Below are 56,858 nucleotides of genomic sequence, written 5' to 3'. Positions count from 1 at the left end.
CCGAGGTGATGTCGGCGGCCTTCGCCGAGGCCCTCACCGCGCCCGCACCCCACCACACCCATCCGGTGCGGTTCGTCTGGGTTCGTTCTGACGAACGACGGATCCGACTGCTCGACGCGATGGCTGCGGCCTGGCGCCGCGACCTGGAGGGTGACGACAAGTCCGCGGAGTCGATCCGAAAGCGCGTGCAGCGCGGTCAGATCCTGTATGACGCACCCGAATTGGTGATCCCGTTCCTGGTCCCCGACGGCGCCCACGACTATCCCGACGCGCGGCGAACGGCCGCCGAGCACACGATGTTCACAGTCGCGGCGGGCGGCGCCGTGTCGTCGCTGCTGGTGTCTCTGTCGGTGCGCGGCGTCGGGAGCTGCTGGATCGGGTCGACCATCTTCGCCCCCGACATCGTCCGCGAGACCCTCGACCTCGAGGCGAACTGGGAGCCGCTCGGCGCGGTCGCGATCGGGCGACCGGCGGAGGAAGCCGGGCTGCGGCCACCCGCGTCCACCGAGGGATTGGTGCTCGAGCGGTGAGCACGGCCTCGCTCCATGCGTCGGCCGTCACGTCCCTGCGTTCGTGGGAGGCACCGGACCCGGAGCAGGATGCCTTGCGGCACACGTACCTCGCATTCCTCGACGCTGTCCCGGATGCGTGCCTGCGCCGCAGCGAACCGGGCCACCTGACCGGGTCGGCGATCGTCTTCGATGCGACGCTCACGCATGTGCTGCTGACCCTGCACCCGCGGGTGGGCAAGTGGATTCAGCTTGGGGGTCATTGCGAGGAGTCCGACGAGACGCTGGCCGGGGCCGCCGCCCGGGAGGCACGTGAGGAGTCCGGCGTGCCGGACCTGCTGCTGACGGCTGCGCCCGTCCACCTGCACACCCACCCGATCACCTGCTCGCTCGGTGTCCCCACCCGACATCTCGATGTGCGTTTCGCCGCGATGGCTCGACCGACCGAGAACGGTGGGCCGCCGGTGATCGTGCGCAGTGACGAGTCGGTCGATCTCGCCTGGTGGCCGATCGACCGACTGCCATCGGACACCGACACCGTCGACGTCCCGGTGCTCATCGACCGCGGACTCGCCGCCCTGCGGGCCACCGAACCCACCTGACCGAACGGGACTGATCGAATGTTCGGCCGCGGCGCCTAGATACGCATACCCTTGCCGACCGTCACGACGCCTCCGCCGCTGATCGAAAAGCGCTCACGGTCGGCTTCCGGGTCGACGCCGAGTTGCACGCCTTCGCCGACGTGGACGTTCTTGTCGAGGATGGCGTGCCGCACCACGGCGCCCTTGCCCACCCGGACCCCGGGCATCAGCACACTGCCCTCGACGATCGCACCGTCTTCGATGACCACATTCGCCGAGAGCACCGAGTCGCTCACCGTGCCCGCCGAGATGATGCTGCCCGCACCCACGACGGAGTCCTGAGCAGTACCGCCCTGGACGAATTTGGCGGGCGGGAGGTTGACCGTCTCGCCGCGGATCGGCCAGCGCCGGTTGTACAGGTTGAAGACCGGGTGCACCGACACCAGGTCCATGTGCGCGTCGTAGAACGCGTCGAGGGTCCCGACGTCACGCCAGTAGCCCTTGTCGCGTTCGGTGGCGCCGGGCACCTCGTTGTCCTTGAAGTCGTAGACGAATGCCCTGTTGCGGCGGACGAATCCCGGGATGATGTCGCCACCCATGTCGTGATCGGAGTCGGGGTCGCCGGCGTCGGAGCGGATGGCGTCGACGAGTGCCTCGGTGGTGAACACGTAGTTGCCCATCGACGCGAACGTCACGTCCGGATCATCCGGTGTGCCTGGAGGATCGGTCGGCTTCTCCAGGAATCGGGTGATCCGGCCCGACGAATCCGAGTCGATGCACCCGAAGGCGGTCGCCTCGGCGCGCGGCACCCGGATGCCTGCGACCGTGACGTCGGCGCCCGACTCGATGTGCGCCTCGACCATCTGCGAGGGATCCATCCGGTACACGTTGTCGGCTCCGAACACCACGATGTACTCGGGCTCCTCGTCGGTGATCAGGTTCATCGACTGGAAGATCGCGTCGGCACTGCCGGTGTACCACCGTGGCCCGAGTCGCTGCTGCGCTGGGACGGGGGTGATGTATTCGCCGTGGAAGCCCGCCGAGAACCAGGTCTGCGAGATGTGCCGGTCGAGGGAGTGCGACTTGTATTGCGTGAGCACACAGATGCGTTCATAGCCGGCGTTGACGAGATTGGACAGCACGAAGTCGATGAGGCGGTAGGAACCGCCGAACGGAACCGCGGGCTTTGCACGATCCATCGTCAGGGGGTACAGACGCTTCCCCTCGCCGCCTGCGAGGACCATTCCGAGCACGTGCGGCTGTGTTCTCACACTCCCCAACTTAACCGGCATCCACGGCTCGGGCCAGACGAATGATGCGTCCACGGGCTCGCGATCCACAGGACCGTTGGCGAACCACCGACGTTGGCGTTAGCGTCATCGTCATGAGGGTGGCGATGATGACCCGGGAGTATCCACCCGAGGTGTACGGCGGCGCCGGCGTACACGTGTCGGAGTTGGTCCGGCACCTGCGCAGCCTTGCGACCGTCGATGTGCACTGCATGGGCGCCGAACGCGACACCGCCCATGTCTATCAGCCGGATCCGGGGATCGCGGGCGCCAATGCCGCCATCACCACCCTGTCGACCGATCTCCGGATGGTGGTGGGCGTCGACGGTGCCGATCTGGTCCACTCACACACCTGGTACACGGGCCTGGCGGGCCATCTCGCCGCGCAGCTCTACGGGGTGCCCCACGTGTTGACGGCTCACTCGCTCGAACCGATGCGACCATGGAAGGCCGAGCAACTCGGCGGCGGTTACCGCGTCTCGAGCTGGGTGGAGCGCAATGCGGTCGAGTACGCCGACGCCGTCATCGCGGTGAGTTCCGGAATGCGCACCGACGTGTGCGACACCTACCCACGCCTCGATCCCGAGCGGGTTCACGTGGTGCGCAACGGTATCGACACCACCTCCTGGTTTCCCGTGGACGATGCGTTCGGCCCCGAATCGACACTGGTCGGGCTCGGTGTCGATCCCGACCGCCCGATCGTCGCGTTCGTCGGGCGGATCACCCGCCAGAAGGGCGTCGCACACCTCATCGCCGCGGCCCATCAGTTCGCGCCCGAGATCCAGCTGGTCCTGTGCGCCGGCGCCCCCGACACCCCCGAGATCGGGGCCGAGATCGAGGCCGCGGTATCCGAACTGTCCGCATCGCGCGACGGCGTGTACTGGATCCGGGAGATGCTCCCCCAACCGCGTATCCGCGAGATTCTCACCGCAGCAACGGTTTTCCTGTGCCCGTCGGTATACGAACCACTCGGGATCGTGAATCTTGAGGCGATGGCGTGCGGGACCGCGGTGGTCGCGTCGGCTGTCGGCGGCATTCCGGAGGTCGTCCGCGACAACGTCACCGGGCGGCTGGTGCATTACGACCCGGCCGAACCCCGGGCCTTCGAAGCCGGACTCGCCGATGCCGTCAACGCCGTCGTCGGGGATCCGACGGAGGCGGCAGCCATGGGCCGGGCGGGACGGGAACGCGCCGACGCCGAGTTCTCGTGGGACACGATCGCCGAACAGACACTCGAGGTGTATCGCGCGATCCTGCGGTGACCGGAGCCGTCAACGCCGTCGAGGGCGGACCGTGGTGACGGTCACCGACACCGAGACGTCGAGCGACCCGCCGGCATCGGCGGTCAGCAGATCGGCATCTGACCGGATGTCCTCCGCCGAACGGTGAAATGCGGTCGGCCCCATGGCCACCACGTCTACGATGCCGTCGGCGTCGAGCGTTCGCCGGTCACCGACGACGGTCTCGGATTCAATGTCGAACCCACCGGCGAGAGCGCTGTGCAGTCGATCGTCCTTGTCCGCGCCGACCGCCAGCATCCCCATCGGGGCGATGATCTCCCCGAGGTGATCGGAGTTCGGCGTCACCACCACGAGCGCGCCGCGTGGATGCAGCACACGGACGAACTCGTCGACATTGCGTGGCGAGAAGATGGAGAGAACGGCACCGACCGACGACGACCGGATCGGCAAGGGACGCCAGACGTCGGCGACCACCGACGCGCTGCGGGGGTGGGACCGTGCCACGGCACGCGCGCAGAACTTCGACAGATCGAGTCCGAGCCCGTGAAGTCCCGGCGCACGATCCAGGACGGACGCGAGATGATGACCGGTTCCTGCACCCGCGTCGAGCACCAGGCCGGGCAGTTCCGCGACCCCGGAGCCCTCGAGGATGGTGTGCTCGACGCTGTCGGCCACGGCCTCGGACACCGCGCCGAAGAACCCCGACTCGTGCACCCGCCGACGCGCGGCGACCATCTCAGCGGTGTCGGATAGGTGATTGGTCGAGCGACCGTCGATCAACGACACGTAACCCTGGCGGGCGATGTCAAAACGATGGGATGCGCCGCAGACGAGCGACCGGTGGTCGGCGGTGACCGCCAGGTCGGCGGCGCAGACCGGGCACCGCAGCGCGGACTCGACGTCGCGCAACGGTCCCGCGAGCACGCCTTCTCGTCTCAGCCGGTGACCCCGCGCAGTTCCTCGCCCAGCGCCGCCGCCTCGTCCGCAGTCAGTTCCACCACGAGGCGTCCACCGCCTTCGATCGGAATCCGGACAACGATTCCACGTCCTTCCTTGGCCGCTTCGAGGGGGCCGTCCCCAGTACGTGGCTTCATTGCCGCCATTCTCGAACTCCCTTCAGAGCATTCGCCACACGGTGTGGAACGACACCTCAGCATCGGTCGGAAATGCTGCAGTGCCAGGACAATGATACGTGTACGGCCGGCCGTCGCTGCTGCGCACGTGGCCGGTTCGCCTCATCGCCCGGCGGATGGCCGTTCCGGCGGCTCGCCCTGAGTGGCGGAGAGGTCGGCCGCCTCGCGGCTCTGGAGGTCGAGCACCACGCCGCGCAATTCGTCGAGCTCGCGTGCGAGCTTCTCCATGGCCCAGTCGACTTCATCCGACGAATAGCCACGAAACCTCTGCGAGAACGTGAGTGCGCGAACATCAGAACCGGTGATGCCTGCCCGCGGGAGCCTGGTCAGCGTGGTGCCCCGGTCGAGTGGCGGAAGGTCCTCGCCACGGCCGAAGACGAACCAGACCACGGCGAAGACCGCGGCCACCACGACGGCCATGATCAGCAGGTACAGCAGGATCGTCTGCATACGATCAATACTGACAGACCGCCGTGGGCGTCACCTGCCGGTGGGCCGCCTCAGGAGGCCATCTCCGTGGCGTCGCTCCGGACCGACCGGATGGTGTTCATCGGCGGCCGATCCTCCAGGTAGACCTCGGTCGTGTGTGGGGTGAAAGACCCGTCCGGCTCGGCGGTGAACTGGGTGAGCCCGATCCCCGAGTCCTCGATACCGCAACGACGCATCAGGGTGCCGACGATCTGCCGGCTCATCACGCCCAGTTCGATCAACGGCCGGTTGCGGTGGGTTCGCACACCGAGGTTGACCTGACCGATGCCGTCGAGTCCGTACCGGTCGAACGTGTCGATCAGCAGACCGATCTCGACGCCGTAACCGGGCGCGAACGGCACCGATGAGAGCAGCTCTCGCGTCCCCGCGTACTCACCGCCCAGTGGCTGCAGCACGCCGGTCAGATCCGGTCGCTGCGAAGCGAGCAGAGGGCGCGCGACGAGCTCGGTGACCCGGCCGCCCCCGTTCGCGTCGTGCTGGCCGCCGGTGCGCAGAGGGCGCCGGTAATAGCCCTTCACGAGCTGTATACGGGGATCGATCAGGAGCGGGCCGAGCATCTTCGGGACGAACATCGGGTCCGGGTCGATCAGGTCGGAATCGACGAACGCGATGATGTCTCCCGTGGCGACGGCGATCGACCGCCAGAGGACCTCGCCCTTGCCCTTCACCGGTTCGAGTTCCGGCACGGCCTGTTCACGTCCGAAGACCATGGCACCCGCGGCGCGGGCGCGCTCCGCCGTGGCGTCGGTGGACCCGGAGTCGAGCACGATCAATTCGTCGACCAGCGTGCCGCACAGCGGCCGGATCGACGCGATGACGTCGGCGACCGTTTCCTCCTCGTTCAGCGCGGGCAGAACGACCGAGACGGTCCGTCCGTCCTTGGCCGCCACGAGTTCGTCGATCGTCCATTCCGGCCGTTCCCATGTGTTGGTCGCGGCCCAGCGTTGCTTGGTGCCGAGGGTGTCGGCGGGCGTCGGCCAGATGGTGGTCTTGTTGCGGCTGTTGGTGACGGTCGCCGTGCGACGCGTCTGGGTCCGTCGTCCCTGTTCGGTCATGCGAGTCCCCTGACTGTTCGGGCGGGCGGTCGTGACCCCGCGATGGCAGCGACCATGTCGACCACGCGACGGGTGGCGGCGACCTCGTGCACACGAAAGATCCGGGCGCCTGCGGCGGCGCTCAGAGCTGTCGCGGCCAGAGTCCCCTCCAACCGTTCGTCGAGATCCACCCCCAGAGTCTCCCCCACAAAATCCTTGTTGCTGAGTGCCATAAGCACTGGCCAGCCGGTATTAACAAGATCGTTCACCTGACGTAACAAGGCGAGCCCGTGATGGGTGTTCTTGCCAAAATCATGTGTCGGGTCGATCACGATCGAGTCACGGGCGACCCCGGCTTCGACGGCCCTCTGCGCCCCTGCGGTGACGTCGGCGATCACATCGGCGACCACATCGGCATAGGCCACACGGTGCGGGCGGGTCCGGACGGTCGCACCGCCGGTGTGCGAGCAGACGATCCCGGCGCCGCGTGCGGCCGCCACCTTCACCAGATCCGGGTCGGCTCCGGCCCAGGTGTCGTTGATCAGATCGGCGCCGGCGGCACACGCCCGCTCGGCGACCTCACTGCGCCACGTGTCGACGCTGACGAGGACATCGGGGAAGCGGTCGCGGACCCACTCGATCATCGGGACGACGCGCTCGGTCTCGGTGGCCGCGTCGACCTCGGTGCCCGGTCCCGCCTTCACCCCGCCGATGTCGATGATGTCCGCGCCTTCGGCCACCACCTGCTCGATGCGTGTCTGAGCGGCCGAATCGCCGAAGCTCGCACCCCTGTCATAGAACGAGTCGGGCGTCCGGTTGACGATGGCCATCACGAGCGCGCGGTCGGTCGCGACGGGTTTTCCGCACATCGTCGGGAGCATGGCACCAGCCTAACGAGTGGTCTCGATACGCCACTCACTCCGTTCGCGGCTACTCGACCGGCGGAGGAAACAGAAACAGCTCCCCACCAACTCGACCGGCGGGAGGGGCTCCCCGGCCACGCCGGTCGCCGCGCGCGGCGGCTCAGCCCTTGGGCACCTTTGCGGCGGCCACGTCGGACGGGTAGTCGTCGTAGAAGTCGACGTAGCCCTTCTCGCGGCCTGCGAGCACATACAGCTTGTCTTCGCCGACCTTTGTGAAGCCCTCTTCGCGCAACTCCACCTTGCGGTTCTTGTAGGTGGACGTCTGCTCGAAGTCGTCGACGACCCGGATGAACAGCGGCACCGCGTACGCGGGCAGATGGCCGTACAGGTGTTCGGCGATCTCTTTCGGATCGAGGTCTGAGCCGTCGCGAACCTTGACCGCCCCCATCCCCGCACGGCCGTCGGTCTTCTCGATCTCGACGCCGTAGACCACCGACTGTGCGATCGCGGGGAACGAGTCGAGCGCAGCTTCGACCTCGGTAGTGGCGACGTTCTCACCCTTCCACCGGAATGTGTCGCCGAGACGGTCGACGAATGCGATGTGCGCGTAGCCCTGATCGCGCACCAGGTCTCCGGAGTTGAAGTACGAGTCGCCCTCGGTGAAGGCGTCGCGGATCACCTTCTTCTCGGTGGCCTCGGGATCGGTGTAACCGTCGAGGGGAACGCGCTCACTGATCTCGGCGATCAGCAGACCGGTCCCGCCCTTGCCGACCTCGGTGAGGTGGCCGTGCTCGTCACGCCTGGGTTCGCCGTCGTCGTCGTACTCGACGATCTTGTACGGCAGCGGACAGAAGCCTGCCGTGCGCTTGACGCTGAAAGCATTGACGAAAGCGAGATTCAGTTCACTGGCGCCGTAGAACTCGACGATCCGGTCGATCCCGAAACGCCCGGCGAACTCGTCCCAGATCTCGGGACGCATCCCGTTGCCGATGATCACCCGGACCGCGTGCTGCCGGTCGGTGGGCTTCTCCGGCTGCGCCAGCAGGTACCGGCACAGCTCACCGATGTAGCAGAAGGCCGTGGCGCGGTTCAGGATCACCTCGTCCCAGAACTTCGACGCGGAGAACGACCGGCCGATCGCCATGCACGCACCCGAGGCCAGCACAGATCCGAGCGACACCGACAACGCGTTGTTGTGGTAGAGCGGCAACGGGACGTACATGGTGTCGCTGTGCTTGAGGCGCACGGCGAGACCGCCGATGCCGGACAGGTTCGCCAACCACCGGTTGTGACTCATCACGCTCGCCTTGGGCATCCCGGTGGTCCCCGAGGTGAAGATGTAGAACGCCTTGGTCGACGCGGGCAGGGTCGCCGTCACCGATGGGTTGGCATCCGATCGCCCCTCGGCCGCCGCGTCCAACTCGGCGAAATCGAACACCTGCGCGGGCCGTCCGTCTGCGGGGATCGACTCGAACGCCTCGGCGCAGTCGGGATCGTGCACCAGCACCTTCGCGTCGAGCAGGGCAACGCTGTGCGCCATCACTTTTCCGCGCTGGTTGTAGTTCAGCATCCCGGCGACCGCACCGAGCTTCACCGTTGCGAGCATCACCATCAGATCGGTCGGTGAGTTCTTGGCGAGGATTGCCACCACGTCGCCCTTACCCACCCCGCTCTCGACGAGCACGGCCGCGTACCGGTTCACCCGGCGGTTCACCTCTCCATAGGTGAGCGACCGGCCCTCGAAGCGGATGAAAGGACGGTCCGGGTGCGCCTCCGCGTGCTTCTGGAAGATCGAACCGATGGTGCGCTTGGCCTCGGGTGGCCGCCGGACGAGTCCCGGCGCGTGCTTGAGCATGCCGGGGGCCTGCGGCGCCATCTTCACGACGCCGCGGATCAGGTCGGTGAGTCCGACTGCGGTGTGCGTATCACTGCTCGACATCAGTTGTGTACTCCGCTTCCTCGTGCACTGGGGGATCCCGGCCGGGTTCGACAACGATCGTTGTCGAACATCTCGTCTACCTTACCGAGCAGTAGCAAACCGGATGGCCATTGGCACCGATTCGGCGACGAGCAGCCGGTCGAGGGCGTGGCGGGAGACGAATCCCTGCCCCCGCAGATCGTGCAACCAACCGAGCAGCGGCGCGTAGAAATCGAACGGATCGAGGAGTACCACCGGCTTGTCGTGCATGCCCAGATATCCGGCCGTCCAGGTCTCGAACAGCTCCTCGAGGGTGCCGATACCGCCCGGCAGCGTGATGAAGCCGTCCGCGCGGTCGTCCATGAGGCGTTTACGCTCGCGCATCGTCTCGGTGACCACCAGCTCGTCGGCGCCGAGGTCGGCGACCTCGCGTTCCATCAGCGCGCGCGGGATGATGCCCACGGTGGTCCCGCCCGCCGCTCTCGCTGCCTCTGCGAGGGCGCCCATCATCGAGATGTTGCCGCCACCGGACACCACGGTGTGTCCCGCTGCGGCCAGCGCCGTGCCGAGGTCGGCGGCCAGCTCGAGAAAGCGCTCGTCGACCGGCCCGGATGCGCAGTAGACGCAGATCGCGCTCATCGACCACCACGTCCGGCCGCGGCCGCCGCGATGATCTCGACCGCCTCGGCGGGCTCGTCCACGAGATACAACAGATCCAGATCGTCGGGCGAGACCATTCCCTTGCTCAGCAGCACCTCTCGCATCCAGTCCACCAATCCGGACCAGTGATCGCGGCCGATCAGCACGATCGGGAATCGGACCACCTTCTTCGTCTGCACGAGGGTCAAGGCCTCGAACAGCTCGTCGAGGGTGCCGAATCCGCCTGGCAGACAGACGAAGGCCTGGGCGTACTTGACGAACATCGTCTTACGCACGAAGAAGTAGCGGAAGTTCATGCCGACATCCACCCACTTGTTGAGGTGTTGCTCGAACGGCAATTCGATGTTGAGACCGATCGACTGCGCACCGGCATCCCAGGCACCCCGGTTGGCGGCCTCCATGGCACCCGGGCCACCGCCGGTGATCACCGCGTAACCCGCCTCGCCAAGAGCCCGGCCGAGCCGCACGGCGAGGTCGAAGTCGTCGGAGCCGGGCACCAGCCGGGCAGACCCGAAGACGGTGACCGCCTCGGCGACTTCACTCATCGCGTCGAAACCGGCGACGAACTCCGATTGGATGCGCAGCACCCGCCACGAATCGCGCATGGTCCGCTCGGCGCGCAGGTCGTCGTCGCGTGGATCGACCCATTCGAGAAGCCGACGATCTGTGGTCTGGCTCGGCTCGCCGGGGTCCCGACGGACACGTACCGGCCCGACGTAGCAGGTCTCGAGATCGTCGGGAGCCGGCACGTCTCCGGCTCGGTGACGGCCCGGTTCGTCGGCAGGATCAGCGGATGACATGGCCATCACGCTAATGGCTATTCGGACAAGAACGCACGCAGGAGACCGGCGACCTGACCGATCTGGCTCACCGGCACACGTTCGTCGACCCGATGAGCCAGATTCGGGTCGCCCGGCCCCAGGTTCACCGCCGGCACACCCAACGCCGAGAACCGAGAGACGTCGGTCCACCCGTACTTCGCGCGGAATCGGCCGTCGGCCGCCGCCACCAGTGCGGCAGCCGCGGGATTCGACAGACCCGGCAACGCCCCGGCGGCGGAATCGGTGACCTCGAAACGCAGTTCGCCGTCGGCGAGTTCGGCCGCGAAGACCTCCCGGACATGTTCGGTGGCCTGTTCGGCGCTCCGATCGGGCGCGAACCGGAAGTTGACGTCGACGTAGGCCTCGTCGGGCACGACATTTCCGGCCACGCCGCCGCCGATCCCGACCGCGGACAGACCCTCCCGGTACTCGCAGCCGTCGATGTCGACGGTCCTCGGCCGGTATCCCGCCAGGGTGGTCAGGACTCCGCCGAGCTTATGGATTGCGTTGTCGCCCATCCACGATCGAGCCGAGTGTGCACGTACGCCCGATGCCCAGAGCCGCGCGCGCATGGTGCCCTGACAACCCGCTTCGATCAGTCCGGCCGTCGGCTCGCCGAGGATCGCGACGTCGCCGCGAAGCCATTCGGGCAGTTCCCGCTCGATGACGCCGAGACCGTTGTACTCGGCGGCGATCTCCTCACAGTCGTAGAAGATCAGCGTGAGGTCGTGGGCCGGCTCCACCATCGTGGCCGCGAGGTGGAGGAAGACCGCGTCACCCGACTTCATGTCGACGGTGCCACAGCCGTGCAGCACCTCTCCCTCGGTCTCGTCGTCCGTGCGTCGGTGTGGGAGGTTGCCGGCCACCGGCACGGTATCGAGGTGTCCGGCGAGGATGACGCGGCTCGGCATGCCGCGATTCGTCCGGGCCAGCACCCGATTGCCGTGCCGGACCACCTCGAAACCAGTTGTCTGAGCGCGCAGAGCTGCCTCGACGGCATCGGCCACCGCTGTCTCATTGCGGGATTCGCTCTCGATGTCGACGAGGGCGGCGGTCAGCTCGACGGGGTCGGCATGCAGATCGAGAACGGGCGTGGTCACCGGTTCACCGTAACGCGTGGCCACCGCGACGACGACGGTCGCGGGACCGCCACCGTGCTCATTTCTCGTAGCGGGGTTCGTACAACTGGACGTCGAATCCGCCCGGCACCCGGAAGTAGGTCACGAGCCCGTAGCCGTGGTCCGCGATGTCCTGGGTGAACTCGACGCCGCGGCTTTTCAGTTCCTCGACCGTCTCTTCGATCCGGTCGCAATAGAACGAGATGTCGGCGGTTCCGGACGGGGGGCTCATGCCGTCCGTCGGGTGCACGCCGAGGTCGGCCTCCGGTGTGTCGAAGATGAGCCAGCCACCACCTGTGTCGGTGGACGGCAACTGCAATTTCTCCTTGATGAAGTCACGAAGTGCTCGTTCTTCGGTGGAGTAGAAAAGGCCGTGCATACCGCGGATCATCTGGGCCTCCAGATCGGAGTCGTCGTCGGGTTCGGCGTGAGGTGAATGTACTCCTCCGCCGTCCGGCCAGGTGCGCTGTCGGGCTGTCCGAAACGTACAAGACCGGGCGTCGTCCACGCAGTACCGTCACCGGCATGACCTCTGACAATGCACCCCGCCCGACGTTGAACGCGCTCTCGATCGTGACCGAGGACATGTCCGCGGCACTCGACTTCTACCGACTCTGTGGACTCGACATCCCGGCGGGTGCCGAGAACGAGCCGCATGCCGAGGCGGTGGCCGGCGGCCTCCGCCTCCTCTTCGACACCCGTGACGTGGTCGCATCCTTCACACCCCACTGGAGCGAACCGTCCGGCGGGCATCGCATGGCCCTGGCCTTCGAGTGTTCCGCACCGGACCAGGTCGACGCGCTGCATGCCCGTCTCGTCGAGGCGGGACACGTGTCCTCACGGGAACCGTTCGATGCGTTCTGGGGTCAGCGGTACGCGGTGGTCCTCGACCCCGACGGCAACCCCGTCGACTTCTATTGCCCGCTGGCCTGATTCACCGACGAATCTCCGGGTCGCGCCGGCAGATACCACGACGGACCGTGTCCGGTCAGTTCGACGAACTCGCGATGCATGTGCGACTGATCGGCGTAGCGATGGCGACACGCCGTCGCGGCGACGCCCCGTCCGGCCGCCAGATCGCCGAGCGCGGCGCGCATCCGGAAGATCCGCTGCAACGTCTTGGGTCCGTATCCGAAGAACCGCGACGAGTGGCGATGAAACGTGCGGACGGTCAGCCCGAACCGGTCGGCACACTCGTCGACCCGCACACCCGCGGCAAGATCATCGGCGGCCGCGGCGAGCCACGTCGGGGGATCCCACGTCCTGGTTCGGGCGATCTCACCGAGCACCGTCGCGGGATCGTCGGCCTCCGACAATCGAGAACACCATCGGTCCGACACGATGCCGGACCAGAGGTCGGCGAGATCCACCCGCTGGTCCCGCAGTCGCTCGGCCGGATGCCCGAGGATCGCGGGCGCCATCCCCGGCGGCAGACGCAGACCGACCATCGACTGCGGGCTGTCCGCGCGGTACCGGTACGGACCGGTATCCGGCCCCGCGACCAGCACCCGTCGGCCTGTCCAGATGAGGTCCATGCAGCCGTCGGGCAGGACCGTCGACTCCCCGGCCGCGTGCCACGCGTGCCACACCGTCGCGGCGCGCTGACCCGCGTGCCGGTCTGAGGTCGTCGAGACGGTCACGAATCCGAGTATTCCCCCATCCCGGTAGGCTGTCCTCCCGTGACGACGAATGGCGCTTACGCAACCGGCATTGCCACCGTGACCAACGGCGGATCCGCTGATCCCGGAGTGGTCCTCGACGTATGGTTCCCCACACCGGAACTCGACAGTCCGGCGACGTCGGAGACGGTCGTGCTCGACGGTGACGATGTCCCGTCGACGCTGCGCGAGCTGGTCGGTACCGACGGGGCCCGCGGCGTCAAGACCGTTGCCGTGCGCACCTCGATCACCGACCTGTCGTCGCCGCCGGCCGACGCGTACGACGTCTACCTGCGGCTGCACCTGCTGTCCCATCGGCTGGTGACCCCACATGGCACCAACCTCGAGGGCATCTTCGGCCTGCTGAGCAACGTCGTGTGGACCAATTTCGGCCCCTGCCCCATCGAAGGCTTCGAGGAAACGCGTTCGCGCCTGCGCTCACGCGGACATGTCACCGTCTACAGCGTCGACAAGTTCCCGCGCATGGTCGACTACGTGCTGCCCGGCGGAGTGCGTATCGGTGATGCCGATCGCGTCCGTCTCGGCGCGCACCTCGCACCGGGCACCACCGTCATGCACGAGGGCTTCGTCAACTACAACGCGGGCACGCTCGGCTCCTCGATGGTCGAGGGTCGCATCTCGGCAGGCGTGGTCGTGGGCGACGGTTCCGACATCGGCGGCGGCGCCTCCACCATGGGCACGCTGTCGGGTGGCGGCAAGGAGATCATCGCGTTGGGCAAGCGCTGCCTGCTGGGCGCGAATTCCGGCTGCGGCATCCCGCTCGGTGACGACTGTGTCGTCGAGGCGGGCCTGTACGTGACCGCGGGAACCAAGGTCACCGGGCCGGACGGTTCATCGGTCAAGGCCCGTGAGCTCGCCGGGCAGTCGAACCTGCTGTTCCGCCGCAACAGTCTGACCGGGGCGGTCGAAGTGGTGCCGTGGAAGGGCGACGGAATCGCCCTCAACGAGGCATTGCACAAGAACTGATGTCAGATGCGGCCTGAGTCCCGACGGCCCGTCGGACTCAGGCCGTCAAGCGCGCCGCGGCCGCGTCGATGCGTTCATCGGTGGCGGTCAAGGCCATCCGGACGTGCCGGTTGCCTGCCGGACCGTAGAAATCGCCGGGCGCCACGAGGATGCCCCGATCGGCGAGCCAGTCCAGCGTGACCCTGCTGTCCTCGTCGCGGGTCGCCCACAGGTAGAGACCTGCCTCGGAATGATCGATCCGGAATCCCGCTGTCCGCACGGCAGCGACGAGCGTGTCCCGCCGCGCCCGATAGCGGTCCCGCTGCGCCTGCACATGGGTGTCGTCGTCGAGGGCCGCGACCATCGCGCCCTGGATCGGAAACGGCACGATCAGGCCGGCGTGTTTGCGGACCGCGAGCAACTCGGCGATCAGCGCACGGTCGCCCGCGAGAAAACCGGCCCGGTAGGACGCCAGATTGGAGACCTTCGACAGCGAGTGCACCGCGATCAGCCCGGTGTGGTCGCCGTCGCTGACCCGGGGATCGAGGATCGAGTAGGCCTCGGTGTCCCATGCGAGCCCGAGATAGCACTCGTCGGACACGATGATCGCCCCGCGCTCGCGAGCCCACGCGACCATCTTGCGCAGGTGCTCGACACCGAGCACCTTGCCGGTGGGATTCGACGGCGAGTTGAGAAAGATCAGCGCGGGCGACGTCGGGCCCAGTTGGACGGTCGAGTCCGCCCGCACCGGTGTCGCACCGGCCAGGATCGCACCGACTTCGTAAGTGGGATAGGCAACTTCCGGGATCACGACGACCTCACCCGCACCGATCCCGAGTGTCGACACGATCCCGGCGATGACCTCCTTGGTGCCGACGACCGGCAACACGGCGGACTCGTCGAGGCCGGTGACGCCGTAGCGGCGGCTCATCGCACCCACCGCGGCGTCGCGTAACTCCCGGATGCCGACCGTGGTCGGGTAACCGGGGAACTCCGACGCCGACGCCAGTGCCGAGCGGATGACCGGGTCGACCGGGTCCACCGGTGTACCGACCGAGAGGTCGACGATGCCGTCGGGATGCCCGGCAGCACGTGCGCGCGCGTCTCCGATGGTGTCCCAGGGGAAGTCGGGGAGAAGACTGCTGACGCGCCGTCGTGTCACGAATCCGGACGTACTCACCGCGTCAGGTCATTCCTCTTCGTTCATCGGAGGCAGGCCCTTGATGAACGCGGGATCATGGTCGGTCTTGCCGACCTTGCTCGCGCCACCCGGCGATCCCAGGTCGTCGAAGAAGTCGGCATTCGCACTGACGTACGGCTCCCACTCATCGGGCACATCATCCTCGTAGAAGATCGCCTCGACCGGACACACCGGTTCGCAGGCGCCACAGTCCACGCACTCGTCGGGCTGGATGTAGAGCATCCGACCGCCCTCGTAGATGCAGTCCACCGGGCATTCCTCGACGCACGCCCTGTCCAGGACATCCACGCAAGGCTCCGCGATGATGTAGGTCACCACACTCTCCTTCGCTGCAAACTCGGGTCGACGACGATCACACCTGCAGCGGGTTCGTCGTCGGACGGCGCGTGGGCTGGACGCGCCGCGTTGCGGACCGCCCGGCCAGGCCTTCGGGGGCTGGTCGCAAGAGGGTCCAGGGCCAATCGTATCCGTCCGTGGCGAAGCCCTTTGACACCCGCCCCGTGCTCACGACGTGGGAGTAATGGGGATCACACTCACCGCCCCGTTGCGATCGTCGCGCGTCCAATTCTCGACGTCACCGAAACTGCGCGGGACTGTTGTGTCCGTGACCGAGTACGAACGCAACCGCGACATCCCACACGGGAAGTGTCCGGACTGTCGAACCTGACCGCCCGATCCCACATCCTTCGACCTCCCTTCGACTCGGAGACCACGATGACAACGACGTTACGCCGCCCCGAACCCCGCTTCGAACCAGCGCACGCCCGTTCGGCCAACCTGCCGACACGATGGCGCCCGGCCGATCTCCTGCGCATCACAGATCAAGGCGTCGCCGACGTCCTCGACGGCGCCTACGACCATCTCCTCCCGGAACGATGGGACCCGGTCGAACGGTGGGCCGCCCGCCTGGACGCCACCGACGATCTCGACGTCTGGCTCATCAGCTGGACACCGGATCGTTCGACCGAACTCCACGATCACGCCGGCTCGCTCGGAGCGCTCACGGTGCTGACCGGTTCGTTACGCGAGTATCGGTGGATCGGGAACCGACTGGCGTTGCGGATCCTCGGCGCCGGGGACCAGGCCGCGTTCCCACTCGGATGGGTCCACGACGTGCAACGTCATGATGCCGTGGCGGTCCGGCCCGACGACACCCGCGACGTGGCATCTGCCGACATCATCACACCCACGCTCAGCGTGCACGCCTATTCGCCGCCGCTGACCGCGATGTCGTTCTACGCTGTGACCGATCACGCCACCTTGCGACGGACGCGGACCGAACTCACCGACCAGCCGGAGTGACCGACATGCCGACGATCGACGACCTTCTTCTCGAGGCCCGCGAACGCCTCCAGCGCCTCGATCCGACCGAGGTGGCCGAGGAGATCGCGACCGGGGGTGTCCTCGTCGACATCCGGCCCGCTGCCCAGCGCGCCGTCGAGGGCGAGGCGCCCGGCGCGCTGGTGATCGAGCGGAACGTCCTGGAGTGGCGTTGCGATCCGGCCAGCGATGCGCGCCTTCCGGAGGCCGTCGATCACGACGTGCGCTGGATCGTGTTGTGCTCTCAGGGATTCACGTCGAGTCTCGCCGCGGCCGCCCTGCAGCAACTGGGCCTGCATCGCGCCACCGACGTCGTCGGCGGGTGGGAAGCGCTACGCGCCGTCGATGCGCGCCCGCGATCGTGATCCCGGGACCGCCGAACCTCACGCCGATGCGGGCGCACGTTGTCGGGACCGGGCACGGCGTCGGCGCACCCCGTCCCGGGGCGCACGCTCGGCGGGAAATGCGCACGGTCGGCGTGGATCTGCGCCCGGTCGGCGGAGTGCAGACGGCGCGCGGGGGCGGGCGACGGGATCAGGCGACGGCGGGCCAGGGACGGCCGCGCGGGGTCACCTCCGCGGCGAGACCCGTGGTCGGATCGGCGACAGCCGCGACGTGCCCGGCAAGTGACGGGTCGATCCAGCCCGAACCGAGAACATACGGCGGCTGAGCCGTGATGCGTTCGGTCAGCTTGTGGCCTGCGGCGGCGGTGATGTCCGCCAGTACCTCGAGATTCGGCCACGGCCGCTCGGGGTTCACATGATCGGGGGTCAGCGGCGACACCCCGCCCCAGTCGTCGATACCCGACGCGATCAGGGCCGCACACTCCGCCGACGACACCAGATTCGGCGGGGCCTGCACACGCATCCCCGGCCCCAGGACGATCCTGGCGACCGCGACCGCAGCGAGGAACTCGGTCATCGCCGCGTCGGGTGTGCCCCGCATCGCGGTGTCGGGTTTCGCCCGGAAGTTCTGCACGATCACTTCCTGGATGTGTCCGTGCGTCCGGTGGATGTCGGCCATCGCCAGAATCGATTCGGCTCGCTCGGTGAGGGTTTCGCCGATCCCCACCAGGATCCCGGTGGTGAAAGGGATCCGGGCGACGCCTGCGTCGCGGAGCACCTGCAGCCGCACGAGGGGATCCTTGTCCGGACTCCCGTAGTGCGGCTGACCCTTCTCGGTGAACAACCTGCGCGACGTGGTCTCCAGCATCATCCCCATCGACGGCGCGACCGGTCGTAGCCTGCGCATCTCCTCGACGCTCATGACTCCGGGATTCAGGTGCGGTAGCAGGCCGGTGTCCTCGAGGACCGCCACCGCGGCGGCACGCACATAGTCGAGCGTCGAGGTGTACCCGCGCGCCGCGAGCCACTCGCCGGCCTGCGACCAGCGGGCCTCGGGACGGTCGCCGAGCGTGAACAACGCCTCCTTGCAACCGAGTTCGGCCCCCTTGCGGGCGATGTCGACGACCTCGTCGAGGTCGAGGTACATCCCGTGCCCCTCGCGGGCCAGCTTGCCGGGCACGGTGACGAAGGTGCAGTAGTGACAGCGATCGCGACACAACCGGGTGAGCGGGATGAACACCTTGCGCGAGTAGGTGATCTGATGGTCGCGACCGACCTCCGCGAGGCCGGCGTCACGGATCCGGCCCGCGATGTCCTGCAGCTCGAGCAGGTCGTCGCCGGAACACGCGAGCAATGCGGTCGTCTGTGCCAGGTCGATCGGTTCTCCGGTTCGCGCCGCCGCCAGGGCGGTCGACGTCGTTCCCGCGTCGGTCATCGGTCCAGACCTCCTTCGTCGTGGGATCGGGGTTCGATCAGGTACGGCTGCGGGTCGAAGGTGCCGTTGCGTTCTCGGAACGACACCGCGGTACCCGGCCACAACAGCGTCAGCCGCCCGCTTCTCGAGTCCACATACCAGCTCTCGCAGCCGGTCAGCCAGACAGTCGACGCGCTGCGCTCGTCGATCTCCCTGGTGTAGTCCGCCTCGGCGTCCGCGGTCACCTCGAGCGAACGAGTTCCACTGTCCGCCAGGAAGTCCAGCGCACCCACCACGTAGTCGAGCTGGGTCTCGATCATGTAGATCGCGGAGTTGTGACCGAGGGCCGCGTTCGGACCATCGAGAACGAACATGTTCGGGAAACCGGCGACCGTTGTCGAGGCATAGGAAACCATGCCGTCGGACCAGTGATCGGCGAGTATCCGGCCGCCGCGCCCGCGGATCCGCGTGGCCGCAGGCGGTCGGGTCGCCTCGAATCCGGTGGCCATCACCAGGACGTCGAGGTCGTAGGTGTTGCCCGTGACGGCACGCGCCTTGCATTCGAACACCGATTCCAGCGCGCTCGACTCGAACACCACGTTCGAGCGCTCTAATGCCGGATAGAAGTCATCGCTCAAAAGTATTCGCTTGCAACCGATTTCATACTCTGGCGTTAACGCTTCCCGCAACGATGGGCGCTCGATCTGCCGGTGCAGATGCCCCAGCGCACGGTCCCGGATGACGTCGATGTCGGGTCGGAGGCCGAGACGCTGAGCGAATGCCTTGTCCGCGTCATGGAGCATCCGTTCGCGCAGCGCCTGCGCGTTCTCCGGTACGAGCAACTCGGCCCGTTCCGAGTCCGACAGCCGACGGTCCTCACGCGGCACCACATACGGGGGCGTACGCGAGAACACCACGAGTTCTTCGGCGATCTCGGCCAGGTGCGGGATCACCTGGACGGCCGACGCACCGGTACCGACCACACCGATCCGCTCGCCGCCCGAGAGCAGGTCATCACGCCAGGACGCGGTGTGCACGATTGTGCCGGTGAATGATTCGAGACCCTCGACGTCCGGCAGGTGCGGTTCGGACAGCCGGCCGACCGCCATCACCAGCACCCGTGCCCGGATCGGGCCCGCCTCGGTGGCCAGCGACCAGACCGCACCATCGTGGTCCCATACCGCCTGCCGCAGTTCGCAACCGAGTCGGATATGTGACGCGAGGCCCTCCTCGTCCACGGTGCGTTGCAGATACTGCTGGATGTCGGCTCCGCGCGGATACAGCGTCGCCCAGTCCGACGGCGGGCGGAACGAGAACGAGTACAGGTGCGCCGGGATGTCACAGGCGATCCCGGGATAGGTGTTGTCGCGCCAGGTGCCACCGACCGCATCGGCACGTTCGAGGACCACGAAGGATTCGGTTGCGCGTCGCGCCAACTGCGTCGCCATCCCGATCCCGGCAAACCCGGCGCCCACGATCGCGACGTCCACGTCCGTGGGCGTGCCGGCGCCGACATCGGTCATCGGCGCACCTGCGGGATGGACACGAGGCGGTCGGCGGGCGGATCGGCGTGAGCGGTGGTGCGCTGGCGGGGCGTCCGCCCGATGCAGGCAGCGATGTCGACGAGTTCGTCGACATCGAGGACACGGTCGGCCTCCTGTCCCGCCTCGGGCATCAGCTCGCCGTCGAGCAGCAGTCCACCGATGTCGTCGACGCCACCCCGCAAGACCTGCTCGACGACGTCGCGGTCCAACTTCGTCCACGCCACCTGGAGATGATCGAAGTGACCGAGCGTCAGCAGCCGCGCGACAGCATGGACAGCGCGGGTCTCACGTTCGGACACGGTGGCGGTCGCCACCCCGTCCAGATGAGGTCCGGCATTGGCGGGGATCATCGGCATCACGATCAGCTCGCTGAAACCGCCGGTACGACTTTGGATCTCGACGAGCAGACGAAGGTGGGCGATCTGATGCCGCGGCGTCTCGACGTGGCCGTAGAGCATGGTCGCGGTGGAGAACAGTCCCACCGCGTGCGCCGCCTCGATGACCTCGATCCACTCCCCCACTGCCGGGGCGCGACCGCCTGCGAGCAGAGACCGGACCTCGTCGTCGAGGATCTGCGCGGCCGTACCGGGCACCGAGCCCAGGCCGGCGTCGCGCGCGGCGCGCAGGAAATCAGGGATGGGGATGCCCATCCGGTTCGCCGCGTCACGCACCTCCGGCGGGCGGAACGCGTGCAGATGCAGATCCGGCGCGGCGCCGTGTACCCGTTCGATGAGACGCAGATATTCGTCGGCGGGGGCGCCGGCCGGGACCGGCCCCTGCATGCAGACCTCGGTGGCCCCCAGGCGCCACGCCTCTTCGACCAATGCCTCCACGGGCGGCACGTCGTCCCGTCCGGCAGAGACCACCGCGGTGTCGAGGTTGCGGTTGACCACAAAGGTCACCGTGTCGGGATCGGTCACCTCACGGCGCGCGGAGTCGGCGAGCGCACACAGCGCCTCGAGCTCCGGACCCGACGCGCCGAGCAGGGCCACCCACTCGTCGTCGGTCATCGACGCCGGATCGTCGGCGACGTGACGCAATGCTTCCCGGGCTTCGTCCACCGCGGCGTGCGCGTCCCGAGCCCACTCCCGCAGGACCATTCCCTCACTGTAACCGCACCCCGGCGAAGCCTTACGTCGCCTCGAGCCAGGTTCCGCCACGTCGGCGGTGACGTGGTCAGACGTCATCGGGTGTCGGCAGGCGCCCCGACCACGCAACGGCGGCCGGCAGTCCCGCCCCGATCGCCAGCAACGCCAGGGTCGGCAGCATCAGCACCCCGTCCGGGAGCAGTTCCACGTCACCGCCGGGACCGGGCAACGCGCCGATCACCAGCGCGAGGAGCCAGGCCAGCAGCGGGAAATATCGCACCGGCCCGTCGGTGTAACTCGAGGCCAGCCAGAGCAGGACGGAGTTGACCACGCCCGCGACGACGGCGGCCACCGGGATCGCGACACCGCCGAATCGTAGATATGCGAACGCCACGGACATCACGCCGACCACGAAGCCGTCGAGGACGAGGAAGGCGAGCAGGATCCGATCGGACCACCGCATCAGCCGACCCCGGCGAAGAGATCGATCTCGCGGCCCGGGCCCATGAGCTCGCCCGCACGGCGGTCGGTCCGGACGAAATGCTCGCGATCGAGGACGGGCTGCAGGATGTTGTTGGACAGGGCGTACTCGGTGCCGGACCCGGCCACCGTCACCTGCGTGGCGTGCGCCGCCAGCGCTGCCGCCTTCAGGTGCAGCTGGGGCCGGACGTCGATCTCCGTGGTGATCACCTCGTCCGGATAACTCGGCAGCTCGCCGTCGCCGGGCATGCGCCACGCATCCGGGACGCGCTCGGATGCCGCGGTCAGACCGGCCATGAGCGCCGAGCGCTCGGTCACCGACTCGTACACCTTCAGATCGCGACCGAGACGGTCCACGGCCCGCGGCACCGCCGCGACCGTGGTCGCATGAACCAGCATGTGGTCCGGGTGGCCGTAGGTGCCCGCGTCGTCGTAGGTCACGATCACCTGCGGCGCAAAATCCACGATCTCGGCAACCAGTGTGGCCACCAGGTCGTCGAAGGGCGCCCGGACCAGGGCACGCGGGTGGTCGGCCGACGGCGATCCGGCCATCCCCGAATCCCGCCACCGCCCGGCGCCGCCGAGGAACCGCGGACGCAGCGGTTCCCGACCGGCCGGGGTGAGCGCCGCGAGAGCACGGGTCAGTTCGAGGACGCGGTAACCGCCGAGCTGGTCGGCGCCACCATCGGCGGCCAACTGCGACCATTCGTCACCGATGACCTCGCCCTCCTCACCGAGGGTGAATGTCAGAACGCGCACGTCGACGCCCTCGGCGAGGTACCTGGCTATGGTGCCGCCGGTCATGATCGATTCGTCGTCGGGATGCGCGTGCAACAGCAACAGGCGCCGGTCCACGGGTACCGTCACGACAGCTCCCAGGACACCGCGTCGCCGTAGATCCCCACCTGGATCGGGCCCGACAGCGGCACGTTCTTGACCTGATCGGTCCGCCCCACGAACGTGCTGTCCTGGTACAGCGGCAGATAGACCGCCTGGGCGGCGAGCAGCGGCTCGGCCTCGGTGAGTTGCGGGATGGGGTCGGCTGCCGACAACGCTCCGCGTGCCAGCGCGATCAGTGCCGGGTCACACACCCCGGAGATGTTGCTGGCGAATGAGTCGCCCGGACCGGCGTCGAACTGTCCGGGGGCGACACTGGTGGGAGTCGGTGGTGTCGACAGGGATGGCGCGGTGCCCGGCTTGGGCTGATCGCAGTCGACCTGCGATGCCAATGATGCCGCCGGCGGGACCCCGAGTCCGGTCCAGCCGACGACGAGATCCACGCGAGCGTTGGTCAAGGCGACGCCGTACAGCTCGTTGTTGGGCAGGGTGACCACGCTCGCCCGCACCCCCTGGCCGCGTAGCTGATCGACGATGTTGGACGCCGCGGACGTCGACCGTGGATCGCCGGTGGTCGCGCCGACCCGCACGGCGAGATCCTGGCCGTCCTTGCGGTAGGGCGCGATCCCGTCCGGCAGCGGCTCGGTCTGCGGAGATGCTTCCGCGGAACTCGGGGACGCGGCGCTCTGGAAGGGCGGGGTCGTCCCCGTGGTCTCCGACGTGCCGGCGGCGGGGGCCTCGCTGTCGGCCTTCACGCGCTGATAGCCGGCGTCGGCCAGCAGACCTGTCACCTCACCCGCCGACGGCCGAGGCCGGGCGACAGGGAAGTAGCCACGGTCCGTCGGGGCGAAAACCGTGTTGGCATACGGCGTCACGATGTCGTCGCCGGCACCGGCGAGCGACACCAGTCCCGGATCGATCATGCCGAGGATCGCCCGCCGCACCTGCAACGAACGCATCGTGGTGGTGCGCGCGTTGACGCCGATCGACAGCGCACGCGACGTCGGGTTGCGCTGCGTCTGTAGCCCCGGCACGGCGGCGAGCTCCGCCGTTGTCGCGGGACCGGTGCTGACATTGGCGATCGACGAATCGCCCGACCGCACTGTCGCGACCATCTGCGATGCCGTACCCGCCCGGCGCAGCACCACCTGATCCAGCGTGGGCGGCTTCATCCAATACCGGTCGTTGCGGACCAGCCGTACCTCGTCACGGGTCTGATCGATGGACACGACCGCGTACGGCCCCGCCGAGACCGGCTTCCCGCTGTCCATACCGGTCTGGAATCCGGCGGGCGCGCCGCGCAGCACGTGGCTCGGCAGGAGGTCGGTGAAGAGCTGGCGCCACGCCGGGTAGGGCCGCGCGAAGGTCACCGCCACCTCCTTGCCGCCGGCCCGCGACTGGACGGAGTCGATCAGGCGATAGCCTGCCGGCGCGACCGTGTTGGGCTGGCGCGCCATCTGCTGCCAGAGATAGGAGAAGTCGTCACCGGTCACCGGGAGACCGTCGGACCACTGCGCGTCTGTCTGGATGTGGTAGGTGACGGTGAACGGTTCGGTCGAGGTGACGTCGGCCGAGGTGATCAGCGCGTCCTGACGCTCCCAGACGACGCCGTCTGCGGTGTCGACCGGCCGGAAGGCGCTCGGCAGGGTCATCGCGGCGATCGCCGTGGTGACCGTGCCCTGGTCGGCCCCGAGGTGCGGATTGAATCCGCCGCCCACCGAATCGGTCGCGATGTAGACGGTCTTCTCGGTCGGGTACTCGGCAGGGGTTGCCGGCGGCGCCGTCTCGCGTACCGGAGGTGGCGGATTCGCCGAGCACGCTGCGCCCACCAGCACGATGGCCCCCAGCAACGCCGGCAACCTGCCGTGACGACGGGTGGCCCGCACCGACGATCTCAGCTGCCAACGACTCACCAGCACCACCCCCACGTCATGGGTGCCCGGCGCACATCGTCCGGGCACTCGGCCTTGCCCTATCCCGCCGCCTGATCGCGCGACTTGGCCCGCGAGCGTTCGCGGGCGCGCGTGGACGCATCGAGGTGCACCTTACGCACCCGGACGACCTCCGGTGTGACCTCGACGCACTCGTCGGCGGCGCAGAACTCCATCGCACCCTCGAGGTCGAGCTGCATCGGCTTGGCCAGGGTTTCCATCACGTCCGCCGACGACTGCCGCATGTTGGTCAGCTTCTTCTCGCGGGTGACGTTGATGTCGAGGTCCTCGGCGCGTGGGTTGATGCCCACGACCATGCCCTCGTAGGTGTCCGCGCCCGGCTCGACGAAGAACGTGCCACGGTCGGCGAGCTGGATCATCGCGAACGGCGTGACGCTGCCGGTGCGGTCGCTGACCAGTGACCCGGTGTGACGGGCCCGGATCTCGCCCGCCCAGGAGTCGTAGCCGTCGAACACCGCATTGGCGATACCGGTGCCGCGAGTCTCGGTGAGGAAGTCGGTGCGGAAGCCGATCAGGCCGCGCGAGGGCACGATGAACTCCATCCGGACCCACCCGGTGCCGTGGTTGTTCATCTGCTCCATGCGGCCCTTCCGGGCGGCGAGCAGCTGGGTGACCGCACCGAGGTACTCCTCGGGGACGTCGATGGTCAGGTGCTCGAACGGCTCCTGCACCTTGCCGTCGACCTTGCGCGTCACCACCTGCGGCTTGCCGACGGTGAGCTCGAAGCCCTCACGACGCATCTGTTCGACGAGGATGGCCAGCGCCAGCTCGCCGCGGCCCTGCACCTCCCAGGCATCCGGACGGCCGATGTCGAGGACCCGCAACGACACGTTGCCCACGAGCTCGGCATCGAGACGCGACTTGACCATCCGCGCGGTCAGCTTGTGACCCGACACGCGGCCTGCCAGCGGTGACGAGTTGGTGCCGATGGTCACCGAGATGGCAGGCTCGTCGACGGTGATCCGCGGCATCGGCTGCGGGTTCTCGAGATCGGCGAGCGTGTCGCCGATCATGATCTCCGGCATACCGGCGACCGCCACGATGTCGCCTGCGTCCGCAGATTCGGCGGGCGCCCGGTCGACGCCGATGGTGGCGAGCAGTTCGGTGATCTTGGCCCGCTCGATCACGGGTTCACCGTCGACCTCCCGGCACCACGAGATCTGCTGCCCCTTGCGAAGCGTCCCGTTGTGGATGCGCACGAGGGCGAGACGCCCCAGGAAGGCCGAGGCGTCGAGGTTGGTGACGTGCGCCTGCAGCGGGGCGTCGGGGTCGCCCTTGGGCGGCGGCACATGCTCGAGGAGCACGTCGAAGAACGGGTCGAGGTTCTCCCCGGCCGGCACCTCGCCGTCGGCGGGCTTGACGGTGCTGGCGATCCCGGCGCGCCCGGAGGCGTACAGGATCGGCAGGTCGAGAACGAGTTCGGCGGCCGCGGCCGCTTCGTCGTCGAGGTCCGATGCGAGATCGAGCAGGAGATCCTGCGTCTCGTCGACGACTTCCTGGATACGCGCGTCCGGACGGTCGGTCTTGTTCACCAGGACGATGACCGGCAGCGACGCCGCGAGCGCCTTTCGCAGGACGAAGCGCGTCTGCGGCAGCGGGCCCTCGGAGGCGTCGACGAGCAGGACCACCCCGTCGACCATGGACAGACCGCGCTCGACCTCACCACCGAAATCGGCGTGACCGGGGGTGTCGATCACGTTGATGATCACCTCGGTGCCGTCGGGCTGGCGCCGGTGGACCGCGGTGTTCTTGGCGAGGATGGTGATGCCCTTCTCGCGTTCGAGGTCACCGGAATCCATCACGCGGTCGACGAGCTCGGCACGTTCGCCGAAGACGCCGGACTGACGCAGCATCGCGTCGACCAGCGTGGTCTTGCCGTGGTCGACGTGCGCGACGATCGCGACGTTGCGGAATTTGTGGACAGCGCTCACTGAGCTCTCTTTCACTGCGGTTCGTACTTGAGGTCGGGCTTGGGGCGCGGCGGCGGAACGGCGCGACAGGGCGGCCGGCCGGTCCCGTGGCGATCGCCGGCGGACAGGTCAACCTGTACAGGGTATCGGTCGACCGCCTGAGACGGTGATCACATCGCACCGACAGGCCGAAGTTAGGGGATGCTAACGTCCGCATATGGGCAAGGTGAAGCCGGCTGACGTGTGCGACCTCAAGGCCAAGAAGAAGTGCTGCCGGAAGTCCACACGGTGCGTTCGCTGCCCGGTGGTGATCCACCGGATGCGCAAGCTCGACAGTGCCCAGCTGTCCAAGAAGCAGCTGGGCAAGGCACTCAAGAAGGCGCGCGCCGCCTGATCTCGGGGTCACGCCGTCGGCGGCGGCGCCTCCCTCTCGTCCGCCGAGCGAACCGCGACCGCACCGGCCACCGCGACGATGCCCACGGCCTCCATCGGCGTCGGAACCTGTTGGAGCACAACCACCCCGACGATCGACGCGGCGACCGGGAGCAGGGCAAGCAGGATGGCGAAGCGGGCTCGGCCCACCTGCCGGAGCACCACCTGATCGAGCGCGTAGGGAATGGCCGTCGACGCCAGGCCGAGTCCGAGCCCGAGCAGCAACAACCGCGCGGTCGGCGCGTCACCGGCGAAGGCCGGGCCGAGGAACATCGCGAGTGGTGACGTGAGGACCGCCGCCACCACGAAACCGGTCGCCAGATCCTCCAGCCCGCGGCCTCGCTGTGCCACCCGTTTGCCCAACACGATGTAACCCGCCCAGCATGCGGCCGCGACCAGTGCCAGCACCACACCGACCGCCGTCCCCTCCCACCGGACGTCCGCGATCATCAACACGCCGGCCACGGCCAGGCCCAGCGCCACCACGTCGCGTCGCGTCCGCGATCCGAACGCCGCGACGGCGACCGGACCCAGGAATTCGAGTGCCACCGTGGTCCCCAGCGGCAGGCGGGCCAGCGCCTCGTAGAACGCGATGTTCATGGCGGCGGTGATGAGTCCGAACGCGGCGGCGAGGACCAGGCGCGAGGGCCGCCACGCCGCCCGGCCCGGCCGCACCCATATGACCAGCACGAGCGCGGCACCGGCAACGCGCAACCAGGCGACCGCACCGGGCGACAGCGTGTCGAAGAGGTCGACGGCGATCGCCGCCCCGAGATACATCGAGACCGCGCCGACGATCATCAGCGCCGGTGCGCTGACCCGGGTGCCGGACCCGGACATCATTCGAGTGCGGTGAGGAGTTCGGGTATCCACGCGGTGTCGGCGGGCACCAGCCGATCGTCGTGGGTCAGCGCGCTCAACGCGGCGGCGTCCACCCATCGCAGGGCCCGATGCTCGGCGGGCCGCGGGGTTCCCGCGACGATGCGGGCCCACAATGCGACCAACGTGAGCCCCGCCGGCAGATCCACGGCCTCCCGCAAGGTACCGCCGACGGACACCTCGACCCCGAGCTCTTCCATCAGCTCTCGGCGCAGGGCGGCTTCGGCGGTCTCTCCTTGCTCCACCTTCCCACCGGGCAACTCCCACCGTCCGGCGACCTCGACCGGATACCTGCGCTGCGCGAGCAGCAGTCGACGACGGCCCGGATCCAGGATGGCGCCCGCGACCACCAACCGGCGCCCGTCGGCCTCCGACGCACTCACGGCCCGATCACCGCCACACGCTCGGCAACCATCCGCAGGCCCACGCGATCGCCCACCGCGACATGCTCGGAGGTCACCGCGTCGACCTCGCCGATGTCGGTGACAACCCGCAGCCTGCGACCCGCGGGTAGATCGGCGACCGCCGCGACCACACCGACCACGTCGTCGTCGGCGCCGGCGTGGACCGCGTGCATCGACTCCGCACGCAGTCCCAGTTTCCGGTGCCCGTCCGGCACGTCGAGACCGACCGGCCCGAGATCGGTCTGCGCGACGGCTCCGTCGAACTCGGCCTCGATGACCGTCGTGACCCCCAGGAACCGCGCCGTCCACGCGTCGACCGGACTGCTCCAGAGCCGTTCCGGCACATCGGTTTGCACGAGTTCACCCGCACGCATCACCGAGATCGTGTCCGCCATCAGCGCCGCCTCGTTGTGGTCGTGTGTCACCACGATGGTGGGCGTGGCCGCATCCCGGACGATCTCGGCGATCTCGGTGGCCAGCTGGTCCCGAAGCAGTCGGTCGAGTGCCGCGAGCGGCTCGTCGAGCAGCAGCAACCGTGGGCGTGGAGCGAGGGCGCGGGCGAGAGCGACACGCTGGGCCTGGCCGCCCGACAGCTCGTCGACGTCGCGGTCGGCGAGATCGGGCAGGCGCACCAGATCCAGCATCTCGTCGACCCGGGCTCGAATCGCGGCCCGCGACCAGCGCCGCATCCGTAACCCATAGGCGATGTTCGATGCGACCGTGCGGCCGGGGAACAGCTGTCCGTCCTGAAACACCACTCCGAAGTCGCGGCGGTGTGCAGGCTGGTCGACGAGGTCGTCACCGTCGAAACGAATTCGGCCGTGGTGCAAGGGTTCCAGACCGGCAACCGCCCGGATCAGCGTCGACTTACCGCAACCCGACGGACCGAGGAGCGCGGTCACCACCGAGCCCGAGGTGCCCACCGTCCAACTCAGGTCTTCCAGGACCACATCAGATCCGTAGCGGACCCCAACATCCTCGATCTCCAACATGTCAGAGCAACGCTCCCGTCCGCGGTCGCAAGGCCTCCACCACGACCACCGCCAGGGTGGTGACACCGACAAGCAGCATCGAGGCGGCCATCGCTGTCGCCAGATTGTCGGCCCCGGGCCGGTTGAGCGCCGATCCGATCAGCACCGGCAGGGTGGTCGTGTCCGCGCGCGCCAGAAAGCTGGTGGCACCGAACTCCCCCAGCGCCATCACGAATGCGAAACCACCTGCCGCACAGAGTGCACGGCCGATGAGCGGGAGGTCGACGGTGAGGAAGACCCGCAGCGGCCCGGCGCCGAGGGTCGCGGCCGCCTCCCGCAGCCTGCCCGGCACCGACGACAGCGCGGGCAGGGCGATGCGCATGATCACCGGGATCGCGATCAGGGCCTGCACGCAGGGGATCACCAGCCCGGACGAGGCGACGTCGGGGGGCAGCGCAGCCAGCACGAGGAGATAGCCGAACCCCAGGGTCACCGCGCTGATGCCCAGCGGGATCGTCGCGACGAGGTTGCCCGTGGCCGCCCACACCCCCCGGGAACGGTGCATCGCGACCGCGGCGAGGAGTCCCACCACGAGGGCGATCACCATCGCCAGCGCCGCTGTGCCGAGCGAGTACCGCAGGGTCTCGAGCGGGGTGACGCCATTGACGGACTCGCTCAGGGCGCGGTAACCGTCGAGAGTCCAGGTGCCGTCGGCGCCCGGGCGCACCGAGCGGAGTGCGAGAACCGCGAGCGGCCCGACCAGCACCACCACCGTCCAGGCGACGGCCGCCGCGACGGGCAGCCAGCCCCGGCCGTATGGCCGGAATCGGGTCTCCACGGGGCGTGCACCCGAACCCCCTCCGCCCGGATCGGTGAACATCCGCGTCACCGACAACGCCGCCACCACCACCACGATCTGCACCATCGACAGCGCCACTGCCTCCGGAATCCGGAAGTAGCCGATGGCCTGGGTGTAGATCTCGGTCTCGAGTGTGCGGATCTCACCGTTGCCGAGCACCACGATGACACCGAAGCTGGTGGAGCAGAACAGGAAGACCAGCGCTGCCGCCGCGCCGACCGCCGGCATCAGCCGAGGGGCGACCACGGTCAGGAAGGCACGGACCCGTCCCGCGCCCAGCGACTGCGCCGCCTCGGCCTGCCGTGGATCGAGCGATCGCCACGCCGCCCCGACGACCCGTGCGACCACGGCGACGTTGAGGAACGCGTGGGCGAGCAGGATCGGCCAGAGCCCCGAGCCGATGTGGGCGAATGCGAGCGGACCGTCGAGCAACGCGCGGAACGCAACGCCGACGACGACCGTCGGCAGCACGAACGGCACCGTCACGATCACCATCAGCAGTGCCGATCCCGGGATGTCGACCCGAGCGATCAGCCACACCATCGGTGCCGCGACCACCAGAGCCAGCACCGTCGAGGCGGCGGCCTGCCAGAGCGTGAAGCCCAACAGGTCCAGGGCGTGTGTTCGCCGGAACAACTCGCCGACACCGACGTCGGATCCGGTGTCGACCGCCCGCCGGACGAGTGCGCCCAGCGGCCAGATGAACAGGATCAGGATGAACCCCGCCGGCACGACTCGCAGGGCGAGTCCGCCGAGTCGGCCCGCCGTCACCGGCCGACGGCCTCGCGCCACTGCTCGAGCCACTTCTCCCGATTCTGGGCGATATAGGCAGGCGGCAGGCTCACCGTCCACGGCGGCACGGGTGCGCGTTGCTGCCAGCCATCCGGGAGCGGCGTGTCCTTCTGAACGGGATAGACGTACATCGCCGACGGAAGCGCCGCCTGGACCTCCGCGCCCAACATGAAGTCGACCAGTTTGCGCGCCCCCGAGGGATTCTCGGTGCCCTTGAGGACGCCGACGTACTCGACCTGACGGAAGCAGCTGTCGAGCAACGCCGAAGTACCCGGGGTGGCCGCAGGCGAGGACGCGTAGGACAGCACGATCGGCTTGTCACCCTTGCCCTCACCGGCGCTGAACTTCTGGTTGTAGGCGATCTCCCAGCCCGAGACGATGCTCGCGCCGCCCGCGGTCACCGTCTTCCAGTAGTCCTGCCATCCGTCCGAGAAGACTCCGATGGTGCTGAGCAGGAAGGACATTCCCGGCGACGAGGTGCCCGGGTCGAGCAGCACGGACTCCGCCGCGTACTTGGGGTCGGAGAGGTCGCGAAGACTCTTCGGCGGCTCCTCGGACCGAGCGGCGTACCAGGATTCGTCGACGTTGAGGCAGACGTCGCCGCGATCGACGGCCGTCAACTCGTTGTTCGAGCCCGGGATCGCGTAGTCGGCTGCACCGCCGGCAGCCATCGGCGACGCATATGGCTCGAGCGCGCCCGCCTGGATCGGCCGAGACGCGAAGGTGTTGTCGATGCCGAAGACGGCGTCGGCCTTCGGCGACCCCGGCGTGAGCGACACGGTCGACGCCAGTTGACCCGCGTCACCGGACTTCACCACCTTGAGGGTCAGCCCGGTCTCACGGCGGAACGCGTCGAACACCGAGTCGGGCAGGGCGAACGAGTCATGCGTCAACAGGGTCACCTCGGCGCCCGGTTCCGCGTCATCTCCGCACGCCGCCAATGCGGTTGCGGTGACCACCGCCACGAGTGACAGAGCGATGGCTCGCACCGCTCCGACGCGTCGGCGCGCACCGGTCACGATGTCTCGGGCATCCTCAGCGCGTCTCCCCACACGCTCGATCTAACCAGGTGGATCCCCGTGGCACGACCGGTGGGCGACCGCGTCACATGAGTAACAATTGAATCAACAATCCCAGGAGTCACACAGACCGGCGTTAGGCTCCCTGGACAGTGCCCGCCAGCGGGGCGTGCATAGAATGACGCGCGACGCCTTTCCGGCGTCCGAGTCACTGACAGCGGAGTGTGCGACCTCCACCGGCGCACACCGACGACCGATTGGACCGGAAACAGTGCGTTTGCCTGTACTCCAGAGCCTGCGTTCCCACCGCATGAACCGACCATCGACCGGCACGGTACGCCGGGTCGCGGTCGCCGCGATGAGCGTCGCCGCCGCGACCTCGTTGGCGATGCCCGCGGTCGCGCAGGCCGCACCAAAGGCTCCAGCCCCCAAGGTCGACCAGCGCACTCTCGATTCGATGAGCGCCTTCGCCCCGGCGATCATCGGTGCGGTCACCACCAAGGGCCCGGACGGCAAGATCAACCCCGCGCTGATCAGCCAGGCCAAGAACCTCGCCGCGGCACCGGGACTGCCGCCGCGTGCGAAGGAGATCTGGCAGGACGTGATCGACTTCCTCGGTGAGCCCGGTCGCGTCGCACTGATCCGTCAGCAGAAGGCCGCCGAGCGCAAGCCCGGCGATCCGGAGATCCCGCAGGGTCCGGGTGCGCCGAAGATCCAGGAGTTCCTGTATCCGACCATCGGTATCGGCTGCATGCCGAACGCCAGCCTGACATCGGGCAACTCACTGGGTCGCGCCCTGATGACCGCCGGTCCCCAGCAGGCCCCGGCGCCCGGCCCCAAGAAGGGCCAGGCGGGGTACGTCTACACCAGCCTCGGAACCGGGCCCGCGGTCAACAGCTCCGCTCGCAAACTGTGGGTGACCTGGCTGAACATCGACAACGGCCGCTCGGGACAGGTGCAGCTCAAGCGCAACCCGAAGATCAACGCAACCGACGGTCCGGGCACGTTCACAGCCATCGCACCGACCGGCAAGGGCCGGATCGTGTCGACCATCTACGGCAACGTGACGACCAAGACCAAGGGGAAGGTCATCTCCTGCGGGATCGTCCCGACGATCGGCATCGGCATCGTCTGAGCACTCATTCACAGGACACCCCGGTCGCATGCGGCCGGGGGTGTCCTCGTGTGGGGGCGACGATGGCACCTGTGACACGCGCCACAGCGGCGTGACCTGCGTAGATCGATCGGGCGTCCGACGTTGCCTATCGGTCGCAACGATGTCACAAGACGGCCTCGCGACTTGATCATTCGACACCTGTCATGCTCTCTTTTAACTTGAGCAACATCTGTAACACCCGTAACAGGCGGTCGCCCGACGGGTGTATCGGTCGATGAAGGAGAGAACATCATGGTCGCCACGTCGAAGCGCGCTGCGGAGACCCGTCGCTTGTCGTTCCGTTTGCGCGCAGGCGTCCTGGGCGTAGCCGCAGTGGCCGCCACCGCCCTGTGTGCGCCCGGTTGGGGTGCCACCGGGCCGGCCGCCGCCGAGCCGCTGATCGGCGACAACACGATCACCCTTCCGGCCATCCCCTTCGACAGCGAACTCGCCGCCGCCGTCCGGATGCTGCGCGACGCCGGTGTGGACCGCATGGCGCTCGAAGCCGCGCAAGCGATCATGACCAGCGTCGGCCAGATGTCGTCGGAGCAGGTCGCGGCGCGCGCGTCAGGGGTCCCGGTGGCCGACCAGGCTGCGGTACCCGTGGCAGCCGACCCGCTGACCATCTTGCGCGGCCTGGGCATCCAGCCGCTGAGCCCGTCGGTGGCCCCCTTCTGCACCGATCCGACCGCCGACAACCCGCTCGGGCTGGTCACCGCCGGGGCCGGCGCGGTCGCCGGCCCGTGGCCGCTGGCGCAAGAACCCCTCGCACCGCTCGAGCAGTTGCTCGGGATCAAACTGCCGAAGCTCAATCTCATCGACAACGGTCAGACCGCCTATGCGTTCGTCCCGGCCACCGCGGGAGGCGGATCGAACGGTGCGGTGCAGGTCGCCTGGTTCAACACCTCCACTCTGCAAGGTGGTTTCGCCGATTTGAAGCCCGTCACCGACGCACGGATCCAGAAGGTGCTGCCGATGCTCTCCGGTGTGCGCCTCGCACCGGTGAAGACGGGTAACGGAACGATCCTGTCGGCGGTGTACGGAACTGCCCAGAACGGCAACCGCACCTGCTACTTCCTGCCCGCCGTCGGCGTGGTCGACGCCTGAGCGCGACAACACCCGGCCGACAACGAAATCCTGACACCATGCCCAAGCGCACCTCGAATCCGATCGGCTCGCCCAACCGCGAGCCCGGACCGCCGGTCCGTCGCAGACCGGCCATCCGGTCGACGCTTCCCGGACTGCTCTCGCTCCTGACCGCTGTCGCGATCGGCGGTGCCACCCAAGCTGTCCCGGCGCACGCCGCACCATCTGGCTCGGCACCGGGGACGGTCTTCGCCAACCGCGACCTGCCGGCCAAGAGCCTGGCACGCGGCGCCGGCTCGGGAGACGCGTTCACCTACTGGACCACCGGCACCGATCGCGCACCACGGTTGTCGACGAGCATCGTGCAGGTCCCGGATGGCCGCGCTCCCAAGGGCGGTTGGCCCATCGTCGTGTGGGCGCACGGCAGCCGCGGCATCGCCGACCAGTGCGCCCCGTCGAAGCAGCCCACCAGGGCCGACCGGGACGAGATGGGACGATGGCTCGACCGCGGCTATGCCGTCGTGGTGCCCGATTACGCCGGACTCGGCACCAAGGGCACCCCCGAGTATTTCGACACCGATACCACAGCGAACAACATCGTCGACGCCGTCCGCGCGAGCCGAGACGTCGCCGCCGGGCTGGCCAGACGATGGGCGGTGATCGGTGAAGGGCAAGGAGCCGGGGCCGCGATCGAACTCGCCCGGCAGGCGACCCGCATCCAGGGGCCGACTCTGGACTACCGCGGTTCGGCGGCCTCCTCGATCCCCGTCGAGTTCGACACCCTGATCGGCAGCCTCGGACCCTCGACCACCTCGATGCCGAACGGCGTCGCGGCCGACGTCCTCTTCACCCTCAGCGCGATCCGCAACGCGCAGCCCGAGGTGCGGCTCGATCCTTATCTGACCGAGGCCGGGAGCCACTGGCTCGATCGTGCCGCCCGCGTCTGCGCCGACGACCTCACCCGCGAGTTCGCCGGCCAGACATTGGGTTCGCTGTTCCAGACGCCGCTCGCGGAGAACAGCGAACTCATCGGGGCGGTCTCCCGCACCCACATGATCCCCATCAAGGGCTTCACCCGGCCGGTGATGATGACGCAGAGCCTGTTCGACCAGAATGTCATCGTGCCCCTCTCCCTCCGATATCTGAACGACGCCCGGGCGGCCGACCGTCGGGTCACCGCCCGCACGTATCTCGCCGTGAACCAGCAACAGTCCGATGTCCTGTCCGACAACGACATCCGGTGGTTTGTCTCGCGGCTGGCGAATCGGTGAGCCGGGCGCGAGTCCGGCTCGCGCAGACCGCGGGACCGGCAGTCCCCTACCTGGCCGCGAGCGCAGCCGCGACCGTCGCGGGCGCGTTGCACCGGCGACGAGCCGCGGAGATCACCAAACCCCTCCCGCTCGTCGTTCTCGCGGTCCAGGCTGCCCGCGGAGCACCACGTCGCAGTGCGGTCCACAATGCGCTTCTCGCAGGAGCTCTGGCGTTCTCGTTCGCCGGGGACCGGGCCATGCTGCTCGAGGAGTTCACCGACGAGCCGTCGGCCAAAGACCGCCGTCTCCAGGTCGGTGCATCGCTCTTCGCCGGTGCCCAGTTGTGCCTGACCGGCATGATGTTCCGCCGTGGCACCCGGCCACGACCGGCCGGCGTGCTCGCGCGCACCGCGATCCTGGCTGAATCGGCAACGGTGATGGCGCGACATCGACCCCGCCTGCTCCCGGTGCTCGGCGGCTACGGCAACACGCTCGCCCTGATGTCGGCAAGCGCCGGGGCGAGCGAGCAGCCCCAGCCACACTTGCGCATGGGCGGTTGGCTTTTCCTCGCCTCCGACCTCACGATCATCAACCGACGACATCTGATCCACGACGAGCGTCTCGCTGCCGTGGCCGAGGCATGGGTCCTCGCAAGCTATTTCGCGGCGCAGTGGTTGTTGGTGACCAGCCTGTCCGAACCCGAGCGATGACCCGCCGACACCGGGCAGCCGATCACGGCTAGTGCGGCCCCTTCGCCGTCCGCACGGCCTCGAACTCCGACAATCGCGTGGCTGCGACACCATCCATGTCCTCGAGTTCCATACCCTTCGTCTCCTGCACCTTCGCCCGGACGTAGAAGAACGACGCGGCAGCGCAGAACGCGAAGAATCCGTAGACCCAACCGAGACCCAGCACCTTGCTGACCTGAGGGAACAACATCGAGATGGTGAAGTTCGCCAACCAGTTGGCAGCTGTGCAAACGCCCAGCGCGACACCGCGAATCCGGTTGGGGAACATCTCCCCGAGCATCACCCACATCACCGGACCCCACGTGGCGGCGAAGAAGATCACGAAGAGGTTCGCGCCGATCAGCGCGACGACGCCCCACTCGTCGGACAGGGTGACCTCGGCGACCCCGTCCTTCACCGTTGTCATCGCCTGGGTGAACGCGACACACGCCATCAGCAGACCGATGAACATGCCGACGGACCCGACCAGCAGCAGTCTGCGGCGACCGAGCCGGTCCACGAACAGGATCGCGACAAACGTCATGCCGACATTGATCGCCGAGGTGATGACCGACGTGGCGAACGCCTGGTCGGTGTCGAATCCGACCGACTTCCACAGCGTCGTCGAGTAATAGAAGATCGCGTTGATGCCGACGAACTGCTGGAAGATCGCGATCCAGATACCCACCCACACCAATGGGTGCAGGCCGAACGACGGCCCGCGGATGTCGGCGAGCGACGTACGCGCCTCGCGTTTCACCGTGATCTTGATCTCGCGGACGCGCTCGAGCGGATGCGCTTCGCCCGTCACCTCCTGCAGGATGCGTGCCGCCTCCTCGTCGCGGTTGCGGCCCACGAGATACCGCGGCGACTCCGGGATCATCAGCGCGAGCAGGCCGTAGACGATCGCGGGCACCACGCCGACGAGGAACATCCACCGCCATGCCTCGAGGCCCCACCACAGGTTGTTCATGGGATCGCCTGCGGCGTCCTGCAACAGCGTGTCCGACAGGAGCGCGGCGAAGATGCCCAAGGTGATGGCGAGCTGCTGCATGGAGGCGAGCGCACCTCGATAACGGGCGGGCGCGATCTCGGAGATGTAGGCCGGCGCGATCACCGAGGCGATCCCGATACCGATGCCTCCGAGGACGCGCCAGAGCAGGAGGTCCCAGACGGTCTGTGTGTACGCGGTCCCGATCGCCGAGATGACGAACAGCGCCGAACCGAGCAACATCACCCGTTTGCGGCCCCAGACGTCGGCCAGGCGCCCGGCGAACCACGCGCCGAGAGCGCAACCGAGCAGTGCGATGGCAACCGCGAATCCGGTGAAGAGGGCGCCGAGACCGAACGTGTCCTGGATCGAGTCGACAGCGCCGTTGACGACCGAACTGTCGAATCCGAAGAGAAATCCGCCGACCGCAGCGGCTACCGTGACGCCGATGACCTTCGCCGTGTGCTGCTCGGCGATCTCATGATGATGCTCTTGCGACATATGCCGTGTCCTCATCGTCGAGTCCCACCGAATGGCCGGCGGAGATATGCGATTGCCAGGCTACTAGCCGAAACGCTGTGATCCGCGGGATTTCGGCGCAGGGCGGAGGGTCAAGATTCGGTATCGGAACCGAAGAACATGCCGATGTCAGGCCGACGCCCGGCCCGCGCACGTCGAGTTCCGCGCGTTGACCATCGGGACGAATGCCATGAGGCCGACCTTCTGGTGGATGGTGAACGCCACCGGACCGCGTCCGGGGTGCAGGTCCACCTGCCAGGTGACCACGCGCGCCCGGGTCGGTACGGTCACCGATCCGGTGCGTCCGCTTGCGAGATTGCGCCAGTCGACCCTGGTCTCCATGGTGTAGTCGAGTACCGGCGCGGGCTTCGCCCGATTGGATGCGACCAGCGAGATGACCGGTCCGGGCAGTCCGTCCGCCGGGAACCTGATGCCGTTGAAAACGTCGACGTGCACCGGGATCGGCGGGCCCGGTAGCGGATTGGGACTGTCGCACCGCAGTGTGGTGACCAGGTTGGGTTCGGTGTATTCGGGGATCGCGTGCACGGCGCCGGCCCCTGCGGTCACCGCACTTGCCGTCATCACCAGGGCAGCCACCGAACCGATGGCCTGCCGCGCGGCGGACCCCTGCCGCCCGACGGACTTCTGTTCCCTCCGCCCAATCCCCATGGGGCGAGTCTAGGGGTTACTAGAATGTGTCCATGGCGAATCTCCAGATTGCCCAGGAACCGGCCGCCGACGCGCTGCTCTCCACCGACGCATTCGCGTTGCTGACCGGGATGTTGTTGGACCAACAGTTCCCGATGGAACGAGCCTTCGCGGGTCCCGCCAAGATCCGGGACCGTTTCGGCACGATGGATCCGGGCGCGATCGCCGCGGCCGAACCCGATTCCTTCGCCGACCTCTGTGCGACACCGCCTGCCATCCACCGCTACGGACGGTCGATGGCCGGACGGGTGCAGGCGCTGGCCCAGGTGGTCGTCGACGAGTACGGCGGTGACACCGAACGCATCTGGACCGAAGCGCCGTCGGGTGCCGACCTCTTCGCGCGCATACGCGCGCTTCCCGGTTTCGGCGATCAGAAGGCAAAGATCTTCACCGCCCTCTTGGCCAAACAACTCGGCGTGAAGCCCGCCGGCTGGACAAAGGTGGTGGGTGACTACGGCAAAGCAGGCTATCGGTCCGTCGCGGACGTGACCGACCCGGAGTCGTTGCAAAAGGTCCGCGACTTCAAGAAGGCGGCGAAGGCCGCCAAGGCGGCTCAGCAGACGTGACTCCCGAACGTGACGCGGCCGGCTCCGCGGTGATCGGCTCAGCGGTGCTGGGCTGCGGACGATCAGTGTCCTAGGGTCAGCACATGGACTCGAACAGCGTCGACACGCGAAGTGTCGTCGAACTGCCGTTTCGTCTCGGCTTCGCGGTCACCGGGGTCGTGCTGACCGCAGCCGAATCGGCCGTCGCCATCGCACGTATCACCGCGAGCAGCGTTCAGCACGAGGTGAATGTTGCGCTCGGCCTCTCCGGGGACGAACTCGGTAGCGCCCGTACTCCGATCGCCCTGCTCAATCAGCTCGCCGAGTTGCTCGGTCCGGAACGGCCCTTCGGGCGGATTCTCGCCGAAGGTGGCCCGCTCGAGCGTCTCCTCAACCCGGACGGCGTGATCGACCGCCTGACCGCGCCCGACGGCCTCCTCGAGAAACTGACGACCAGCGGCGGATTACTCGACCAGATGGCCGAGGACGGCGGCATCCTGGTACGCCTCACGGCCAAGAACGGCCCGCTCGACCGTCTCACTCGGCCCGGCGGTGTGGTCGACCAGTTCACCGAGAGTGAGGGGATCCTCGAGCGTCTCACCTCGGAGGGCGGGATCGTCGACAAGCTCACGTCCCCCGATGGCGTCCTGGAGAAGGTGACCGTGTCCGGTGGCGTGCTCGATCGCATGGCGGAGGACGGCGGGCTGCTCGATCAACTCATCGGTGAGAACGGGGCGGTGGAACGCGCCATCGCGCCGGACGGGCCGCTGGACCGGATCACCGAGCTCACCGAGGTGATCGGACAGCTCGCCCCGAATCTGCTCGCCATGCAGGACACGGTCCACGAGCTCGCCGAGACCGTCGATCTGCTGAACCAGACCGTGGCCCCGCTCGGCGGGCTTGCCGACCGGCTACCGAAGCGACTCACCCGTGGTTCCAAGGGTGGTTCCGGACACTCGTCGGGCACGCCGTCGATCACCGACGGTTCCGAACGCAACGGCTATCCGCGATCGGGCCCCGGCGATTCGGACGGCCCGCCCGAATCCTGACGGCCGTCGATCGTCGCGACGCGTTCCAAGGCCGCACGCAGGAGTTCGATATAGCGATCCACATCGGGCATGATCTCCGGACTCGTGGTGACCGAGATCGCCACGGTCGTACCGATACCGTGCACTCCGTGGGTCAGACCCTGCGCCGGCGACAAGGCAGGGAAGCCGGTGGTGAACTGAACCGGCCCGCCGCCGAGGGTGAGGTCCGCGGCGCCGCGGTACACCGACGACACGACCGTCACGCCGGTCACCGTCTCAGGCCGCCTATCAGGGTCGAACTGCCTTGTCCCCCAATGGCTCAGGATCGCGGGTGTGGTATCCGAGGCCCGCCGCTCGGCAATCCGGGCGGGTTCGTCGTCGGCCTCGGCGGCGCGCGCCATCTCGGCTGCGATGTGTCGCGCACGTTCGGCCGGGTCGGCCTCCTCGAGGTGGAGATCAATCCCCGCATTGCGAAAGTTGTTGCGCGCCCTCGCATCGCGAGTTCGCCCGATCGTCAGCTCAGCCCCGATCGGCGCGACATCTCGACCCAGGTAGGCCTCGAGCGCGATCGAGATAGCCGTGAGCACACCGGTGGTCACGGTGTCGCCTGCCGGCAACATCGTCCGATCTCCGACGATCACCCGCAACGCCCGCTGCGTACCGGACGGGCGATTGAGCCGTGTCAGCGCATACCCGGGGCGCGCCGACGGCGGACGATCACGGACCGCACGGAACGCGCACATGCCACGCCACAGCATCTGCCCCACCCGGACAGGCATCGCAAGACCTCCCCGCACGGCGGCCGACGACGCGGCGAGCGCGGGCGGGAGCCTGTCCCTCTCGGGCGGGGCAACCGTGCGCAGTTCGTGGTCGCCGAAGAGGTCGCGGGCAATCCGTGAAGTGCGACGGCCGTCACCGAGTGAGTGCACGATCTGCAGCACCGCGACCACTGCGGGGCCGCGAGGCGTGTCGGTGACGGGGCCGAGAAGATGTAGCCGCCAGCACGATCGGGTGGGCACGAGCTGATCTGCCATCAGACTGCCGACACGCTCGAGACATCGCTGCCAGGTGTCGGCGCCGGCATGGACGACAACCTGATCCGGCGTCACCGGCCGATGCACCCAGAGCGGTTGGTCGAGCGACAACGGGACGTCGCACACCCGGAGACACAGATCCGCGACCCGGCCCGCGCGACGGCGCAATCCCTCGGCGAGATCTGCCATCGGAACCTGCTGATCGACAAAGCAATACAGCAGGAACTGGTCGTTGGGAATCGCGGCCGACAGCCAGTACATCCGGGAGTCGGCAGGCTCCATCCGCGTCACCCGGTCACGGTAACAAGTCGTCCAGATGCCCCCGATCAGGTCGCCGGATACTCGAGATGACGAGGGCCTGAACGTGGATGTCGGCTCCGTCGAGCGCCTCTCGGATGTCCTCGACGGCCTCGCCCACCGATCCGGCGATCTCGGCACCGCTGTGCGTCGGCGTCGCGGTCACCGTCAAACGGATGATCTTTCGTCCGCGATCGTCCGTCGCCTTCGCGACCGCACGGTCCACCCTGGGGCCGGATGCCGACCCGTCCGCAAACCACGACGAGTTGCCCGCGCTCCGACGATGTCCGGGATGTGGTGGACGACGTCCTCGTCGTCGTGCTCGGCCCTCCCGGGGTGGTCCGTCCACGCGAACATCACGACGCGACTCGGTCACTTCTGACGCGGATACACGCTCCGGTACTTGGCCCGACGGCCCTTTGCGACATCGCGTTGCGCTTCGGGCCGCCCCTCGACCCGCTTGTCGACTCGGTAGATCACATAGGCGGCGCCGAACAGCACGACGGTCACGACAGCCACCGCGACCCCTACGGCGTAGCGCTCACTCGCCAGCGCAACCACGGTCACCGCCGCGGCCACCGTTCCGCTCAGAACTGCCACGTAGGCCAGCCACATCGTCGGTACAACCAGACGTTGTCGCCTCAGCCGCTTCTGCGTCTCGCCCATGAGTGGTTCCTCTCGATCAGCTGTCGGACACGGCCAATGCCTCCAGCCAACCCCTCAGCCGCCAGATGTCAACAACGTCTCCGGCCTGCGCGAGGACGATGCGGCGAGTTCAGTCGACGGCCGGGCCTGCGTCCCGGATCTCGTCCACCTTGCTCATGGCCTCACGCAGTTCGTCGAGCCACGAATCCGTGTGCTGCCCGACCAGTTTCACGCACCACGACAGCGCGTCGGCGCGACTTCTGGCCACCCCGGCGGCGACCAGGGTGTCGAGCACCTGGCGTTGCGGTTGACGCAGCCTGGTCATCACGGGCACCGCCAGATGGGTGAACAGCTGCGACGTCTCACCGCACCGCACTCCCCACGCCACCTTGCGGTCGAATCGATGCTCGGCCTCACGGGCAACCTCGATCCGTTGGTCGCGGGTCGACTCGCGGAATCTGGCGATGCGCCCGGCCTCGGCCTGTCGAACCGCCGAGGCGTCGGCCTCGTCGTCCACATCCGGTGGATCGATGGTGCCGATGACGGTGATCTCCTCGCGGTCCACCCGCACCTCCGGCGCCGCGGTGAACAGGCCGTCGGGAAGACGGCCGGTCAGCCAACCGGCCACCGAGGTCTCTGTCCCGGTCATGTCGACTCCCTTGTCAGGCGCTTGCGGCGCTGTGATTACTTGTAATCAACGATAGCGCGTAATTCCCTCGCTGTCACCGGCTGGAACATGTTCGGGGGTCGGTGCGACGGCACACGACAGAGAGTGGATTAATGGATCCAGCACACTGCCATCGACCAATGGTCAGATGGACCGTCGTCCCGGAAGGTCATCCGATGCCGCGATCTGTACCGCTGTCCGAACTCGACCCGAACACCCCGGTGATCGTGGGTGTCGGCCAGGCCTCGGAGCGGCTGACCGACGCCGGCTACGAGGCTGTGAGCGAGGCCGACCTCGCCGCCCGCGCCGTCGAGGCGGCCCTGTCCGACTCCGGCGTGGCGGCACCGTCCGTCGCAGCCGAGATCGACACGGTTGTCGGTGTGCGGACCTTCGAGGAGTCGAGTCCGCTCTCCAGCTCACCTCTCGGTCGCCCCGACAACATGCCGCGTGCGGTCGCCAAACGAATCGGCATGGATCCCCGGCGCGCCGTGGTCGGGGTCACGGGTGGGCAGAGCCCCCAGAGTCTGTTGACCGAGTTCTCGGTCGAGATCCAGGCCGGACGGTCCACCGCGGTGGTGATCTTCGGTGCCGAGATCATGTCGACCGTCCGGCATCTCATGTCGTCTTTGACCGCAGACGAGCGTCCTGATCTCTCGGAGCAGGTAGGAGGACAACTCGAGGATCGTGGTTACGCGATCGCCGGCCTCACCTCACATCAGGAGGCGCGGCACGGCCTCATCGCACCGATGACGCAGTACGCCGTCCTCGAGAATGCGCGCCGGCATCGTGTCGGCCTCGGCCGAGACGAGTACGCGCGCACCATGGGCGAGTTGTTCGCACCGTTCTCGCAGGTCGCGGCCGACAATCCGCACGCTGCGGCTCCCACCGCACGTACGGCGTCCGAACTGGTCACGGTCGGTGACGACAACCGCGTGGTGGCAGATCCGTTCACGCGCCAGCTGGTCGCGCGCGACCAGGTCAACCAGGCCGCGGCCGCCGTGGTCATGTCGGTCGGCCAGGCCCGGGCGCTCGGTGTCGACCCGTCGCGGTGGGTCTTCCTGCACGGGCACGCCGATGTTCGCGAGCAGACCCTCATGAAACGACCCGACCTCAGCACGGCGCCATCCGCCGCGGCCGCCGTCCGCCATGCCCTCGACGTCGCCGAGATCGGCCTCGACGACGTCTCCTTCCTCGACATCTACAGCTGCTTCCCGATCGCGGTCTCCAATGTGATCGACCCACTCGGGATCGCCGCCGACGATCCGCGCGGACTCACCCTCACCGGTGGCCTCCCCTTCTTCGGCGGTCCGGGCAACAACTATTCGCTGCACGCGATCGCCGAGGCGGTGGACCGGGTGCGGTCGGAGCCCGAGACCTACGCACTCGTCGTCGCCAACGGCGGCATCCTGAGCAAGACGTCGGTGGGCGTCTACAGCACGCGGCCCACCGCGTGGGTTCGGGCTGATTCGGCCGGTCTGCAGGAGGTGGTCGACAACGCACCGACGATCCGGCCCATCGACTACGCCGACGGACCCGCGACCATCGAGACCTTCACCGTGATCCCGGGCAAGGACGGCCGCCGGAAGGGTGTCGTGATCGGACGGATGGCCGATGGGGGCCGGTTCGTCGCCAACGTCGACGACGAGGACGAAGAGATGTTCGGCGTTCTCGCGTCCGATGATCCGGTGGGTGCCGGCATCTACGTCCGATCGTCGGCGAGCGGCAACCGCGTCTTCACGAGCCGGGCAGCAATGGTGCGCCGCCATCCGCCGACCGCTCCGGCGTTCCGCGAGCAGTACGAGCACGTCGAGATTCGCCGCGACGGCCATCTCCTCGAGGTCATCATCAACCGCCCCGACGCCCGCAACGCGCTGAATCCGGCAGCCAACGCCGAGCTCGACGCGATCTTCGACGCATACTTCGCCGATCCGGAACTGTGGGTTGCCATCCTGACGGGCGCAGGCGACAAGGCGTTCTCCGCGGGCAACGACCTCGCACAGACGTCCGGCGCGGGGCTCGAGGTGCCGAAGAACGGATTCGCCGGTCTCACCTCCCGACGTCATCGACCCAAACCGGTCATCGCGGCGGTGAACGGTTACGCCCTCGGTGGCGGATGCGAGATCGCACTGGCGTGTCACATCGTGGTGGCCGACGAGCGAGCCACCTTCGGATTGCCCGAGGTCAAGGTCGGGCTCGCGGCCGTCGCCGGCGGACTCGTCCGGCTTCCCGCGGCCGTCGGCGGCGCGCTGGCGCGCGACATGATCCTCACCGGTCGCCGGCTCGATGCCTCCGAGGCACTGGCCGCCGGGCTGGTGAGCAGGATCGCGCCTGCGGGCAAGGTGATGACACTGGCGCGCGCGGTCGCCGACGAATTGCTGACGAGCTCACCGACATCGGTGCGCGAATCGTTGCGGGCGATGGAGTCGGCATCGGTGATCCCCGACGAGGTCGACGCCATCGACGCCACATCGACGGCCCTCGACAGCCTGCTGGTCAGCCAGGACACCATCGAGGGCATCACGGCGTTCGTATCGAAACGCCCACCCCGGTGGACGGGTCGCTGAGCGTCGCCGTGCACGCGTCAGTGCTCATCGAGGGTTAGGATCACCCCGACCGACGAGAGGCTGGCAATGACCGTTGAGCAACCCGAAGCCGAACAGATGAAGGGTTGGTCGATGCCTCGCGGCACGATTGTGCTGCTGTCGATCGCCGGTCTGATCGTCACCGTCGGCGGGATGAAGGCGGTCTCCGGCCTCGTGGGCCCGGTTTTCCTCGCGCTGATGCTGACCGTCGCCGTCCAGCCGTTTCCAGCATGGCTGCGACGCAAGGGCTGCCCGACGTGGCTCGCCTTTGTCGTGACCCTGCTCGCCGTCTACGGGATCTTGTTGGCGCTCTTCGGTTCCCTGGTCTTCTCCATCGCCAGGCTCGCGACGATCCTGCCGGAGTACTCCGACAAGTTCCAGCAGCTGATCGACAACTTCCAGAAGTTCCTCACCGACCACGGGGTGAGCCAGGAACAAGTCCACAACATGATCTCGCACATCGACCCGGGCAAGGCGATCGGCTACGTCGGCGACGTCCTCGAGAGCACGGTGTCGGTCGCCTCCGCGCTGATCCTGGTGATCACCGTGCTGCTGTTCATGTCCGCGGACGCCATCTCGTTCGACAAGCGAATCAACGTGCTACGCGGCCAACGAGCCGATATCGCAACGGCTTTCAGCAGTTTCGCACGCGGGACGCGCAGCTACCTGCTGGTCTCGACGGTGTTCGGATTGATCGTGGCGGTCCTCGACACCGGCGCGCTGTGGCTGCTCGGGGTGCCGCTGCCCATCCTGTGGGGCCTGTTGTCGTTCATCACCAACTACATACCCAACATCGGTTTCGTCATCGGCGTGATCCCGCCCGCCCTTCTGGCCCTGCTCGACGGCGGCGTCGGACAGATGCTGCTGGTGATCGTCGTCTACAGCGCGATCAACATCGTCATCCAATCGGTGATCCAGCCGAAGTTCGTCGGTGACGCGGTGGGCCTGTCCACCACGCTCACCTTCCTGTCGTTGGTCTTCTGGGCCTGGGTGATCGGGCCACTCGGCGCGATCCTCGCGGTACCGCTCACCCTGATGACGAAGGCGCTGTTGATCGACATCGACCCCTCCACCCGTTGGGTCGACGTCCTGCTCGCGTCGAGTGCACCCAAGGACGCCACCACCGTCGTGGGACCGGACTCGCCGGCGAACGGCGGCCCACCGGCCGAGCCGACGGCGGCAGGTGGCTCAGGCGGACCGGACAGCGACGACTCGGGCGGCGACAACTCGGGCGGCGCCGATTCCCGCGGGACTACTCAGCCCACCTGAGTAGTCACCCGCATCCGCCGAGAGTCGGCTGCTGGAAATCTGATCGGCATGAGCACCTCAAACGAACTTCCCCAGACCGTCACCACCGCCGCGTTCTACGCCCAGGCCGCTATCGCCTTCGGGGTGAGCCTTGCGACCGCGATCGTCGGCATCCTCTACCTTCCCCTCGATCCCTGGCAACGAGGCTTCCTCGCGATCACTCTCCTGTTCCTGACATCGAGCACGTTCACACTCGCCAAGGTGGTCCGTGATCGCCAAGAGCAGACGACGGTCCGTGCCCGGCTCGACGAGGCCAGGATGGACAAGATCATGGCCGACCACGATCCGTTCAACCGCGTTGCCTGACCCCCGTCCCGTCCGCCGCCCGGATCGATTGCCCCACCGCGAGTCGTGGCATCCGATCCGGGCATCCGGGCTTTCCTCCCGCGGTGGCCTCACGTACATTCGACTGAGAACATATATCTGATAGGCGGTCCCACCGAGTGGTGCACCGCAGACAGGGGTGACACTTCGATGGACATGATGTGGTCGGACGCCGACATCGCATTCCGCGACGAGGTACGCGAATTCCTCGAAGCCAATCTCACGCCGGAGTTGCGCGCCGCCGGCCGCTTGCGCACCAGTGTGTATTCCGATCACGAGGCATCCATGGCCTGGCAGGCCATCCTGCACGAGCGCGGGTGGGCCGCGCCGGCATGGCCGGTCGAGTACGGCGGCTGCGACTGGACCCTCACCCAGCACTACATCTTCAGCCGTGAGTCCGTCCTCGCCGGCGCTCCTGCCCTGTCTCCCATGGGTATTCGCATGGTGTCGCACGCGATCATGGCGTTCGGGACCAAGGAGCAGAAGGACTTCTTCCTGCCCGGCATCCTCGACGGGAGCGTGTTCTTCTGTCAGGGCTACTCCGAGCCCGAGGCCGGTTCCGATCTCGCGTCGTTGTCGATGGCTGCGGTGAGCGACGGTGACGACCTGGTGGTCACCGGCAGCAAGATCTGGACCACCCACGCCGCGGAGGCCAACTGGATCTTCTGCCTGGTCCGGACGTCTCGGCAGGAGCGTAAGCAGCAGGGCATCACGTTCGTGCTCATCGACATGCGGTCGCCGGGAATCGAGATCCAGCCGCTGGTGATGGCGTCCGGCGAACAGATCCAGGCGCAGGTGTTCTTCGACGGCGTGCGGGTGCCGAAGACCAACGTGCTCGGCACCATCGACGACGGCTGGACCGTCGCCAAGTACCTGCTGATCTTCGAACGAGGCGGCGGCGCGGTGGCGCCCGCGCTGCAGGTCATGTGTGAACACATCGGCGAACGCGCGGCCACCGTCACCGGCCCGTCGGGAGCACCCCTCATCGAGGAGCCGGCGTTTGCCGCAAAACTCGCGGACGCCCGGATCCGGGCCAAGGTTCTCGAGATCCTCGAGTACCGCGCCCTCGCCGCGATGACTTCAGGCGGGGATGCCGGCTCGGTCGCGTCGATGCTGAAGATCCTCGGAACCGAACTGAGCCAACACATCACCGAACTCGATCTCGAGGCGGCCGGCCCGCACGGGCGCGTCTACCAGCCACATGCCGCCGTACCCGGCGGCCCGATCGCGCAGTACGAGCCACCTGCCGATGGCTATGTCAGCGGGGAGACCTGGCAGGCGGTTGCGCCGCTGCACTACCTCAACGACCGGGCGGGATCGATCTACGCGGGCAGCAACGAGATCCAGCGCAACATCCTCGCCAAAGCGGCACTCGGCCTCGGTTAGAAAGCAACGGAGCAACTCATCTCATGGATTTCACACTCACCCCTGAACAGCAACTGCTTCGCGACGGGCTCACCAAGTTCCTCGCCGCCCGCTACGACCTGACGGCGAGCCGGGACGCGGCCAAGGTCGGCACCGGTTGGCAACCCGAGATCTGGCGTTCGTTCGCCGAGGAACTCGGCGTCATCGGGGCCTGTCTTCCCGAATCCGTCGGCGGCGACGACGGCGGCCCGGAAGAACTGATGGTGGTCACCGAGGCGCTGGGCTATGCACTGGTCATCGAACCGTTCGTCGATTCCGTCGTGCTCGGGGCCCGACTGCTCGAACGTACCGGCGACGAGCACGCACTCGCCGCCGCCGCAACGATCGCGGCAGGCACCGGCGTATCGGCACTCGCCACGATCGAAGACGGCTCGGGCGGCATGCTCAACCACGTCGCCACCCGGGCAGAACGGTCCGACGACGGCTGGATCCTCAACGGCGCCAAGGCAGTGGTGACATCCGCGCCGATCGCCGACCACCTGATCATCACGGCACGGACCGCGGGCGACGTCCGTGACCGGGACGGCTTGTCGCTGTTCCTCGTCGCGCTCGGCGACGGCGTCCCGGACGGCATGACCATGCACACGGTCCGCACGATCGATGATCGGCGGGCCGCCGACCTGACGTTCACCGACCTTCGACTCGACGCCGGTGCGCTCATCGGCCCGGAGGGGGCCGCACTGCCCCTCCTCGAACGGGCGTGGGACGAGGCGACCGCGGCGGTGGTCTCCGAGGCGGTCGGCGCGATGCGGAAGGTCCTCGACGACACGATCGAGTACGCGAAGCAGCGCCAGCAGTTCGGGGCCCCGATCGGGAGCTTCCAGGCACTGCAGCACCGGATGGTCGACATGTACATCGAACTCGAACAGGCCGTGGCCGCACAGTATTACGCGATCCTCACGCTCGACGCGCCGGCGGCCGAGCGAGCGGCCGCGGTGTCGGCGGCCAAGGTGACGATCAGTCGTGCGGCCCGCTTCATCGGACAGAACGCCGTTCAGCTCCATGGCGGCATGGGCATGACCGAGGAGTTGGCCATCGGCCACTTCTTCCGTCGGCTGACCGCGATCGAGTACGAATTCGGCTCGTCCGATGCGCACGTGGCGCGCTATGCCGCCGTGACGCGCAGCTGATCGTCGGGCGCTCATCCGGGCAACCGGCAAAGTCGACGACCGCCACCGCACGGCCGCCACCCGTTTCGGGCAGCGGCCGTGCGGTGGTGTTGTCAGGCGAGTGGTGAGCGAGGACTCCGTTTCGATTGCAGCATCAGTACGCCGATCGCGATGATCGCGATCCCGCGTGGCGCCTCGTAGACGAATCCGGATATCCCTGCCACCGCGGGAATCGGGAGCATGAAACCGACCATGCCGACCACCGCGAGCACACCGATCCACGTCGGGACCGCATGGTTGCGGATCAGGCTGGCGCCCAGGAGGCCCATGCCGACGAGCATCACCACACCGCCCACGGTGTTGAGCAGTTGGACAGAGGTCGTCCCGACCATCGAGTCGTCACCGGCGATGAGGTCTGCCGTTTCCGGATTGTGCGCAAACGGGTAGGCGACAAAGAGTTCGACGACGAGATGGCCGGTGGCAGTCACCAGATTGCCGACGAAATAGGCCACGACTCCCACGAATCCGCCCATGCCGATGCGCGGTGCCAGCCAGGCGTACATCCCTGGAAGACCCAGCAGCAGCAGCGTCGTGCCGAGCGCCAGCAGAACCTGCGCCCACGGCGCACCCGCCCCCTGGAGTGCGGCGACCGAGTGCGCTTTGCCGTCGACGATCGGATGCAGCGTGCCGCCGATGATGCAGGCCGTGCCGCCTGCCATCAACGCTCCCGCGGTGAGCCGACGAAGGGTCGGCCAGTTCGGGGACCGGAACGGGCCGGGCCCATCGGCGAAGTCACCGTACGGTGTCGTTCGGGGCTGAATTGTCTGTGTCATGTCATCGACCGTTCCGTGCCCGCCTGGTGTTAGCCTTGTGTCCGGCTGGTGCGCATACCGGCACCACATCGGACCAGGTCAGGCCGATTCTCGATGATCTCGGCCTGATCCGAAACCCTCGGGACGGTGTTCGTGGAAGTCTCCGATCCGCACATCCCCGTCCGGGTTCTCGGCCCTCTGTCGGTCACCGCGGCCGACGGCACCCTCATCCCGATGACCGCTCGCAAACATGCGGAGCTGTTGACCATCCTCACCGTCGAACGCAGCCCGTGCTCGCCGGAGCGTATCGCCGACGCACTATGGCGCGGCCATCCGCCACGTTCTGCGGCCGGGACCCTCCAGGGATACATCTCTCGGCTCCGAAAACAACTCGCCCCGACCGGATCGGTGCGGATCGACACCGAACCCGCCGGCTACGTCCTTCGATGTGACGGTGCCGCCACCGATCTCGACCTCCTCGACAAGCTCGCCCAGGAAGGTCTGCAGGCGCTGCGGTCCGACCCGGCCGCGGGTGCGGAGCTCCTCTGCCGGGCGCTCGATCTGTGGCGGGGGGACCCGCTGGTCGAGATCGCCGACATCGCCGACTACGAACCAGAACTCGTGCGACTGGACGCGATGCGTTCCGATCTGGTCGAGTCGGCGGCCGAAGCCTTCCGCGCGCTGGGCGAACATCGACGCGCCATCGCGATGCTGACCCCGATGCGTACCCGTCATCCGTACCGCGAAGGTGCCGCCCGCACTCTGGCGCGTGCGCTACGCGACGACGGCCGTACCGTCGACGCGATCGACACGCTCCGCCGGTTGCGACGAACGCTGTCCGTCGAGCTCGGCCTCGACCCGTCCGCGGACACCGTCGCGCTCGAAGCCGAACTGCTCGCCCCGGCGCGCGTCCCCGCCGGCGACCGAAGCACCGCCCCGGTCTCCGGTCGGCCCGCGCTCATCGGGAGGACATCCGAGGCAGCCGTCCTCGATCGGGTCTGGGACGCCGGCACGGCACGGCCCGCCGGAGCGCTGGTATTCGGCGCGTCGGGAATCGGGAAGACAGCGCTCGCCGAGGATCTCGTCGCCCGTCACCTGGCGATCGCACGCCGGTTCATCGGTCGGCCGATCGGTGACGCCCGGGCGTTTGCGGCGATCGACGAGCTGTTCGGCCGCCGCACGGAGGCGATCGGAGTGAGTGCTGTCGCCGACGACATGTCCGCGCAGATATGGTCCGACATCCATGCCCACGGGCGGTCGGTGTTCCTGCTGGACGATGTGCAGCATCTCGACGTCGACTCCGCCCGGTTGCTGGCTCGCGTGTGGTCCGGGATGCCACGCGCGGCGGTCACCGTGGTGGTCACCGGCCGCAGCCCCGAGGACCCATGCGCACAGATCATCAGTGCAGCGCTCCGCCGACACGGGCTCGTGACAGAGCTGACGCTCGGCGAACTCGCCACCGCCGAGATTCGTCTGGTGGTGGACAGGAGATTCGAGAACCTGGGCGTCACACCGATGGTCGATCGTGACGAACTCGCCGCGCATGGTTTCGGCAACCCCCTCATCGCGAATCAGATCTGCGATGCGGTGGCGCTGGGCGCCACGCCGGATCTCCGACATCCGGTCCGCACCGCGGTGGCAGCACGACTCGATGAGCTCTCCACCGAGGGAGAAACGCTGATGAGGATCCTCGCGGCATCCGGCGGACGGGTACGCCCGCGAGTCCTCGCCGAGCTCGCCTGCGCACGGCCGGCAACCGTGGACGAGTTGCGCAGCCTCGGACTGGCCGAAGTCTCCGCCGACGGGACACTCTGCGTTCCCCACGACCGGGTGCGTGAGGCAGCGCTCGCCAGGGCCTCCCGGAGCGAACGCATCAGTGCCCATGCCGTTATCGCGGCCGCCCTCGAAACCGCCTGCCCCGAGGACCGGGAGTCGATCGCCGTACACCGTGCCGAATCCGCCGACGACCACCATTCCGCGGCATACGCGGCGCGGTGTTGCCGGGATGCCGCACAGAGGGCGCTCGATTCGGACGCCGATCATCGAGCGTTGGAACTCGCCCGCCGCGGTCTCGCGGTGGGCCCCGACGACGACGGCTTGGTCGTCGATCTCAACCGGATCGCCGGGTCGGCGGCTACTCGGATCGGCGATTTCGACACGGCCACAGAGGCATTCGAATCCGCCGCGCGGGTGAGTCGACATCGTCGGGACTGGTCTGCACTCGCCGACACCGCGCTGCTGTCATCTCCCCAGGGGGTGGCGGGCTACTGGTCGGGGTTCGGTGTGGTCCAGTCGACGCATCCACCACTGGTACGAGAGGCGCTGGCACACAGCGAGGAACTCGACGCGCGTGTCGCCGCACGCCTGCGGGCCGGTGAGGCGGCACGGCTGACCGTGCTGGGCATGCCGGGTGCACGGGAGCAACTGGCCGCCGCCCAGCTCGCGACCGGTTCGGATGCCGCGGTCGACTACGAGATCACGCTCGCCGACTTCCTGCTCAGATGGGAGCCGACGACTCTCGAGGAGAGACGCACGATCGCCGGGGCGCTCGAGACGTTGTCTGGCGGAGACGTGCTCCGGCGTGCGACCGCACTACATCTGCAGCGCGTGTGTGCCCTCGAAGCCGGCGATCTCCGGTTGACCCGCAGGCTCTCGCACGAGTTCGCACGATCGGTCGGCAGCCGCGACGGTACGGATCTGCACACCATGCAGTTGTGGTGGCAGGTGATGCTCGCACTCCTGCGCGGCGATTACCCCGCGAGTCGAGCGCTCACCGAACGATTCGCCGCCATCGTCGGCGACCTGTCCGAACGTGCACGGATGCTCGCCGAGGCATCGGTGGCCACGAGTCGGTCGATCGAGGCGTGGCACCACGGCGAGCTCGCGTCGATGTTGCCGGAATTCGACACGCTGATCGACGAGGTCGACGACGACTTCGCGCTCGTGATCGCTCTCGGTTCAGCCGAGGCCGGCGATCACGACCGCGCGCTCCGTCTCGCCACCGAGCTCACGTCCGACGCGGCGAGCTGGAGCGGTTCCCGTGTCGTGGCGCGCGTCCCCCTTCTCGTCGAAACCCTCTTCGCGCTCTCCAGAAGTCGTGACCACGCGATGGCGGCACGCGAGATCTGTCGCCGCCTCGAACACCTCGTGACCCACTGGTCGTCGGGGCTCATCGTCCAATGGCCGGGGCTGGTGTGCCTGGGACCGGCGGTGTTGTACCGGGGCACGGCGGCTTCGATCCTCGGGCGAGACGGCACCCCCGACCTCCGCGAGGCGGTGCGGGTGGCGCGTGACGCGGGGGCGCTCCCCTACGAGGCCCGCGCCCGACGCCGCCTCGACCAACTGGCGGGCGCCACGGCGTGATCGTCAGCACACCGAGCGATCGGTGCGCCGCTGCGGGAATCTCTCGGCCGGGTCCCGGCGTTCCCTTGTCACGTGACCACCGTCCCCGCTCTGTTCCGACCGCTGACCATTCGTGATCTCGAGATCCCCAACCGCATCTGGCTTGCCCCGATGTGTCAGTACAGTTGCTTCGCCGGTGACGGTGTACCCACCGACTGGCATCTCGTACACCTCGGTGCCCGGGCAACGGGTGGCTTCGGACTCATACTCACCGAAGCTGCCGCCGTGGCCCCGGAGGGCCGGATCAGTGCCCAGGACGCGGGACTCTGGGACGATGTGCAGGCCGGCGCATGGCAGCGCATCACCGACTTCGTACACACCCAGGGCTCCGCGATCGGTGTGCAACTCGCGCATGCCGGCCGCAAGGCGTCCGTGTATTCGCCGTTCGCCGATCAGTCCGGCAGCCTGCCCGCGACGGATGGCGGATGGACCACGGTCGGCCCCTCACCGATCGCCTTCGACGGGTTCGTCCCACCTGCCGCACTGAGCACCGACCAGATCGCCGAGGTGGTCGACGCGTTCGCCGCCGCCGCGCGCAGGGCCGACGCGGCCGGCTTCGACGTCGTCGAGATCCATGCGGCGCATGGGTATCTGCTCCATCAGTTTCTCTCGCCCCTGTCGAACGAGCGTGCGGACGCCTACGGCGGTGATTTCGACAACCGGGTCCGGATCGTGCTCGAGGTCGTTGAAGCGGTCCGGAAGGTATGGCCCCACAGCAAGCCGCTGTTCGTCCGCATCTCCGCCACCGACTGGACCGAGGGCGGGTGGGACACCGCCGACAGCGGACGACTCGCCCGCCTGCTCGGTGACCGCGGTGTGGATCTGATCGACGTGTCGACCGGCGGCAACGTGCACGCCGACATCCCGGTCGAACCCGGCTACCAGGTGGATTTCGCGCGATCGGTACACCGTGACTCGGGAATCGCCACCGCCGCAGTCGGACTGATCACCCAACCCGATCAGGCCGAGAAGATTGCGGGAGACGATGACATCAGCGCCGTGCTGCTGGCGCGGGCCGCGCTCCGTGAGCCGGCCTGGCCGCTGCGTGCCGCACACGAACTCGGTGTCGCGAGACAGGATGCCCCTTATCCCGACCAGTACACCCGGGGCGCCTGGCGCTGAGGCAGTGGATGTGTCACGGCGCCTGCCCGACCGTCCGGTGGCGGTTCGATTGCATCGTGGACGACCCGGGTACCGGATCAACCCTCGATGTTCGCACCCACCAACGCGATACACGCGGCGACGGCAGGCTCGACGATGGTCTGCAGTGAACGGTTACCCTCCAGCGCCGAGGCTGCCAGTTCGCGGATTCCACCCCAGATCATCACCCCGATCTCGTGGCTCATCGGGGCGATACCCGCCGACCGCATCTGCGGATTGTCGGTCAGGGGCACCAGCACGTCGATCAGCGACTCCATCGCCTCGACCTGAACTCGCCGGGCCGACTCACCGAGCGCAGGCAGCTCACGAATCCAGCTCCATGCGATTTCCGGATGCTCGTCGGTCACCGACACGTACACCTCGACCGCCTGCCGGATCTGCGTCTTCCACTCCGCCGCCGGGTCCACGGCCTCCGCGATGGCAGCGACCATGCTGTCGTTGGTCGTCTGCAGCAGGTCGACGAAACATGCCTGCTTGTCGGTGAACTCCTGGTAGAAGGACCGGCGCGACGTACGGGCGACCCGCACGACATCGGCGACCGTCGTCTCCCGGTATCCCCGTTCCATCAGACACGACGCCATGGCGTCGAGCAGTCGTTGCCGGACCGGCGACCTGCTGATTCGCGATCTCGCGCCGGACGCAGCAACTTCGAACACCCTCCAACCATACGACGCCACCCCTTGCGGCGACGCGGAACGCGAGCGTACCGTCAGCCCGGTACGCCGCTGTACCAAACGGCCGTCACGCCGATCACCGTCGAAAGGGATTCGCCCATGGTCGCCACCCAGCCGACCCGACCGTCGGACGCCGAGCCGATCACGTCGACCGGCCCCTCGGCCGCGCTACCCCCGGGACCGCGGCTGCCCGCCGTTGTCCAGGGGCTCGGGTTCGTCGCGCGTCGCCGACAGACACTGGCTGCGTTCGCCGAGCGCTACGGACCGGTGTTCACACTCCGAATCCCCTTGTTCGGCAAGGTGGTCGTCATCGCCGACCCGACGCTGGCCAAGCAGCTGTTCACCACACCGACCGACCAGGCAGCCAACGTCCGTCCCAACCTGGGACGCATCCTCGGCGACGGCTCGATGTTCGCACTGGAGGGCACTGATCACCGCAGCCGCCGCAAGCTCCTCACTCCCCCGTTGCACGGGCGGCGGATCAAACAGTACGAGTCCGTGGTGGCCGAGGAGTTCGCCGCCGAAGCCCGAACATGGCCGATGGGCACCGAGTTCGCCACTCTCGAGCCGATGATGCGGGTGACGCTCAACGTCATCCTCCGAACCGTCTTCGGCGCCGACGGACGGGAACTCGACACGCTTCGAGACATCATTCCGCCGCTGGTGACCGTCGGCTCGCGCCTCGCGTCCACCCCGGACATCCCGCTCTCCCTCGGCCGGTTCGATCCCCGGCGCACGTTTGCCGGCCGCAGGCAGATCTACGACGACACCCTCGCGGCGCTGATCGCCAAGGCCCGCGAAGATCCGCGACTCGAGGAGCGGGACGACATCCTGGCCCTCATGGTGCAGAGCACCTACGACGACGGTTCGTCGATGACCGATGCCGACATCGCCGACGAATTGCTCACGCTGCTGGTGGCCGGACATGAGACCACGGCGACCACGCTGGCATGGGCAGTCGAACGGCTGCAACGCAATCCGGATGTCCTGCGCGCTCTGGTCGACGAGGTCGACCACGGCGGCAGCGAGTTCCGGATGGCCACCATCCTCGAGATCCAACGTAGCCGGCCCGTCATCGACCTGGCCGGACGACACGTGGTCACCGATCTCCTCGAGCTCGGGCCGTGGCGAATCCCTCGGGGTTACAACGTCCTGGTGGCGATCTCCCTGCTCCATGACGACAGCCGTCAGTTCGCCGAGCCGGAACGATTCGATCCGCACCGGTTCGTCGGGAACACACCCGGGCAGGCGTGGCTCCCGTTCGGCGGCGGCACCCGCCGGTGCATCGGGGCGGCATTCGCCCACATGGAGATGGACGTCGTGCTTCGAGATCTGCTCCGCGACTTCACCATCGAGCCGACATCGACCAAGGGCGAGGCCTGGCATTCGCGTGGCGTGGCCTACGCCCCCGCCGCGGGGGCCGCGTGACGCTCCGCCGACGCGTGGCCGCCGGCTAGGCGAGCAACTCGTCGAGCGCGGCCGCGTCGAGTCCCAGCATCGGCGAGATCCGGCCGATCGGGAACGACGACACCATCATCACGATGGCCGGGTCGAGTTCGTCGACGCCCATCGATGCCGCGATCCGTGAGCGGAGTTCAGGTCCCGCGACGGGATGGTCGAGGACCTCCCCGAGCGTGGACGACGGGCCGACACTTGTGGGGCGTTCGTCTCCGGTCACCTC

The 56,858-nt window shown here is 67.9% G+C and carries 57 protein-coding genes (2 of these 57 cut by a window edge); 22 read left to right on the top strand and 35 right to left on the bottom strand.

Features of this window, described 5'->3' with window-relative positions:
* On the top strand, nt 1-530 hold the 3' portion of the coding sequence (locus GTV32_RS00850; RefSeq protein WP_161058548.1) for a coenzyme F420-0:L-glutamate ligase. 829 nt of this gene lie to the left of the window's left edge; 530 of the gene's 1,359 nt are visible here — the last part of the coding sequence; its start codon lies off the left edge, out of view; its stop codon occupies nt 528-530.
* The gene (locus GTV32_RS00845) at nt 527-1,111 is read left to right on the top strand and encodes an NUDIX domain-containing protein (RefSeq protein ID WP_161058547.1); all 585 of its coding nucleotides are present in this window, start codon (nt 527-529) and stop codon (nt 1,109-1,111) included. The genes GTV32_RS00850 and GTV32_RS00845 overlap by 4 nt, the downstream gene beginning before the upstream one ends.
* Before the next feature lie 35 nt (nt 1,112-1,146).
* Here GTV32_RS00845 and glgC read toward each other — a convergent pair whose 3' ends face one another.
* The gene (gene glgC, locus GTV32_RS00840; RefSeq protein ID WP_161058546.1) at nt 1,147-2,361 is read right to left on the bottom strand and encodes a glucose-1-phosphate adenylyltransferase; all 1,215 of its coding nucleotides are present in this window, start codon (nt 2,359-2,361) and stop codon (nt 1,147-1,149) included.
* A gap of 113 nt (nt 2,362-2,474) precedes the next feature.
* Here glgC and glgA point away from each other — a divergent pair, with 113 nt between their 5' ends.
* Nucleotides 2,475-3,641, top strand: a complete 1,167-nt coding sequence (glgA, locus tag GTV32_RS00835) for a glycogen synthase (protein ID WP_202421535.1) — start codon at nt 2,475-2,477, stop codon at nt 3,639-3,641.
* Nucleotides 3,642-3,650: 9 nt separating this feature from the next.
* Here glgA and GTV32_RS00830 read toward each other — a convergent pair whose 3' ends face one another.
* From GTV32_RS00830 to GTV32_RS00785, 10 genes are all read right to left on the bottom strand, one after another.
* A complete protein-coding gene (locus GTV32_RS00830) occupies nt 3,651-4,544 on the bottom strand; it encodes a putative RNA methyltransferase (RefSeq protein WP_343287168.1) in 894 nt (297 codons plus the stop codon).
* An 11-nt stretch (nt 4,545-4,555) separates the two neighbouring features.
* On the bottom strand, nt 4,556-4,723 hold the full coding sequence (locus GTV32_RS00825; protein ID WP_004019232.1) for a DUF3117 domain-containing protein: 168 nt from the start codon (nt 4,721-4,723) through the stop codon (nt 4,556-4,558).
* Between the two features lie 132 nt (nt 4,724-4,855).
* The gene (locus GTV32_RS00820; protein WP_161058545.1) at nt 4,856-5,203 is read right to left on the bottom strand and encodes a DivIVA domain-containing protein; all 348 of its coding nucleotides are present in this window, start codon (nt 5,201-5,203) and stop codon (nt 4,856-4,858) included.
* Nucleotides 5,204-5,253: 50 nt separating this feature from the next.
* Nucleotides 5,254-6,297 (bottom strand): glucosyl-3-phosphoglycerate synthase, encoded by a 1,044-nt coding sequence (locus GTV32_RS00815; protein ID WP_161058544.1) that lies wholly within the window; start codon nt 6,295-6,297, stop codon nt 5,254-5,256.
* On the bottom strand, nt 6,294-7,157 hold the full coding sequence (gene folP / locus GTV32_RS00810) for a dihydropteroate synthase (protein ID WP_161058543.1): 864 nt from the start codon (nt 7,155-7,157) through the stop codon (nt 6,294-6,296). The genes GTV32_RS00815 and folP overlap by 4 nt, the downstream gene beginning before the upstream one ends.
* A gap of 142 nt (nt 7,158-7,299) precedes the next feature.
* Nucleotides 7,300-9,078 (bottom strand): long-chain-acyl-CoA synthetase, encoded by a 1,779-nt coding sequence (locus GTV32_RS00805; RefSeq protein WP_161058542.1) that lies wholly within the window; start codon nt 9,076-9,078, stop codon nt 7,300-7,302.
* Nucleotides 9,079-9,159: 81 nt separating this feature from the next.
* On the bottom strand, nt 9,160-9,696 hold the full coding sequence (locus GTV32_RS00800) for a TIGR00730 family Rossman fold protein (protein ID WP_161058541.1): 537 nt from the start codon (nt 9,694-9,696) through the stop codon (nt 9,160-9,162).
* Nucleotides 9,693-10,517: a TIGR00730 family Rossman fold protein gene (locus GTV32_RS00795; protein WP_161058540.1), complete on the bottom strand. Its 825-nt coding sequence runs from the start codon at nt 10,515-10,517 to the stop codon at nt 9,693-9,695. Before GTV32_RS00795 ends, GTV32_RS00800 begins: the two co-directional genes overlap by 4 nt.
* A 17-nt stretch (nt 10,518-10,534) precedes the next feature.
* Nucleotides 10,535-11,638, bottom strand: coding sequence for a succinyl-diaminopimelate desuccinylase (dapE, locus tag GTV32_RS00790; RefSeq protein WP_161058539.1), 1,104 nt, complete (start codon nt 11,636-11,638; stop codon nt 10,535-10,537).
* Nucleotides 11,639-11,696: 58 nt separating this feature from the next.
* The gene (locus GTV32_RS00785; protein WP_161058538.1) at nt 11,697-12,035 is read right to left on the bottom strand and encodes a VOC family protein; all 339 of its coding nucleotides are present in this window, start codon (nt 12,033-12,035) and stop codon (nt 11,697-11,699) included.
* 146 nt (nt 12,036-12,181) lie between these two features.
* On the opposite strand from GTV32_RS00785, the gene GTV32_RS00780 reads away from it, so the two are divergent.
* Nucleotides 12,182-12,589, top strand: a complete 408-nt coding sequence (locus tag GTV32_RS00780) for a VOC family protein (protein ID WP_161058537.1) — start codon at nt 12,182-12,184, stop codon at nt 12,587-12,589.
* Here GTV32_RS00780 and GTV32_RS00775 read toward each other — a convergent pair.
* Nucleotides 12,571-13,296 (bottom strand): helix-turn-helix domain-containing protein, encoded by a 726-nt coding sequence (locus GTV32_RS00775; RefSeq protein WP_343287167.1) that lies wholly within the window; start codon nt 13,294-13,296, stop codon nt 12,571-12,573. The genes GTV32_RS00780 and GTV32_RS00775 overlap by 19 nt on opposite strands.
* 39 nt (nt 13,297-13,335) lie before the next feature.
* Here GTV32_RS00775 and dapD point away from each other — a divergent pair, with 39 nt between their 5' ends.
* On the top strand, nt 13,336-14,301 hold the full coding sequence (gene dapD, locus GTV32_RS00770) for a 2,3,4,5-tetrahydropyridine-2,6-dicarboxylate N-succinyltransferase (RefSeq protein WP_161058536.1): 966 nt from the start codon (nt 13,336-13,338) through the stop codon (nt 14,299-14,301).
* 37 nt (nt 14,302-14,338) lie between these two features.
* On the opposite strand, the gene dapC is transcribed toward dapD, so the two are convergent.
* Both dapC and fdxA read right to left on the bottom strand, forming a co-directional pair.
* Nucleotides 14,339-15,460, bottom strand: coding sequence for a succinyldiaminopimelate transaminase (gene dapC / locus GTV32_RS00765; protein ID WP_161058535.1), 1,122 nt, complete (start codon nt 15,458-15,460; stop codon nt 14,339-14,341).
* Between the two features lie 9 nt (nt 15,461-15,469).
* Nucleotides 15,470-15,799, bottom strand: coding sequence for a ferredoxin (gene fdxA / locus GTV32_RS00760; RefSeq protein ID WP_161058534.1), 330 nt, complete (start codon nt 15,797-15,799; stop codon nt 15,470-15,472).
* Between the two features lie 396 nt (nt 15,800-16,195).
* Between fdxA and GTV32_RS00755 the strand changes: the two genes are divergently transcribed.
* A complete protein-coding gene (locus GTV32_RS00755) occupies nt 16,196-16,783 on the top strand; it encodes a cysteine dioxygenase (protein WP_161058533.1) in 588 nt (195 codons plus the stop codon).
* A gap of 5 nt (nt 16,784-16,788) precedes the next feature.
* The gene (locus tag GTV32_RS00750) at nt 16,789-17,166 is read left to right on the top strand and encodes a rhodanese-like domain-containing protein (RefSeq protein ID WP_161058532.1); all 378 of its coding nucleotides are present in this window, start codon (nt 16,789-16,791) and stop codon (nt 17,164-17,166) included.
* A 169-nt stretch (nt 17,167-17,335) separates the two neighbouring features.
* Here GTV32_RS00750 and cofG read toward each other — a convergent pair whose 3' ends face one another.
* The 7 genes from cofG to typA all read right to left on the bottom strand — a co-directional run bounded on the left by cofG (nt 17,336) and on the right by typA (nt 26,391).
* Complete coding sequence (gene cofG / locus GTV32_RS00745; RefSeq protein WP_161058531.1) at nt 17,336-18,580, bottom strand: 7,8-didemethyl-8-hydroxy-5-deazariboflavin synthase CofG; 1,245 nt, start codon at nt 18,578-18,580, stop codon at nt 17,336-17,338.
* On the bottom strand, nt 18,577-20,082 hold the full coding sequence (locus GTV32_RS00740; RefSeq protein WP_161058530.1) for an NAD(P)/FAD-dependent oxidoreductase: 1,506 nt from the start codon (nt 20,080-20,082) through the stop codon (nt 18,577-18,579). Before GTV32_RS00740 ends, cofG begins: the two co-directional genes overlap by 4 nt.
* Nucleotides 20,079-21,203, bottom strand: a complete 1,125-nt coding sequence (locus GTV32_RS00735) for an FO synthase (protein ID WP_161058529.1) — start codon at nt 21,201-21,203, stop codon at nt 20,079-20,081. Before GTV32_RS00735 ends, GTV32_RS00740 begins: the two co-directional genes overlap by 4 nt.
* A gap of 76 nt (nt 21,204-21,279) precedes the next feature.
* A complete protein-coding gene (locus tag GTV32_RS00730) occupies nt 21,280-21,654 on the bottom strand; it encodes a facilitated glucose transporter (RefSeq protein ID WP_161058528.1) in 375 nt (124 codons plus the stop codon).
* Nucleotides 21,654-22,538: an N-acetyl-1-D-myo-inositol-2-amino-2-deoxy-alpha-D-glucopyranoside deacetylase gene (gene mshB / locus GTV32_RS00725; protein ID WP_343287166.1), complete on the bottom strand. Its 885-nt coding sequence runs from the start codon at nt 22,536-22,538 to the stop codon at nt 21,654-21,656. The genes GTV32_RS00730 and mshB overlap by 1 nt, the downstream gene beginning before the upstream one ends.
* The gene (locus tag GTV32_RS00720; protein ID WP_343287422.1) at nt 22,535-24,394 is read right to left on the bottom strand and encodes an ABC transporter family substrate-binding protein; all 1,860 of its coding nucleotides are present in this window, start codon (nt 24,392-24,394) and stop codon (nt 22,535-22,537) included. The genes mshB and GTV32_RS00720 overlap by 4 nt, the downstream gene beginning before the upstream one ends.
* An 86-nt stretch (nt 24,395-24,480) precedes the next feature.
* Entirely contained in the window at nt 24,481-26,391 is a 1,911-nt protein-coding gene (gene typA, locus GTV32_RS00715; RefSeq protein WP_161058527.1) for a translational GTPase TypA, read from the bottom strand.
* Between the two features lie 196 nt (nt 26,392-26,587).
* Between typA and GTV32_RS23095 the strand changes: the two genes are divergently transcribed.
* Entirely contained in the window at nt 26,588-26,764 is a 177-nt protein-coding gene (locus tag GTV32_RS23095; protein ID WP_202421534.1) for a hypothetical protein, read from the top strand.
* A gap of 8 nt (nt 26,765-26,772) precedes the next feature.
* Here the strand turns inward: GTV32_RS23095 and GTV32_RS00710 are convergent, their stop codons facing one another.
* Genes GTV32_RS00710 through GTV32_RS00690 form a run of 5 tightly spaced genes read right to left on the bottom strand, consistent with a single transcriptional unit; the run spans nt 26,773 to nt 31,696 of the window.
* Nucleotides 26,773-27,642 carry an EamA family transporter gene (locus GTV32_RS00710; RefSeq protein WP_237421627.1) on the bottom strand — a complete coding sequence of 290 codons (870 nt, stop codon included), beginning with the start codon at nt 27,640-27,642 and terminating at the stop codon, nt 26,773-26,775.
* Nucleotides 27,642-28,064, bottom strand: a complete 423-nt coding sequence (locus GTV32_RS00705; protein WP_343287165.1) for an NUDIX domain-containing protein — start codon at nt 28,062-28,064, stop codon at nt 27,642-27,644. The genes GTV32_RS00710 and GTV32_RS00705 overlap by 1 nt, the downstream gene beginning before the upstream one ends.
* The gene (locus tag GTV32_RS00700) at nt 28,061-29,077 is read right to left on the bottom strand and encodes an ABC transporter ATP-binding protein (RefSeq protein WP_161058526.1); all 1,017 of its coding nucleotides are present in this window, start codon (nt 29,075-29,077) and stop codon (nt 28,061-28,063) included. The genes GTV32_RS00705 and GTV32_RS00700 overlap by 4 nt, the downstream gene beginning before the upstream one ends.
* 1 nt (nt 29,078) lies before the next feature.
* The gene (locus GTV32_RS00695) at nt 29,079-30,719 is read right to left on the bottom strand and encodes an iron ABC transporter permease (RefSeq protein ID WP_161058525.1); all 1,641 of its coding nucleotides are present in this window, start codon (nt 30,717-30,719) and stop codon (nt 29,079-29,081) included.
* Nucleotides 30,683-31,696, bottom strand: a complete 1,014-nt coding sequence (locus GTV32_RS00690; RefSeq protein WP_343287421.1) for a thiamine ABC transporter substrate-binding protein — start codon at nt 31,694-31,696, stop codon at nt 30,683-30,685. Before GTV32_RS00690 ends, GTV32_RS00695 begins: the two co-directional genes overlap by 37 nt.
* 340 nt (nt 31,697-32,036) lie before the next feature.
* Between GTV32_RS00690 and GTV32_RS00685 the strand changes: the two genes are divergently transcribed.
* The 4 genes from GTV32_RS00685 (at nt 32,037) to GTV32_RS00670 (ending at nt 35,928) form a co-directional block, all read left to right on the top strand.
* On the top strand, nt 32,037-32,861 hold the full coding sequence (locus GTV32_RS00685) for a hypothetical protein (RefSeq protein ID WP_161058524.1): 825 nt from the start codon (nt 32,037-32,039) through the stop codon (nt 32,859-32,861).
* Between the two features lie 273 nt (nt 32,862-33,134).
* Complete coding sequence (locus GTV32_RS00680) at nt 33,135-33,989, top strand: hypothetical protein (RefSeq protein ID WP_161058523.1); 855 nt, start codon at nt 33,135-33,137, stop codon at nt 33,987-33,989.
* A 38-nt stretch (nt 33,990-34,027) separates the two neighbouring features.
* Nucleotides 34,028-35,239 carry a lipase family protein gene (locus GTV32_RS00675; protein ID WP_161058522.1) on the top strand — a complete coding sequence of 404 codons (1,212 nt, stop codon included), beginning with the start codon at nt 34,028-34,030 and terminating at the stop codon, nt 35,237-35,239.
* The gene (locus GTV32_RS00670) at nt 35,236-35,928 is read left to right on the top strand and encodes a lysoplasmalogenase (RefSeq protein WP_161058521.1); all 693 of its coding nucleotides are present in this window, start codon (nt 35,236-35,238) and stop codon (nt 35,926-35,928) included. The genes GTV32_RS00675 and GTV32_RS00670 overlap by 4 nt, the downstream gene beginning before the upstream one ends.
* A 28-nt stretch (nt 35,929-35,956) precedes the next feature.
* Here the strand turns inward: GTV32_RS00670 and GTV32_RS00665 are convergent, their stop codons facing one another.
* Nucleotides 35,957-37,438: a sugar porter family MFS transporter gene (locus GTV32_RS00665; protein ID WP_161058520.1), complete on the bottom strand. Its 1,482-nt coding sequence runs from the start codon at nt 37,436-37,438 to the stop codon at nt 35,957-35,959.
* Between the two features lie 147 nt (nt 37,439-37,585).
* Nucleotides 37,586-38,038, bottom strand: coding sequence for a hypothetical protein (locus GTV32_RS00660; protein ID WP_161062253.1), 453 nt, complete (start codon nt 38,036-38,038; stop codon nt 37,586-37,588).
* 119 nt (nt 38,039-38,157) lie between these two features.
* On the opposite strand from GTV32_RS00660, the gene GTV32_RS00655 reads away from it, so the two are divergent.
* Together GTV32_RS00655 and GTV32_RS00650 are read left to right on the top strand one after the other, a co-directional pair.
* A complete protein-coding gene (locus GTV32_RS00655; RefSeq protein ID WP_161058519.1) occupies nt 38,158-38,730 on the top strand; it encodes an HhH-GPD-type base excision DNA repair protein in 573 nt (190 codons plus the stop codon).
* Between the two features lie 83 nt (nt 38,731-38,813).
* Complete coding sequence (locus GTV32_RS00650; RefSeq protein WP_161058518.1) at nt 38,814-39,758, top strand: hypothetical protein; 945 nt, start codon at nt 38,814-38,816, stop codon at nt 39,756-39,758.
* Here the strand turns inward: GTV32_RS00650 and GTV32_RS00645 are convergent.
* The 4 genes from GTV32_RS00645 to GTV32_RS00630 form a co-directional block, all read right to left on the bottom strand.
* Complete coding sequence (locus GTV32_RS00645) at nt 39,710-41,053, bottom strand: WS/DGAT domain-containing protein (protein ID WP_202421930.1); 1,344 nt, start codon at nt 41,051-41,053, stop codon at nt 39,710-39,712. The genes GTV32_RS00650 and GTV32_RS00645 overlap by 49 nt on opposite strands.
* A gap of 13 nt (nt 41,054-41,066) precedes the next feature.
* On the bottom strand, nt 41,067-41,234 hold the full coding sequence (locus tag GTV32_RS00640; RefSeq protein WP_237421461.1) for a hypothetical protein: 168 nt from the start codon (nt 41,232-41,234) through the stop codon (nt 41,067-41,069).
* 206 nt (nt 41,235-41,440) lie between these two features.
* Nucleotides 41,441-41,734, bottom strand: a complete 294-nt coding sequence (locus GTV32_RS00635; protein ID WP_161058516.1) for a hypothetical protein — start codon at nt 41,732-41,734, stop codon at nt 41,441-41,443.
* 109 nt (nt 41,735-41,843) lie between these two features.
* Nucleotides 41,844-42,362, bottom strand: a complete 519-nt coding sequence (locus GTV32_RS00630) for a hypothetical protein (RefSeq protein WP_161058515.1) — start codon at nt 42,360-42,362, stop codon at nt 41,844-41,846.
* Nucleotides 42,363-42,556: 194 nt separating this feature from the next.
* Here GTV32_RS00630 and GTV32_RS00625 point away from each other — a divergent pair, with 194 nt between their 5' ends.
* The 5 genes from GTV32_RS00625 (at nt 42,557) to GTV32_RS00605 (ending at nt 49,149) form a co-directional block, all read left to right on the top strand.
* Nucleotides 42,557-44,944, top strand: coding sequence for an acetyl-CoA acetyltransferase (locus GTV32_RS00625; RefSeq protein WP_161058514.1), 2,388 nt, complete (start codon nt 42,557-42,559; stop codon nt 44,942-44,944).
* 66 nt (nt 44,945-45,010) lie between these two features.
* A complete protein-coding gene (locus GTV32_RS00620) occupies nt 45,011-46,231 on the top strand; it encodes an AI-2E family transporter (protein WP_161058513.1) in 1,221 nt (406 codons plus the stop codon).
* Between the two features lie 48 nt (nt 46,232-46,279).
* Nucleotides 46,280-46,576 (top strand): YiaA/YiaB family inner membrane protein, encoded by a 297-nt coding sequence (locus GTV32_RS00615; RefSeq protein WP_161058512.1) that lies wholly within the window; start codon nt 46,280-46,282, stop codon nt 46,574-46,576.
* 168 nt (nt 46,577-46,744) lie between these two features.
* Nucleotides 46,745-47,980 carry an acyl-CoA dehydrogenase family protein gene (locus tag GTV32_RS00610; protein WP_161058511.1) on the top strand — a complete coding sequence of 412 codons (1,236 nt, stop codon included), beginning with the start codon at nt 46,745-46,747 and terminating at the stop codon, nt 47,978-47,980.
* Nucleotides 47,981-48,003: 23 nt separating this feature from the next.
* A complete protein-coding gene (locus tag GTV32_RS00605) occupies nt 48,004-49,149 on the top strand; it encodes an acyl-CoA dehydrogenase family protein (RefSeq protein ID WP_161058510.1) in 1,146 nt (381 codons plus the stop codon).
* Nucleotides 49,150-49,241: 92 nt separating this feature from the next.
* Here GTV32_RS00605 and GTV32_RS00600 read toward each other — a convergent pair whose 3' ends face one another.
* Entirely contained in the window at nt 49,242-49,961 is a 720-nt protein-coding gene (locus GTV32_RS00600; protein WP_161058509.1) for a hypothetical protein, read from the bottom strand.
* Between the two features lie 126 nt (nt 49,962-50,087).
* On the opposite strand from GTV32_RS00600, the gene GTV32_RS00595 reads away from it, so the two are divergent.
* Together GTV32_RS00595 and GTV32_RS00590 are read left to right on the top strand one after the other, a co-directional pair.
* Nucleotides 50,088-53,303: a BTAD domain-containing putative transcriptional regulator gene (locus tag GTV32_RS00595; RefSeq protein WP_343287164.1), complete on the top strand. Its 3,216-nt coding sequence runs from the start codon at nt 50,088-50,090 to the stop codon at nt 53,301-53,303.
* A 72-nt stretch (nt 53,304-53,375) separates the two neighbouring features.
* The gene (locus GTV32_RS00590) at nt 53,376-54,464 is read left to right on the top strand and encodes an NADH:flavin oxidoreductase/NADH oxidase (RefSeq protein ID WP_161058508.1); all 1,089 of its coding nucleotides are present in this window, start codon (nt 53,376-53,378) and stop codon (nt 54,462-54,464) included.
* A 77-nt stretch (nt 54,465-54,541) separates the two neighbouring features.
* Here the strand turns inward: GTV32_RS00590 and GTV32_RS00585 are convergent, their stop codons facing one another.
* On the bottom strand, nt 54,542-55,159 hold the full coding sequence (locus GTV32_RS00585) for a TetR/AcrR family transcriptional regulator (RefSeq protein ID WP_343287163.1): 618 nt from the start codon (nt 55,157-55,159) through the stop codon (nt 54,542-54,544).
* A 117-nt stretch (nt 55,160-55,276) separates the two neighbouring features.
* On the opposite strand from GTV32_RS00585, the gene GTV32_RS00580 reads away from it, so the two are divergent.
* Nucleotides 55,277-56,605, top strand: coding sequence for a cytochrome P450 (locus GTV32_RS00580; protein WP_161058507.1), 1,329 nt, complete (start codon nt 55,277-55,279; stop codon nt 56,603-56,605).
* 25 nt (nt 56,606-56,630) lie between these two features.
* On the opposite strand, the gene GTV32_RS00575 is transcribed toward GTV32_RS00580, so the two are convergent.
* Nucleotides 56,631-56,858, bottom strand: the end of a protein-coding gene (locus tag GTV32_RS00575; RefSeq protein ID WP_161058506.1) for a glycoside hydrolase family 3 C-terminal domain-containing protein. The gene runs 2,037 nt beyond the window's last position; only the last 228 of its 2,265 coding nucleotides appear in the window; its start codon lies off the right edge, out of view — the gene reads right to left on this strand; it ends in the stop codon at nt 56,631-56,633.

The sequence above is a fragment of the Gordonia sp. SID5947 genome, from assembly GCF_009862785.1.
Lineage (GTDB): Bacteria > Actinomycetota > Actinomycetes > Mycobacteriales > Mycobacteriaceae > Gordonia.
The sequence above is the reverse complement of the archived record's forward strand: the minus strand, read 5'-3'. Positions and strand labels throughout refer to the sequence as shown.

Excerpts from the sequence above, each read along its gene's own strand:
- glgA (WP_202421535.1), top strand. The coding sequence starts at position 2,475 with ATGAGGGTGGCGATGATGACCCGGGAGTATCCACCCGAGGTGTACGGC.
- GTV32_RS00825 (WP_004019232.1), bottom strand. The coding sequence starts at position 4,723 with ATGGCGGCAATGAAGCCACGTACTGGGGACGGCCCCCTCGAAGCGGCC.
- GTV32_RS00820 (WP_161058545.1), bottom strand. The coding sequence starts at position 5,203 with ATGCAGACGATCCTGCTGTACCTGCTGATCATGGCCGTCGTGGTGGCC.
- GTV32_RS00815 (WP_161058544.1), bottom strand. The coding sequence starts at position 6,297 with ATGACCGAACAGGGACGACGGACCCAGACGCGTCGCACGGCGACCGTC.
- folP (WP_161058543.1), bottom strand. The coding sequence starts at position 7,157 with ATGCTCCCGACGATGTGCGGAAAACCCGTCGCGACCGACCGCGCGCTC.
- GTV32_RS00805 (WP_161058542.1), bottom strand. The coding sequence starts at position 9,078 with ATGTCGAGCAGTGATACGCACACCGCAGTCGGACTCACCGACCTGATC.
- GTV32_RS00800 (WP_161058541.1), bottom strand. The coding sequence starts at position 9,696 with ATGAGCGCGATCTGCGTCTACTGCGCATCCGGGCCGGTCGACGAGCGC.
- GTV32_RS00795 (WP_161058540.1), bottom strand. The coding sequence starts at position 10,517 with ATGTCATCCGCTGATCCTGCCGACGAACCGGGCCGTCACCGAGCCGGA.
- GTV32_RS00785 (WP_161058538.1), bottom strand. The coding sequence starts at position 12,035 with ATGCACGGCCTTTTCTACTCCACCGAAGAACGAGCACTTCGTGACTTC.
- GTV32_RS00780 (WP_161058537.1), top strand. The coding sequence starts at position 12,182 with ATGACCTCTGACAATGCACCCCGCCCGACGTTGAACGCGCTCTCGATC.
- GTV32_RS00755 (WP_161058533.1), top strand. The coding sequence starts at position 16,196 with ATGACAACGACGTTACGCCGCCCCGAACCCCGCTTCGAACCAGCGCAC.
- GTV32_RS00750 (WP_161058532.1), top strand. The coding sequence starts at position 16,789 with ATGCCGACGATCGACGACCTTCTTCTCGAGGCCCGCGAACGCCTCCAG.
- cofG (WP_161058531.1), bottom strand. The coding sequence starts at position 18,580 with ATGACCGACGCGGGAACGACGTCGACCGCCCTGGCGGCGGCGCGAACC.
- GTV32_RS00740 (WP_161058530.1), bottom strand. The coding sequence starts at position 20,082 with ATGACCGATGTCGGCGCCGGCACGCCCACGGACGTGGACGTCGCGATC.
- GTV32_RS00735 (WP_161058529.1), bottom strand. The coding sequence starts at position 21,203 with ATGGTCCTGCGGGAGTGGGCTCGGGACGCGCACGCCGCGGTGGACGAA.
- GTV32_RS00730 (WP_161058528.1), bottom strand. The coding sequence starts at position 21,654 with ATGCGGTGGTCCGATCGGATCCTGCTCGCCTTCCTCGTCCTCGACGGC.
- GTV32_RS23095 (WP_202421534.1), top strand. The coding sequence starts at position 26,588 with ATGGGCAAGGTGAAGCCGGCTGACGTGTGCGACCTCAAGGCCAAGAAG.
- GTV32_RS00710 (WP_237421627.1), bottom strand. The coding sequence starts at position 27,642 with ATGTCCGGGTCCGGCACCCGGGTCAGCGCACCGGCGCTGATGATCGTC.
- GTV32_RS00700 (WP_161058526.1), bottom strand. The coding sequence starts at position 29,077 with ATGTTGGAGATCGAGGATGTTGGGGTCCGCTACGGATCTGATGTGGTC.
- GTV32_RS00685 (WP_161058524.1), top strand. The coding sequence starts at position 32,037 with ATGAACCGACCATCGACCGGCACGGTACGCCGGGTCGCGGTCGCCGCG.
- GTV32_RS00680 (WP_161058523.1), top strand. The coding sequence starts at position 33,135 with ATGGTCGCCACGTCGAAGCGCGCTGCGGAGACCCGTCGCTTGTCGTTC.
- GTV32_RS00675 (WP_161058522.1), top strand. The coding sequence starts at position 34,028 with ATGCCCAAGCGCACCTCGAATCCGATCGGCTCGCCCAACCGCGAGCCC.
- GTV32_RS00665 (WP_161058520.1), bottom strand. The coding sequence starts at position 37,438 with ATGTCGCAAGAGCATCATCATGAGATCGCCGAGCAGCACACGGCGAAG.
- GTV32_RS00660 (WP_161062253.1), bottom strand. The coding sequence starts at position 38,038 with ATGACGGCAAGTGCGGTGACCGCAGGGGCCGGCGCCGTGCACGCGATC.
- GTV32_RS00655 (WP_161058519.1), top strand. The coding sequence starts at position 38,158 with ATGGCGAATCTCCAGATTGCCCAGGAACCGGCCGCCGACGCGCTGCTC.
- GTV32_RS00650 (WP_161058518.1), top strand. The coding sequence starts at position 38,814 with ATGGACTCGAACAGCGTCGACACGCGAAGTGTCGTCGAACTGCCGTTT.
- GTV32_RS00645 (WP_202421930.1), bottom strand. The coding sequence starts at position 41,053 with ATGGAGCCTGCCGACTCCCGGATGTACTGGCTGTCGGCCGCGATTCCC.
- GTV32_RS00635 (WP_161058516.1), bottom strand. The coding sequence starts at position 41,734 with ATGGGCGAGACGCAGAAGCGGCTGAGGCGACAACGTCTGGTTGTACCG.
- GTV32_RS00630 (WP_161058515.1), bottom strand. The coding sequence starts at position 42,362 with ATGACCGGGACAGAGACCTCGGTGGCCGGTTGGCTGACCGGCCGTCTT.
- GTV32_RS00625 (WP_161058514.1), top strand. The coding sequence starts at position 42,557 with ATGCCGCGATCTGTACCGCTGTCCGAACTCGACCCGAACACCCCGGTG.
- GTV32_RS00620 (WP_161058513.1), top strand. The coding sequence starts at position 45,011 with ATGACCGTTGAGCAACCCGAAGCCGAACAGATGAAGGGTTGGTCGATG.
- GTV32_RS00615 (WP_161058512.1), top strand. The coding sequence starts at position 46,280 with ATGAGCACCTCAAACGAACTTCCCCAGACCGTCACCACCGCCGCGTTC.
- GTV32_RS00610 (WP_161058511.1), top strand. The coding sequence starts at position 46,745 with ATGGACATGATGTGGTCGGACGCCGACATCGCATTCCGCGACGAGGTA.
- GTV32_RS00605 (WP_161058510.1), top strand. The coding sequence starts at position 48,004 with ATGGATTTCACACTCACCCCTGAACAGCAACTGCTTCGCGACGGGCTC.
- GTV32_RS00600 (WP_161058509.1), bottom strand. The coding sequence starts at position 49,961 with ATGACACAGACAATTCAGCCCCGAACGACACCGTACGGTGACTTCGCC.
- GTV32_RS00580 (WP_161058507.1), top strand. The coding sequence starts at position 55,277 with ATGGTCGCCACCCAGCCGACCCGACCGTCGGACGCCGAGCCGATCACG.